The sequence below is a fragment of the Olivibacter sp. XZL3 genome (assembly GCF_004368405.1).
Taxonomy (GTDB): Bacteria; Bacteroidota; Bacteroidia; order Sphingobacteriales; family Sphingobacteriaceae; genus Olivibacter.
Map to the genome: position 1 here is coordinate 1 of NZ_SBJH01000071.1, position 57,671 is coordinate 57,671.

A 57,671-nucleotide genomic window follows, 5' to 3' on the forward strand; every position below is an offset into this window, starting at 1 on the left:
ATAAAAATCTCAAAGATCTGTACCCACAGAACTATAAACTAATAGCGACAAATCAAATATGTAGTTCATAGGGTGGATACTATCTGAAGGAAACTTCAACAAAAGTTGGCTGAAGGAAATTATAAAGGTTCATAAAAAATGGTCTTCGAAGCTCCCAATCAGTTTAGAAGAACCCGCGTACGACAGGATGCTAGTTATGGAAGAGCAAAAAGTGTTCAAACAGTTCTTGAGAGAAACTTTGCCAAAAGCGGGCCTGCCATTAGGCCTTACCATCAACTATGCCAACAAATTACTTCTTTTAAAGAAAACGAACCTTCGAACTTATATAAAAAGCATTAAAAGGTTATTAAAATGGAAAACACTGATACTAGCATCACAACTTAAACAAAAGAATTCGGCGTAAACACTATATAGTGTATCCATAATCTTCAAATATGGGTCGCCAAAAATCAATATGCTTGTCCCAGGCATGACAGCCAAAAGGTAAAACAAACTTATTAGCCCTCAATAACCTTTCAGGAAAATGTTCAATCGAAAATTTTCTAGCAATTCTTGCAGATGGTATTTTAATATGGTTACTCCTTCTATTTACTTCAACACTCCAAAATATATCCTCATTATATAAATCATGATCGTTTTGTAGATATTTACTTATCTCCTTCTTCCTCTGAGAAGCTATTTTATGAAGCACCCGTACATTTCTCAGTGAAAACCCTCCATTGCCAACCCGATTAATCACTTGTCTGCGATGCGGGTTGTTATGCTTATCTTGAACATTGAAAAGGGTATAGTACCAGTTAATGACGGATTCCTTTGCGGATTTTATAATATCTGGATAACCGACTTCAGGCGGCCAGGGAGCGCCTATATAATCATAGCCCTTTTTACACCAAAATGCTAAATCATCCTTGAATACAAAAGCATCTAATTGATAAATTAATATATATTTAAACTTACTAAGAAACACTTGATAGAACGAATCGCTGAGCATCAATCTATTATAGCCTTCAATACTTTCAAAGTAATTATCGTCAAAGTCTATATATTCGTCTATTGGATAGGACAAATTTATTTTGTTTAGTCTTTTGGGCCGAATAGAAATAATAGGATAAGCAGACAATACAGATACGCATTGATCCATGGACATCTTCTCATAATCTGTAAGCGTCTCTTTATAAAACGGAATAACTACCGCAACAAGTCTTTCTTTCACGAGTTAAAATTTTTATCCTTGCTATTGATTCACTATATATGATACCGCGGTTTTCAACTTTTTCATAATAACGTCCCAAGAATAATTCCGTTCTACATATTCCTTCGCTTTGCTTCCCATCAAAGCTAAATCATCAGCACTTTTATTCAGGGCGTCTTTTAGAACACGCTCAAAACTGGTATAACTATCATACAAAAAACCTCCTTCACTTTGTAATATATGAGATTTTAGAACCTCCGAGTGTCTATTGGCAATAACAGGGACTCCGTTGATCATACTTTCTAAAGTAACCATCGAAAGGCTTTCAAAATATGAAGGAATAATTAATGCTACAGCTTCAACCATAAGTGTATTTTTTATATCGTCATCAACAAATCCAGTTTTGACAATATACTCGTTTGGCTGCAATTGCATTAAATCCTGTCCCACCAAAACCAACTTCACATTGAGGTGGTCATTATTTTTACAAAACTCCAAAAAATAGTCACAGAGCTCTTTACATCCCTTCGCCTCATCGATTCGGCCTATATAAATGAAGTATTTAACATTTTCGCTTAAGCCATATTCATGCTTTACAGCTCTAACGTTAGTACTAGAAGACAAAGTTTTTTCAAAGCCCACTCCCACTATATCATTCTTAATAAAGTGATTTTCAAACAAATTTTGAACAAATTGTCTTTCCATATCTGTATTAAACAAGATCATCTTAGGTAATAAAAATACTTTCTTAAAAATCGGAAAATAAATAGGTGGTTCATCGTGGGCGGTAGGTATTAAAATAGATTTAGCTGGATTGACACGCAATCCATAAATTGTCGGAAAATATAAATAAGTAAAAAATATTAGCGCGCTATATTGCTCTTCATGCTCTTTTAAGTAACGGATTAGATTCGGCAAATAAGGACCTTGATTCTTTGCCCAATCATACTCGTCCTGCTCCGTTATTAGATCTAGCACTGGAAATTTCTGTTCTAAATACTCTAGGATCCCAAGCGATCTCAATACTTTTTGATGTGGTTTTCTTTTTCTGAACTTCCTGTGAAGTTTATGTAATTCTTTTGGGTTCCTACTATGTAAGGTCTTAAATCGAATAACTCTCACACCATTGACATCAGTTTCGCCTTCGTCATAGTAATTATTCCAAGTTTTGTAATCTTGAGCACAGGAGGTTAGGACTACGACATCATAACATGCATTCAACCTTTCGGCTAAAAGTCTACAGTGGAGTTCCGCTCCTCCATTAACTTCTAACCCATACCGTTGAACAACCAAAGCAATTTTCTTCTTCATAACTTGAGCGCGCATTATTTACATTATAAGTGTCAATTGGTGCTTGTAAGACCCCTATAGATATCTAAGTACAATGCAGCCGTTCTATCCCAGTTGAATTGCTTTGCATATGCCTTCATATTTTCGGCTGCCTGCTCATTAAACTGGTCCATGCCATCGGCAAACAGCTTTTGCATATAGGCTGGCTCGAAGTGCTCGAAATAAAAAGCGTGTTTGCCTCCTATCTCTGGCAGCGATGTCTTATTGGATAAAAACACGGGCTTTCCAAAATGCATGGCCTCAATAACCGGCAATCCAAAGCCTTCCGCTAAAGAAGGAAAAATAAACGCTTCACAATGCTGATAATACCAAGCCTTATCCCGATCGCTTATAGGACCGGTAAAAACGATGCGATTGGATACCCCGTGCTCTTTCCCTACTTCATAGATCTTTTCCTTGTACTCTTCCACAATAATACCACTGATTATCAAGATTAAATCGTTGCCAACTAACAAAGGGGGAATAACGTGGAAATTTTTCTTACTGGAAACCAATCCCAAAGCAAACAAAAACGCTCCAGCAGGGCTAAAGCGAGGTAAATGTCCAGCCACTACTTCTAATTTATCAGCACCATTATAAATGACACGTATTTTGTCTTTTGCTTCTGGAAACTGACGAACTACATCCTCCGCTACAAAACGGGAAATAGCAATCACAACATCGCAATGATGAATATATTTCCTAAATCGTTTCAAATACTTTTCTACCTTCGCCCGACTACGGCCTGGCTCATGCAATTGATTAAGATCGTGAATGGTAAGTACTTTACGCCCTTTTACCCTTCCAATCGGCAAACGGGCATATTGGTCTGTGAAATGATAAATGTCATAACGAAACGGGAAGAACACCTTGTAAATCTCTCTTAGCGCTGTATACGTAATCCCACTCCAACCGAACAATCCAAAATACCTTTTGCTCATATAAAAAGTGATTTTCAATTGATTGCTCTTTTGCTTCGCAATAGCCTCTCCTAAGCTCCTACCAAAATGAAATAGCCCGGTGTTTTGGTATTTCATCGAATCTAAAGCTATCAGTAACTTTCTACTTCCTGATAACTTACCCATCCTGTTATGATATTCATTAAGTCTTTTGCTAATATGTCGTTAATTGATTCGCTCTCACTCTCTAAAAACGTTGCCTTTTCCCCTATAGGACGCCAACGCTGTGCGTTTATCGGCTTAACATTCGGAAACAGTCCCAAAGTGTGTACGCCGACTGCAGCAGCGAGGTGTAAAGGCCCCGTCCCCGATGCAATCAATCCGTCTACTGAAGAAATAAAAGCAACAAATTGTGTTAATGGCATCGTACCGGTTAGGTTTACGACGTCTGCCGGTAAAGTACTTAACCAAGGCTTAAGCATTTCTCTTTCTTTATCAGAACCGGTAACGAATAATTTGATCTGTTTATTATGGGATAATAAACGAATTAATTGACTATATCTCTCTAACGACCATTCTTTACCACTTCCGTTAGAAAGGGGATGAATGATTAAGTTGAACTTATTTGAATCGATTAAGCTGCGAAAACGCGCCAACAAGTTTTCAACCCGTGAAAAATCGTAGTATTTCGCTATTTGAGCAGCATTTGGCGTTTTATCGATTTCTAACTTGGTCAGTAAAGCCATGTTTAATTCCGCCTCATGTAAAGCAGAGTTTTTTCGAGAGAGCTTAACCAAACTATTACAGTATAGCCAATGATACCACCTATTTCTTGTTCCGACCCTAACCGGAACGCCCGCTTTATCCATTAGCATAGCAATGTCTTTTTTCGGAAAAACATGAACCGCTTGATCGATTTTAAGACTCTTTACATAGTTTACCTGCCCACTTAAGTCCTTCATAGCTAAGATATCATCATAGCTGATAAATTCATCAACACTTCCACAACACGCGACAACGGACTTGGTATAGTTTCTTCCAAGAAAGGAAATTTTGATATCTGGGTAGTGTTCCTTGATCAATTTACACATAGGTAGAGTCAGAACCACATCTCCGATTGCGTCAACTCTACTGATTAAAACATGCTTGATTCTGTTAAATGACATCTATAAACTGTGACAATTGTTTAACTACATACCTATCTGACGTAGTACCTCTTCATTACGCTACAAATTTTATGCTAAAAATCAATCATCGTTCAGAAAAAGCTCATCTTTTAAATCATCAATCTCTCTCCGATCCTTCTTTGTAGGCCGGCCTGTACCCCTATCTCGTTTTAAAACCGGCGCGTGGAACATCGATTTATACCCATAAGTTTCTTCTACAGGCGTTAAATCTTCATAAAAAGTAACTGCAGTCTTCGCATCCACACGCTTATCTAACAAATCAAGCACTTTGACTACCTTTTTTTCAATACCTTTTTGAATGTGATAGGTTTCACCCACTTTTACGACATAAGAAGGCTTAATATTTTGACCGTTTAACTTTACCCTACCGGCTTTGCAGGCCTCTGTAGCTAAACTGCGTGTCTTAAAAATACGGATAGCCCATAAATATTTGTCAATTCGGAGCTTCTCTAACTCTTTGGTCATAATTTACAAATGTAACTTTTTAAGGGGAAAGCTCAAAATGAAGCTTTTCTAGTTCAGGGTCAACGCATTTAAACTTGATTAAAAAGTTGGAATAGGTATTTTTTTTCAATCTTTGACCAAAACCTGGACGTCGTTAGGCCATCGTTCTCTTTAGCTGATTTTTCACCCGACCACCATACAAACTAATCGGTTCCTCTATCAGGTAACTAAAAACGCTAAACACACCTAATCCTTATTAAAAGCGCTGTTTTTAAAAATAGCTCTAAAGATAAGCCAGATAAGACTACCTGAGAGCACTCCCACTAATGCACCACCGAGAATATCAAACGGATAATGAACGCCATTGTAAATTCTGCTGTAAGAAACCAGCAAAGCCCAGAACAATAAAATGATCTTCAACCAATTATATTTTGCAGGCAATAAGAAGAAGAGAAATGTCACAAGCCCAAATGCATTGGCACTGTGAGATGATACAAAACCATATTTACCACCTGGACCCGCTTCGCTTAAATGAACCAGGCCGGCTAAAGTTGGTTCGTGAGAAGGTCGAAAACGCTTCACCAGATTTTTCAAAAGTCCCGAAGCAGTCTGATCACACAAAGTAATAGTTGCAGCAATTGCGAGTAAAATGTAAATAGCGAATTTCTTATAAATTCTAACTAAAAAAACCAATAACACAGCGTAAAACGGAAACCAGAACAATTTGTCACTTGACCAATACATTATCGTATCAAAGAAAGCATTGTGTTTTCCGTTGATCGCTAGAAACAACTCTGTGTCAAACTGTTTTAAATCTTCAAGCATTGATTTCATTTAATAAAGTTTTTAGGTTAATATCTGAAATGGTTTTTTATTTCGATAACAGCATGCTGTATTAACATTACGTGACAATGGTATTCAGGAATAGCTGTTAAACATTAAATCCTGATGAGATATTTGTAAAATTTCAAGACTTTCTTTACTTTCCGTTTAATCAACATTTTACTGGATGCTTCACTTATTTTCTTGAGACAGTATGCGGAAGACAGTCCCGACAAAGACGCATATTCCTCACTGATGATCTTCATAACTTCTTTATCAACGGTGAGCTTTCCGAAATTTTTAAGTCTTTTATCTATCTTGATATGATCATAAAAGTTTATTCTATTCAAATCAACCATATAAAAACGATAGACGCCATTTTCTTGCCTGATCAGAAAATTCCCAGCCGTATTATCAATAAACTGAATACCGTTTTCATGTAGATTGTAGATTAATGCAGCATATCCCTTAATGATCTCCGTTCGTCCAGGAAAATCCCTGTTAAAAAGAATCTCTGCCAAAGTAGAATGATTTCCGAGATGTTCACTTATATAATAACTTGAAGTTAAACCGATGAAATCATGATTTTCGATATAAGCTACAGGTTTAGGAGTGCATAAATTTTTAGCTAAAAGTAACTGTGCGTATTCAAAAGATCTTCTTGCTTTAGACCTCCGGTAAAATTTATAAACATGTCGGTTAATAATATTATGCTGTTTGAAGGATTTAAAGTTGAATAGCAACCCATTAATTTCAAAAACTTTAACAACATTTCTGTTTCCGTTACCAATGATTGCTCCATCGGTCCTAAATTTTTTTAAAGTAAGGATGATTTCTTCCTTATACTGAGAACAATCTTCTGCAAAAAACACCTTCATTTCACTTATTTAACCGTTTATTTTCGTTCCAGAGTTCTATAGATCAGCTGTATAATTTTTTCATTATCAGCATGATTGGTGTTAACCGCAAAACTCTTGTCATTATATGGCGCATAGACATTCTCGTCAGTTACAGAAAACAACCCAATTGTAGGTATACCTGAAGCACTTGCTAAATGCATTACCCCACTATCAGCTGCAATGAAGAGTGCAACATTTGCAATGAGCCCTCCCATTTCACGAATATCCGTACTGTAAAAATGGGGAATCTTAAAATTTAGCTTCGATATATTTTCGACAGGTAACAGCTCAATAATATTATAATTTGGAAAATTTCGTTGCAACATCTCATAAAATTTGGCCCACCACTCTTCAGGATAACATTTTTCACCCGTTGCATTGGTAAAAAGACAAATAGTATCCCTGTGGTTACCAGTTAAATTATCCAATTTTTCCTTTCCCAGAGCAACTTCAGTTTGGTCTAATTTGAGATCGAGATTAGGAATGGCTGTGGAATTTTCGCTATAGCCTAATCTGGATAAATAGTCCCTTAGGTTATAAATTGAATTTTTAGCCAAGTGTTTGTAATCCATATATTTAGCTTGTAATTCTTCATTAAAATCACCAAAAAACTTGTAACGTGAACGAGCAAACAGTGTTGACAATCTACCTGATGAAGAACCTGTAGTTGAATTGATCACAAGATCATATTTCCTGGCTCTCAAAAGAGCCCAGCCTTTCAGGTATTTAAATAAATTACCGAAAGGCTTTTTAGGAAGCTGAATGATTCTATCAATATTTTTATAGTTCTTAAAAATTGAAGGTGACACTCCTCCTTTCACAAAAAGGTCTACCTTACTATCCGGAAAAACATGGATAACTTCCTGAACGAGGGGCGTAATTATCAAAAGATTTCCTAACCGGTGATTAGGTCTGGTAATTAATATTTTTTTTATAACGACATCTTTTTTTTTATCTACCACAGAATGGGATTTACCAATATCTTTAGTAAGATTTCTCATTACAGCTCTTCTGACAGCATTAGTTTTTTTCATTGTTATCCGGTTTTACATCTATACCGATTGTAGTCTTCCCTAATTAGCTACATTCAAAATTAGCAAATCCAGTCAGAATTGCAGGGTAAACGCATTTAAATTTGGTTAATAAAGTGAAGTAGGTATTGATTGTCCCATCCTGCTTTCCATCTTTTAGTAATGCGGACAACAGGCTTAATACCCGCCCACATCCCACTGTTGTCGACAAAGGTAAGCAACGCCTGTTAGTTGCCCTTCACTCGCTCCGCATAGTACACCGATAACTGAAAGCATAATGATGTTGCTTAACAGGTGATTTTTGTTCCGATTGACCCTGTGGTCAGGGAAATTCTCAAAGTATTCGTAAAGAAAGGTTTTTGTCTGTGCCATAAGGCAAAGATATCTGCTGAAAAGGCGTCATTTGTATGGTTTAAGGTTTAAGTTTTATGTTATGCTTTTGCTTGAGGTGAGTAGTCACCCTATTGCCTATAGCTTACCGCCTACAGCCTTCCATACAGCTATGTCAATAAATTTTACTTTCTTTGTTAAACTTTTTTATTGAAATGACTGCAGAATTAAAAAAACTAGTTGAAGAAGCCTGGGAAGAAAGGCACTTAATAGAATTTAAAGAATATAGAGAAGCGATTGAAACCACCATTCTTCATTTAGACGAAGGAACTTTACGTGTTGCAGAAAAGGTAGCTGGAAGATGGCATATTAACGACTGGATTAAAAAGGCCGTTATTCTCTACTTTCCCATCCGTCAAATGAATGAAGTCCATGTAGGACCTTTCGTTTTTCACGATAAAATGAAGCTTAAAACTAACTATAAGGAAGCAGGCGTACGCGTAGTACCTCATGGCTTAGCTCGTTATGGCGCTTACTTAGCTAAAGGGGTGATCATGATGCCTTCTTATGTTAATATTGGCGCTTATGTAGACGAAGGTACGATGGTAGACACCTGGGCTACTGTAGGATCTTGTGCGCAGATTGGGAAAAATGTACACTTAAGTGGTGGCGTAGGTATTGGTGGTGTATTGGAACCAGTGCAAGCGGCGCCGGTTATTATTGAAGATAACTGTTTCTTGGGCTCAAGAGCGATTGTCGTGGAAGGCGTTCGCGTAGAAGAAGAAGCTGTACTCGGCGCAAATGTTGTGTTGACAGCATCCACAAAAATCATCGACGTAACGGGCGATATTCCAAAAGAGTACAAAGGGCTTGTTCCTGCCCGGTCGGTAGTGATTCCCGGATCGTACACCAAAAAGTTCCCTGCGGGCGACTACCAAGTACCCTGCGCACTCATTATTGGCCAACGTAAGGAATCAACTGACAAAAAGACTTCGTTAAATAACGCATTAAGAGACCATAATGTAGCGGTTTAATAACCAACCGATTACAGCATAGTCGCTTTTGCGCAATCTTGGCCGGAACGCAGCGAAATGGATGTTTACACCCCGCTGCGTTCCGATCAAATAAGCGGAATACGTTTTGAACACTGATATTTCCCATTTGCAGCGAAACATGTGCTTAGCTATTTAGTTCACTAACATCAATTTTGTTTCATGAAAATTCTCGTAAGGCTTCCCAATTGGTTAGGCGATGTGGTAATGGCAACGGGATTTCTACAAGCTTTACAGGAACAATACCCGGGCGCAGAAATACACATCATCTTAAAAAAGGAATTAGCGGTTATTGCGGAATATATCCCTGAACAATTCAAAACGCATTTGTTTTCTAAAACGGATTTCCCCGGAATTAAGGGAGCATTTCAATTTGGCAGAAATCTACGTAAATATAACTTTGAGCTCTTTTTTTCGCTTCCGGATTCTTTTTCTTCAGCCCTTATCGGGTGGGCTACCGGTGCAAAAAAAAGAATTGGCTATAAAAACGAGCTGCGTTCTTTACTGCTAACACATGTTTTCCAAAAAGAACGTGGAATACACAGGGTGCTCGAATATATCAGCCTGTTAGCGAAGTTTGCTTCGAAAGAAGTTTCAGCGCCGAGGACCTCGCTATCTATTCAAACGAGGGCAACCGTTAAAGAGAAACTGATTCTGCTAAATTTTAATTCGGAGGCGTCTTCGCGCCGAATGCCGAAAGAGAAGGCCATTAGCCTGGTAAAAAAAATTGTTCGGGAATTTCCTGACTATAATATAGGACTTCTGGGGGCGCCAAAGGAGCTGCCTTTTATCCAAAGTATTATAGCGGCTTTGGAAACCCAACCAACAATTATCAATTTTGCAGGAAAAACGTCGTTAAAAGGGCTCGTTGAGCTATTAGATAAATGTAGCGTATTGCTGACGACAGACTCTGGGCCTGCGCATCTAGCGAACAGTATAGGGACGCCTACAATCGTGTTATTTGGCGCCGGAAATGAAAAAAATACGGCACCGTTCAATACGGGTTCCTTGGCCATTATACGAGCCGGAAGGTTAAGCTGTGAGCCCTGCGTAAAAAATGTTTGTCCTCTTTACGAAATACCCGAATGCATGAATCAATTAAATGAAAGGTTAATTCTTGAAACGCTGACAAAATTTGTAAACAAATGAATAACGACATCAACCAAGCGCTAGCGGTATTAAAGGCCGGCGGCATCATTCTCTATCCCACTGACACGATCTGGGGAATCGGTTGCGATGCTACGAATCCGGAGGCGGTTGAAAAGGTCTATCAATTGAAAGGACGGGCAAAAGACAAAAGCCTGATTGTGCTATTGGAAAATGAGAATAGATTGTCGAGCTACGTGCAGGAAATCCCGGAAGTCGCTTATCAATTGATTGAATATACTGACAAACCGCTGACCATCATTTACGATGGGGCAAAAAATCTGGCTTCAAACTTGGTTGCTGACGACGGGAGCATCGGCATCCGGATCGTAAAACACCGATTTTGTGAGCAGCTCATCCAACGTTTCCGTAAGCCCATTGTCTCTACGTCGGCCAACCTAAGCGGCGCGCCATCCCCCAGAAATTTTCAGGAAATAAGCGATGCCATTAAAGAAGGCGTTGATTATGTCGTTACTTTTGGACAAGACGATCTAACTCCTAAACAGGCTTCCACAATTATGAAATTAGATCCAAGTGGTGCATTTTCTTTTATTAGAAAATAGCTTGCAATGCAATGAGCTGTCGACCGCAGGCAATGAGTTTGTGTCTCTTTATGATGGCCTAAAACTACCCAGACAGTGATGAAGCCAATGGCCGAACATACGTCATATGCTTACAACCGGCAACTCGCAACTGGTAACTCACAAAATTTCGCTATTTTTGCCTCACTGATGAGAGAACACCTGCAACTTCCTATTTTTGAAACGTTAAGCAATTTGGCCCAACAATACAACATAGAAATCTATGTAATTGGTGGATATGTGCGCGACCGATTGATGAAAAGACCTTTCAAAGACGATATTGACATTTTGGTTATTGGAAGTGGTATCGACTTTGCCGAAAAAGTCGGTAACCATTTGAATACCAAGGTTTCGGTTTTTAAGAACTTTGGAACTGCGATGTTGCGTCACGACGGAATTGATATTGAATTTGTGGGCGCTAGGAAAGAATCATACCGCAGGGACTCGCGCAAACCGATTGTTGAAAATGGCACCTTGGAGGACGACCAGAAAAGGCGCGACTTTACGGTTAACGCCATGGCACTAAGCTTGAACAAGCATAACTTCGGCGAACTATTAGACCCTTTCAATGGTGTAAAGGATATACAGATCAGAACCATCCGCACCCCTTTGGAACCGGAAGCGACTTTTTCTGACGATCCGCTGCGCATGATGCGCGCCATCCGTTTTGCCAGTCAATTGCAATTTAAAATCAGCTCGCCCACTTTTAACGCGATCAAATCTCAACGCGAACGCATTAAAATCATCTCAAAAGAGCGGATTACGGATGAACTCAATAAGATTATTTGCTCGAAAAAACCGAGTATTGGTTTCACTTATCTTTTCGACACGGGCTTACTCGAACTTATTTTTCCGCTAATGACGCAACTCTATGGGGTGGAAATTATAGACGGCAAAGGCCATAAGGACAACTTTTATCATACGCTCGAGGTATTGGATAATATCGCTGAATTAACCGATGATCTATGGCTGCGATGGGCCGCTATTCTGCACGATATTGCAAAACCTGCCACAAAGCGCTTCGACAAAAAACAAGGGTGGACCTTCCATGGTCATGAAGATCGTGGAGCTAGAATGGTGCCCAAAATATTTGCCGAACTGAAACTTCCGCTCAACGATAAAATGAAGTTCGTACAAAAATTGGTGTTGCTTCATCTCCGCCCCATCGTACTGGCTAAAGATATTGTAACTGATTCGGCAGTGAGACGCCTACTTTTCGAGGCAGGAGACGACATCGACAGCCTCATGAAGCTTTGCCATGCGGATGTAACAACCAAGAATGAATACAAGCGCAAAAAATATCGGGAGAACTTTGAACTGGTAAAGCAACGCATAAAAGACGTGGAGGAACGTGATCAAATAAGAAACTGGCAACCTCCCGTTAGTGGCGAAGATATTATGAAATCGTTCAACCTCCAGCCGGGACCAGAAGTGGGAATAATTAAAAAGGCCATTCGGGAAGCGATTCTGGAGGGCGAAATAAAAAACAACCGGGAAGAAGCATTGCTCTTTATGAAAGAAAAAGGGAAAGAACTTGGCCTTGCCACGCATCAGCCATAATCACTTTGCTCGGTTTTTACTTTTTAATTTTTACTTTTTTAGTGATATTAGCGTTTTCAAATAAAAACAGGATTTTCTGTCATGGCTATTTATAGGTTTCGAGTTACTTTTGAAGATTACGACGATATTATCCGCGAAATTGATGTGCTTTCTACACATACGTTTTTGGACCTGCACCAAGCGATCCACCAGTCGACCGGATACAATCCGGAGGTTCCCTCCTCCTTTTATATTAGTAACGATCAGTGGATGAAGGGAGATGAAATCGCCTATCTTCCCGAAAAACGGAAAGCAGAACGGGGAGTAGCTTTAATGGAGAATTCAAAATTGAACAAGTTTATCGACGACCCTCATCAGAAGTTTTACTATACCTATAACTTTGACCGACCCTTTGATTTTCACGTTCAACTTATCAAAATATTACAGGAAGAAAGCGGAAAAACCTACCCGCTTACCGTTAAAACTATCGGCATTGCACCACGAGCATTTGGTTCAACGGTAGTCCCCGCCGAAGCATCTGCGTTGAAAAAAGACAAGGAGGATTACGACTTCTTAAATGAAACAGAGTACGGTATCGATGAAACGGAAAGTATGGACCTGGATCTAATGGATGATGAAGAGACCCAAGACGATTCAGAGGAAAAAGACGACTTCTCCGGTGAATTTTCTGACAACGAAAATTACGAAGACGATTATTAATTAGTGGAACGATTACCCTACTATTCGATTACGCACTTATTTAACCGTTATCAAGACGCTCATCACCATAGTAGGCCCTACGGCAGTTGGCAAAACAGCCCTGGCTATCGAAATAGCCAAGACTTTTAATACGGCCATCATCTCCGCTGATTCCAGACAATTTTATCGTGAAATGGCTATTGGCACGGCCAAACCCAGTAAAGAAGAACTCGATGCGGCCCCTCATTTCTTCATAGATTCTCTTAGCGTATTGGACGACTATAGCGCGGGCGATTTTGAAAAGGATGCACTGGCTACGCTCAACCAACTTTTCAGGAATAACGACTGTGTTGTAATGGCGGGAGGAAGTGGGCTATTCGTGAATGCCGTATGTGAAGGATTGGACGAACTACCACGTCCCCTGCCCGGTGTCCGTGAACGATTGAACGAATCTTTTAAAGAAAACGGACTCCCCTTCTTACAAGAAGAATTAAAACGTAAAGATCCGGTTTATTACGAAGAAGTGGATATTCACAACCCCCAGCGCATTATCCGTGCCTTAGAGGTATACGAAAGCACGGGTAAGCCGTTCTCTTCTTTTCGGAAAGACCGATCAAATCCCCGCCCTTTTCGAATCCTAAAAATAGGACTCAACACGGAACGAAGCCTTCTGTATAACCGAATTAATAGAAGAGTAGACAACATGATGGAAGAAGGACTACTGGAGGAAGTTAAAACCTTGCTTCCCTACCGGGAACGTCCGCCGCTACTTACCGTGGGCTATGCCGAACTTTTCGACTATTTAGATGGGAAATATTCCCTTGCAGATGCGATTGATAAGATCAAGCAACATACGCGTCAATTTGCCAAACGCCAGATAACCTGGTTCAAAAAAGATCCCAACACACATTGGTTTGAGCCGACACAAACAGCGGAAATCATTAGGTTCATCACAAATCAACTAAAATAAGCCAAGCGATGCTTCGTTCCCTTCCGCCAGAGCAAACCTTTGGGTTTTGGGTTATTGATATCTTGTTTATTCCTTAAGGCATTCACCCAAATACCTGAGCTCCTTTTTGGCTTTTTACCGTCCCAATGGGAGGCAGGTCATCCCCAAAGGAGGCAAGCTTTTTTACTTTACTTTGGAATTTTTACCTATTTATCTATTTACGCCATTTTTTTATTTAATTTTTATTGCACAGAACGAATAAAAATTTTACATTTGAACACTTTGTAAAAGTAATAGCTAACACATTATAAACTTAGAACTTTCAAGGGGGCACATTTACTGTGTTCCCTTGAAAGTATTAAAAAACAGTCGGATACACTTTCCTCAATTTTTTTGACACTCCCGATAGATAGCCGGGCTACTTCCGTTTCTTATAGCTGATTTCAACTCGGGCGGTGCCCGCGCGGACCATCCCCAATCGACGAGCAGCTTTCTTCGACAGATCGATGATTCTACCGGAAACAAATGGCCCCCTATCATTAATCCGAACTTTTACCGTCCGCCCATTGTTCAGGTTTTTGACTTTTACCTTCGTACCGAAAGGCAGCGTTTTGTGAGCCGCTGTTAATTTATACTGCCTGAATTTCTCACCACTTGCGGTGTGCCTACCTTTGAATTTGTCAGCGTAATAAGACGCGCCACCTCTTTCGCGCAATCGTGGCGCGCAAGAGGCCAATAAAAATAGGCAGGCACTGAAAACCAGTACCTGCCTTAATATGCTAAAAAAACAACTCATTTATTCGCTATCTATTGATGACTGTGGCCAAGTGCCTTTTTTCTTTCCCCACTTTTTGTTAGGCTTTTCTCCCATTATAAACTCTATCTCGCCACCGTTTATTATGTCTGCATGTGTAAAATAGGTTTTATCATACTTCTTACCGTTGAATCTTACCTCTTGCACGTAGATATTATCTTTACTGTTATTCACCGCTTTAAAACGCAATTCCTTACCGCCACCTGGTCTGAAAACCACCTCATCTGCCGCCGGACTGCCTATCACATATTCACTGCTAGCGGGGTTAGCTGGATAAATACCGGCAATACTCCACACTGCCCAAGCGCTCATTTGTCCGCAATCTTCGTTTCCTGAATACCCATCCGGCTGATCATGATACATGGAATCGACAATCTGACGCACGCGATGTTGTGTTTTCCAAGGCTCGCCTAAAAAGCTGTACATATAGGCAATGTGATGACTAGGTTCATTACCGTGTGCATACTGACCGATCAGACCACTTACATCTGGAGAAGTATTTCCGCCGGTAAGTTCAGAGCTTACCGAAAATAGAGAATCGAGTTTCTCACTCAGCTTGGCATGGCTGCCATAGAGCTTAGCAAGTCCTCGTACGTCATGCGGTACAAAGAAGGAATGTTGCCAAGCGTTCCCCTCAACGTACTGCGCTTTGACTTCGTCGTGTTCTGACAAATAAGGATCAAATGGAACGACAAACTTGCCATCGCTGTTTTTAGCGCGCATGAAGCCCGTTGTTTTGTCGAAGATACGCTGATAGGCTTGCGCCCGCTTACTGAAAGTCTGGTAATCTTCTTCCTTGCCCAACTTTTTCGCCACCTGGGCAATACACCAATCGTCGTAACCATACTCTAAGGTCACGCTGGCGCTATGCCCCATTTTGTCCTGTGGCATATAGCCGTGCTTAATATACTCTGGCACGCCACGGCCTGATTGAAAAGCGGAGGCCAACATTGCCTTGTATGCTTTTTCTACATCGATTCCCGGCCAGTCTTTTAAAACCGCATCTGCTATGACCGGTATGGCGTGATATCCCGTCATGGTGTTGGTTTCCCATGTACTTAAATCCCATACAGGCAACAATCCGTTTTCATCGTAAAAAGCAAGCATACTATTAAGCATCGCGGTGTACTTTTCGGGTTGTGTGATGGTAAATAAGGGGTTTAGCGCCCGAAAGGTATCCCACAAAGAATATACGGTATAACGCTGATTGTTGCCGGCCATTTTAAGCACATTGCCGCTCACATTTTTGTAGGCACCATCTGCATCGGAAAACAAAGACGGCGCTATACAGGTATGATAAAGGGCCGTATAAAACACACGCTTTAACTTTTCATCTGATGAAGACACTTGCACCTTTTTCAATTCGTGCTCCCATTTATCGGCAGCTTCCTCTTTTACGCGATTAAAATTCCAGTCGCTTATTTCCTGAAGGGCTTGTAGCGCTTTGTTCTCATCTGTCATCGATAGCGCAACTTTGATCTCTACGTTTTTTTGCTGCTCATCAAACACCAATTGAGCGCTAATACCTTTTCCCCGCTCTTCCGTTTTCGCAGCTTTTATCTGTGCAGATTGCACCCCATGCCCTGCTAAAATTGCCTGCTGAAAGGGTGCCGAGCTTCTTAAGGCGAAATACACGCGTTGTACCTTAGCCCATCCTGTGGAGTAGCGATACCCAACCAGCGTTGAATCATCTACCACTTTGACGTAGGTTTCAGTAGGTGAATCCCAATTTAAATGGAAGCCCAAATCAAGTCGCACAACAGGAATGCTTTGACTTGGAAATTGGTACCGATGGTATCCAACCCGTTCGGTAGCCGTTAATTCGGCCTTTATTTTATTGTCAAGCTCAACCTCGTAGTAACCCGGAGAAGCTTTTTCATTATCATGACTGAAGGTGGCTCGAATATCGGCTGTTTCATCTTTCAAGGGATATAGCAAAGGCATTACCGAAATATCTAACCAGTCGCCAATACCCGTCCCGCTTAAATGGGTGTGACTAAATCCGGCAATATGATTTTCACTATAGTGATAGCCGCTACACCAGTCCCACCCTGCTTGTCCATTATCGGGGCTTAACTGCACCATCCCGAAAGGAACAGTAGCTCCCGGAAAGGTGTGCCCATGCCCACCTGTGCCGATAAAAGGGTCAACATATTCGACTAATTTTCTCTCTTGCGCGCCTACCATTAACGGTATGCTCAACAACGCACCGCATACTATTCGAGAAATATTCTTATTCATTGTTAAGTAATTATGTTAGCTTGATGTTAAGATGGGCTAAAATAAAGAATATATTTTGAAACTGCGGTACTAAAACGGTTTAATAGCGATTACGATCCCAATTTGTGTATGCTCTTACTTTTCCAACGGTACGAATTTCATAGAGATGGAGTTTACGCAGTGCCGTGTATTTTTGGCAGTAAAGCCTTCTCCTAGGAACACATGTCCTAAATGCCCACCACAATTTGCACACACAATTTCTGTCCGCATACCATCCGGATCAGGGATTCTTTTAACCGCGCCTTTTATTTCATCATCGAAACTTGGCCAGCCGCAATGCGACTCAAATTTATCTTCCGAACGGTAAAGGGGCGCGTTGCATTTCTTACAGACATACATCCCTTTTGCCTTATTATCGAGCAGGGCTCCCGAAAAAGGGCGCTCCGTGCCTTTTTTTTCTATAACCCATGCCTCATCAGCACTTAGCTTATTGTAATTACCGGCCGACTTAACGGTGGTATCTATTTGCTCTTTTGATTCCATTTGTACTTTCTTTTTAACCGATTCACTTTCCTTTGAGTTTTCTTGTGCACAGGCCTGAAAAAACAAGCCTAAATACATCAACAACACACCGACTTTTCTCATTGCGTTTAGCTATATACCAATATACGAAAAAAGCCCGAAATTAGTTTACGGGCTTTCTTTATGTTGTCAGCTAACAGTCAATTAACTTTTAGCTTTAAGTGATATCTTTTTGTTAAGCTTGTACTTTCGCTAGTTCTTCAGCAATAGCCGCTCCGATTTCGGCAGGCGATTCCACTACACGTATACCACATTCACGCATAATCTTCATTTTTGCAGCAGCCGTATCATCAGCTCCACCAACAATTGCTCCGGCATGGCCCATTCTGCGTCCCGGAGGCGCTGTTTGCCCTGCGATGAAACCAACAACAGGCTTTGTACCATGTTCTTTAATCCAACGAGCAGCTTCTGCTTCCATACCTCCGCCGATTTCGCCAATCATAATAATCCCTTCGGTTTCGGGATCATTCATCAAAAGCTCAACAGCTTCTTTAGTAGTAGTACCAATAATAGGGTCGCCACCGATACCGATAGCCGTTGTAATACCAAGGCCCGCTTTTACCGTTTGATCTACGGCCTCATAGGTTAACGTACCTGATTTGGAAACAACGCCCACATTACCCTTTTTGAAAATGAATCCGGGCATAATACCGATTTTCGCTTCGTCAGCGGTAATGATACCTGGGCAATTCGGCCCGATTAAACGAGAATCTTTATCCTTCAGGTATTCTTTTACCTGAATCATATCCTTTGTCGGAATACCTTCTGTAATACAAACGATAACTTCTACCCCAGCACTGGCAGCTTCCATGATCGCATCCGCAGCAAACGCGGGTGGAACAAAAATAATAGACACATTAGCACCCGTAGTGTCTACAGCATCCTGAACGGTATTGAAAACCGGACGGTCAAGATGTGTTTGCCCTCCTTTTCCCGGAGTTACACCACCTACTACATTGGTACCATACTCGATCATTTGCGATGCATGGAACGAACCTTCAGTGCCAGTAAAGCCCTGAACGATAACTTTTGAATCTTTATTTACAAGTACACTCATTGGTCGAATTTTTGTATGGCAAACTTACTAAATTCATTTGAAAACAAGGGAAAGAGATTTAAAATAGCTTTAGGCTAGTTTTAGGTTGTAGTTTTAAGTTATACGTCATCAAGCAGAGACTATAGATTTTAAGTTATAAGTTTTAAGCTATATAGGCTTTATGCTCTAAAAGTAAGCTTTAGGTGTGAAATGTAAGTATCTCGGCAACGAATAAGCAACAACCAATAACCAACAACAAACAACTAAATACCTGCAGAGTGAAACTGCAAATCGTAAAGGCGCTTGTAATAACCATTCAAATGAAGCAGTTCCTGATGATTGCCCATTTCCTTGACTTCACCATGATCTAATACGATGATCTTGTCAGCTTTTTGAATGGTAGACAAACGATGGGCAATAACGATAGATGTGCGATTCTTCATAAGTTTCTCAATCGCGTTCTGAATCAATAATTCTGTCTCCGTATCGACGGAAGAGGTAGCTTCGTCTAAAACCAAGATCTTCGGATTATGCACCAGCGCCCGAATAAAGGAAATCAATTGCGCCTGGCCGGCCGACAAGGTCGATCCGCGTTCTTTTACTTCATAGTCATACCCGCCTGGTAGACGTTCGATAAAGGCATGCGCTCCCACTTTTTTCGCCGCTTCGATCATCGCTTCCCGCGTAATACCCGGGTCATAAAGACTGATATTATTGGCTACCGAATCAGAAAAAAGGAAAACGTCTTGCAAAACCGTAGCAATTGTTTGACGCAGATAGTTGATATCATAATTGCGGATATCGGCGCCGTCCAACTGAATGGATCCTTTATCGATTTCGTAAAACCTACTGAGGATATTGATGGTGGAAGATTTGCCGGCGCCGGTTGCTCCCACTAAAGCCAAGGTCTCCCCTGCCTTGACCTCAAAACTTACGTCTTTAAGCACCCACTTCACGTTCGGCTTGTTTGCTTTATCAGCAGCGTCACGCTGCCGAGGAACTTCCTCTTTATCCGACTGTAAAGGATCGTCATAAGTAAACCAAACGCGATCAAATTTAATGTTGCCCTGTATTTTCTCCGGCTTTAAGGTTCCGTTATTAGGTGTCTTTTCATCCGTATCCAGCACGGAAAAAATCCGTTCCGCCCCAACCATCCCCATCTGCAGGGTATTAAACTTATCTACCAACTCCCTAATAGGCCGGAAGATCATATTGATATACATAATAAAAGCGACGACAACCCCTGGCGACACCCGTCCTGCTAATATAGACTTGGAACCATACCAAACCAACAATCCCAAGGCTATTGCCATGATGATCTCAATTACGGGAAAGAATATCGAGAAGTACCAGTTTGAACGGATATGCGCATTGCGATGTTCTGCATTAATGGCTTTAAATTTGTCCATTTCCTGTTTCTCTCGCGCAAAATATTGGATAACACTTACACCGGATATGTGCTCTTGCAAGAAGGTGTTTAAACTGGACACCCAGTGTCTTACATCTTGAAAAGCGGATTTCATTGCTTCCTGAAAGAAATAGGTGGCGATCACCATCAAAGGCGTTGGCGTCAATACAATCAGTGTCAATTCCCAATCGGTATAGAGCATAACGCCGATAATAACGATCAACTGAAGAATGTCACCTATAATCTGAATCAACCCTTCTGAAAATATATCCGCAATAGTTTCTAAGTCTGAAATAGTACGTGTTATCAGTCTTCCTATGGGCGTCTTGTCGAAATACTTAAGCCGTAGATTGATAATATGATTAAAAGTTTCTATTCGCAAGTCCCGAATGACCGATTGTCCCAACGAATTAGTCAATAGCGTATGATAATACCTAATAGCAGTCTGAAAGACCAACAAACCCAACATCGCCAACGTCATCAAATTGAGTCCTTCGTAGTTATTCTTCAGAATAAACTCGTCCAAGGTATATTCCACCAGCATAGGCAAAAGTGGAGAAATGCCTGCTACTACAAGTGTTAACAGAACCGACCAAACAAAATAGCTACGATAAGGTCGTAAATATTTCCCCAACCTACCTAATAGTTGAGCATCGTATGTTTTACCCGTTATCTTTGCTTCACTCATATTTACATTCGCTGCTTTGGATCCTCAGACACCCGCTTACGGCTTTTGTTTGTTGATGCACTGTTCATTTTTTAACGAATCATAAGCCCGACCGACCTAGGCCCGACTTTTTCTTATGACTTTCGATTTTTGAATTTTTAATTTCCACTTTTTACCACCCCTACGAGAGGCAAACTTTTTAATTTTGAATTTTGAATTTTGAATTTTCACTTTGTTCATCCCAAGGATACAAAACTTCTGTGAGATACAGGCCACAAGCTGGGACAGAAACGCCGGCCGCACTTCTGCTCTTACTCTTAATCACCTGGTGAATATATGCCGGATCATGCTTTCGGTATCCGATTTCCATCAAGGTGCCTACGATCGCTCTCACCATATTCCTTAAAAATCGATCGGCGGATATATAAAAAACCAATCGCCCTTCATCCAACCACCGCCATTCCGCACGAAAGAGCCGGCAGTTGTTCGTAAAAACTTGTGTATGGGATTTGCTGAAACAGCTAAAGTCCCGATAGCTCATCATTTGTCTAGCCGCTTCGTTCATGGCGGCCACATTTGGCCGTTCTCTCAGCTGCCATGAAAAATTGTGAAGAAAGGGATTCTTACTGAAATGGATGTGGTATTCGTAAGATCGCTTGATGGCATCAAAGCGTGCATGTGCTTCGGCAGCAACAACAAACAGCCGTTTTACTGCAATGTCTACTGGCAATAAGGCATTTAAGCTTGCCACTATGCGCTCTTCCCGACCTTCAACAGTTCCTTCCTCATCATCAAAATGCGCGTAAAGCTGCGTAGCGTGCACGCCGGTATCCGTTCTTCCACAACCCAACGTTTGCACCTCGCTTCTCAACACGGTACTTAATACGCCGTTAAGTACCTCCTGCACACTTATGGCGTTTTTCTGGATCTGCCAGCCGTGATAAGCCCCTCCGTTAAATGCAAGTTCTATAAAATATCGTTTCCTCTCTGGTTTCACTACCTGCAAACTTAGATAAAAGTAAGAAGATTTTTAACATCAACCGTTAAGTCTTTCATCACAATGGGGCCGGTGTTTCAGCCTTGTGTCTTGACCTGAATATCTTATCTTTGCAAGAACATATATTTTTTTCACATGATACAGCGCATACAAACTGTTTGGCTATTACTGGCTTCTGTAACCATCTTAGCTTTATTTCTATTCCCTTACGCACAGTTTTCCGACAATAGTGGTATTGCCATGGCATTAAAGGTAACTGGCGTCTTAAATCACGCAGGTGGACAAAATCAATCGAGCACCTCCTTTGCATTTGTTCTTCAGTCAATTGCAACAATTTTACTTGCAATATTGCCTTTCATCACAGTGTTAAAATATAAAAATAGAAGGAAGCAAATAAGTTTAATTTTGATAAGCCTTTTGCTTGTGATTCTTTTCGCTTTTTGGCTATTTATCTCTGCAAACACGGCGGTGGAAGCCGTTAACAAAACGATCGAACTGAACAATATCGGTATTGGTGCATTACTCATCCTTCCGTATATTGTTTTCCTGCTCCTCGCTATGAGAGGGATTAATCATGATACGAAACTCATTAAATCGGCGGATCGTCTACGATAGTGTGTATTTTTTGAGAAAAAATGTGGAAAAGGACGAGAAATCGTCCTTTTTTTAGCACAAAACTAAAGCAACAAATCAAGCAGAAGAAACTAATAATCAACACGTTAAATTACAACAAGAAGAATGGTCTAATTTTTGGTCACTATGCAGTAATTTCAAAAAACAATTTAGAAACGAAATTAAATTTTATGATCAGTAACTTTAGACTAAGAAAAACTAGCTCTCTAATTGCTTTAGCGTGTTTTGCTGCTGCACCAGCATTCGCTCAAACAACAGAGGTTAATGATGTAAAGCCATTCGCTCCTGAAAGCGAATTTAGGACATGGTCCATCGGCGTCGGAGCAGGCGTTATCAACCAATGGAATGTGATGGGTTTCCGGAGAGATTTTAGGTCGGTAGAAAGCCAGTTAGGTTATAACTTCTATGTTAAAAAACAAATAACACCCTCTTTTGGACTTAAGGCGGAGTATTTAGGCGGAAAGCTGAACGGCAGTAGTGAAGCAAATGCTGACAAGTTCTCGACCAAGTTACCTTGGTCTGCCGCTTTAAGTGCAGATATCACGTTGGCAAACATCAATTGGAGACAAGAAGGCGTAATTAAGCCTTATGTAGCAATTGGTGTAGGAGCGCTTAGTTATAATCCAACGACGACTATAGGAGGCGTTGAACAAGAGCTTGGCTCAACCACCAAGGCGTTTATCCCAGCGGGCCTTGGACTTAAATTTGGCGTTGCTAACGGAATTAACGTCGATTTAGGCTATCAGGTGAATTTAGCCAACACAGCAACGCTAGATGGAGTAAACACCGGCACAAAAGACATGTTTTCCTATGTGCATGCCGGTCTGGAATTTGCTTTGGGAGATGCCACCAAACCATTCCTTGCCAGTCGCAATCCGGTAGTGGATATGCGCAAAGAATACCAAGCTAGTTATGATGAATTAGCGGCTGCCTTAAAAGCACAGAAAGAGGAAAATGAAACGCTGAAAGCGCAATTAGCGACCGACTTAGCGGACGATGATGGAGACGGTGTGGCAAATAAATTTGATAAATGTCCGGGTACGGCCGCAGACACGAAAGTAGACGGGTCTGGTTGTCCGCTCCCTGAAGCAAAACAAGTAGTACAACAAATCACGGTGACTGAAGAAGACCGTCGAGTAGTTGACGAAGCAATTAAAAACCTCGAGTTTGATCTGAGCAAAGCAACCATTCGTCCGAGCTCTTATCCTAGTCTGGACAAGGTGGCTAAACTGTTAGTAGAAAAGAACTTCAGTCTGAAGTTGGCAGGACACACCGACAACACGGGCTCCATGAATTTAAACATGCGTTTGTCGAAAGAGCGTGCTGAAGCTGTTAAAGCATATTTAGTAAGCAAGGGAGCTAATCCGTCGCGCATAGAGGCAACCGGTTACGGGCCAACTCAACCTATTGCGACGAATGCAACAGCGGAAGGGCGTCAAGCAAATCGCCGAGTAGAATTTACCTTATACTAAAAAGAGACTTCTAAGTCATTAATAAAAACGGCCGTCTATCACGGCCGTTTTTTATTTTAAGTAATTTAAAAAGCTCCAAAGGCGTCTTGCCTTTAAATAATTCGCGCGTTTGTCATTAGTATAAGCTTCTCGTTCGAAACATATCATGCGGTATGCACGACTGGCATCTTTACAAATGCACCACCGAAGCAGCCACTCAGCAACATACCAAATATAAAACGGCAGAATCAACAGCTCGAGTTGTTGCCTAAGATGAATCTTCTCATGCCTTAAGAGCTCTGCCGAAATGCCTTGCTGCTTTAATGAGGTGTTTACAATCACAAAAGGCCATAAAGCCATGGCCTGGATTCTACTATTCGACGGAATAATATAGTGAATTATCATAAGCTTAACGGGCAATCAAACATGCCCTTAAAAACTGGTAATTACCCGAACTCCTCCATAACGAAGATTCATATCCTGATTGGATAAGCTGCCAATGGGAATCTTAAAAAAGGGTTCAACAGCTATACCAACCTTTTTTGAAACCGGCATTCTCCTTCCAAAAGAGAAATTGAGAAATCCAGAATAACTGCTCCCCTGTAACAGCGTTTCATTTGATTTCTCGCTTACACTGCTTATTTGAAATTCGGGCTGGCTAAATGCATAACCTTCGGTATTTTGTACCGTTCTATTATTAATAGGCGTACGGGTCACAAAGTGGTCTATCCGATCTTCGTTCAACACCGCAAAGAAAGAAATACCTGCGGTAGCATAGAACTGCTTACTTACTTGATATTTAATATCAATTGGAATATCAAGGGCTAACAGATTGGTATTGATTGAGGTCAATTCTTTTGTTTCAAGTGACCTGGCAGTGAACATTGGCGATGCCTCACTCAGCGAGGCATTGACAGGCAAATTTGAAGCTCCATTCGATGTGCTGGGAGAAGATTGGCGAAACCCCAAATCGACCAACGAGACACCTGAACCGATAGATACCTTTTTTGAAATATTGTAAGCAACGGTTACTCCTCCTCCCATGTTAAAACGCTCATCCGTTAAAGAGGGCGCAACCATAAGACCTATGTTCCAACGCCTATCAGCGGTCTCATCGGTTCTATCGCCCGATACCCGAACTGAAGAACTGTTTTCACTTAACATTTGGATTAATGCCTCTTCTCTTTCTTTGGCAGACAAATTAGCCGTTCCGGTGCTTTTCTCTCCCGACTCATGGGTAGGCCTTTCGCTGCTCTCTGTGCTGCGATTAAAGGGTAGAAGCGCGGTTCTGTTCTCAGTGAGTTCGGAAGTACTGTTATCGGCGTTCATCAGCTTTTCATTATCAAATGCAACAGCATGACTCACCGCTGTCTCTTCTTTTGCTTTTCTCTCAGGCACCTTCGCTAATATGCTTTTGTTGTTTTCTACTCTCCTTTTCAATCGCAGTGCTCCAACTGTTTTATTACGGTTAGTAACGGTTGGTTCTTGCCCGACTAACGACTCGCCCTCGCTTTTTTCAGCCTTATCGGTTTGCGTATAGTCTGTTGACGACTTAATTTGTTGTTCTACCGTGTTTCTATTAATAAAAAATACCAGTCCCACCAAAATGGCAGCAGCAGCACCGCTAAAGTACCAGATTGGCAGCACCCTTTTCGCTGATTTTTGCTTCCTCGCAAACCGCTCCCACGCCCCTTCTCTATAAGGCGCTGAATGTGCTCGCAAGACCTCCGCCATACGATCGATCAGTTCCTTATTATCTTTCTCTTTCATGGTTAATATACTATACTTTTATTGTTTCCCAATAGCAAACTCTTCAATATAAAGCTTCCTTAGCCGTTGCTTTGCGCGGGTAAGGTAAGTTCTCGAAGTACTGTCAGGTATGTTCAACATCTTTCCTATTTCCTCATGGGCATATCCTTCAACTTCGTATAGATTAAAAATAATTCTTTGAATCTCAGGTAGTCTTTCTAAAAGCTTTAGGATATCGTCCGCAAACAGCTTGTCCGACGCATTGATCAAAACAGGACTTACATCCTGCTCTCCCACTTCCTCCATCGCTACCATATGTTTTTTCGAACGCAATAAGTCGATGGATAGGTTCGCCGCAATTCTGGCCAACCAGCCTCTGAAGGATTTTTCGAGCACAGTTCCCTCGCCTACCCGATTAAACCGTGCCAAATTTTTAAAAGCTTTGATAAAAGCTTCATTCACCAACTCTTCAGCATCATATTCGCTTTTAACATATCTGGTTACCACCGCTGATACATATCCATAGTATTTCTTGTAGATGAATTCTTTTGCCCGCTCATCGTCCGTTTGGACACAAGCATCCAATGCACCATCCAGTGTTAATGTCTTCTTTTTACTTAAAAATCCTACACGGTAATTCACTGCAGCAATACAACTAGTTTGGAAAGCGTTTTATCCTTCTTAGTCAACAAAACAATCAAAGCTCATTCAAAAGTACACAAACCTCTTAACAAAGGCTATCCTTAATTTTCCGGTTTGCAAAGGATTGCTCTTGTTAATCTGAGTTCGACCATTCTTTATGAGCTCAGCAATTCACTAGCAATCCTAGGCAACGCTGCATAGGACAGCTATTGGATTAGTTTTGCCTATTTTTCCACTTCTGAGCAGAAAATAATAATCAAACTAGATTATTACACTCATTCTTATCAAACTAGCCATTCGCTTCTTTTATAAAAACCGTCTGGTGGTCCCTTTTTGTCCATACGCTTGTCTAACGAACGTGACAAGGGAAACGCTACAGTTTACTCACTACTCCTTTGCATATCAGACCAAATTTGTCTAAGTTTGCGAAAAATCAGAGCCAGGTTACTTCGTAAAAAACCTAGGGTTCTTCCTCCTTCAAGAGTGTTATATTAAAGTAAATGAGCAGCATTTTATCAGAACAAGAAGTATTACGCCGACAGGCTTTGGATCAATTGGTTCAACTAGGAATAGATCCCTATCCAGCAGAAGCATTTGATGTCAACGTGAATGCCCGTGACATACACGAAAATTATGACCGCGACAAACTAAACTATAAAAACATTAGTATCGCCGGCCGTATGATGAGCAGAAGAGTAATGGGGAGCGCCTCCTTCTTTGAACTGCAAGATGCTACCGGCCGCATACAGGTTTATCTCACCAGAGATGAGCTCTGCCCTACCGAAGATAAAACCTTGTATAATACTGTATTTAAGAAGTTACTCGATATAGGCGACTTTATAGGCGTCAAAGGCCATGTATTCACCACACAAACCGGAACGATTTCCATCCATGCCGCTGAAATAAAACTGTTGGCAAAATCGCTTAAACCACTTCCGGTGGTTAAGGAAGCCGACGGTAAGGTGTTCGACGCTGTAACCGATCCGGAGTTTCGCTATCGACAGCGTTATGTTGATTTGGTAGTGAATCCACATGTCCGCGAGACTTTCACGAAAGTGACAAAAATCAAATCCGCCATCCGCCAGTTTTTGGATGAACAAGGCGCCATTGAAGTTGACACACCTGTTTTACAGAGTATACCTGGGGGCGCTGCCGCCAGACCATTCATTACACATCACAACGCTCTCGACATTCCATTGTATTTACGTATTGCCAACGAGTTATATTTAAAACGCTTAATTGTTGGCGGCTACGACTGGGTTTATGAGTTCAGTAGAAACTTTCGCAATGAAGGGATGGATAGAACCCATAATCCTGAATTTACTGTGCTCGAGTTCTACGTAGCGTACAAAGACTACCTTTGGATGATGGATATCACCGAGCAGCTCTTTGAAAAAGTCGCGATCGCAACGAATGGCAAAACGACTATACAAGTCGGCAACAAGGACATTAACTTCGCAGCTCCTTATAAACGGATTAGCATATATGACGCGATAAAAGAACATACGGGCTTTGACGTCGCAGGCTTAGACGAAGCGGGACTAAAAGAGGTCTGCAAGCAACTCGATATCGCCGTGGACGAAAGCATGGGTAAAGGAAAGCTCATTGATGAAATTTTTGGAGAAAAATGTGAACATCATTATATACAGCCAACCTTTATCATCGACTATCCGGTCGAGATGAGTCCTTTAACGAAAAAGCATCGCAGTAAAGAAGGTCTTGTTGAACGTTTTGAGCTCATGGTGAACGGCAAGGAATTAGCGAATGCTTATTCCGAACTTAATGATCCGATAGACCAGCTTAAGCGTTTCGAAGACCAATTGAAATTAATGGAACGCGGCGACGATGAGGCTATGTTTATAGATTATGACTTTCTACGCGCCTTGGAATACGGTATGCCCCCCACTTCCGGTATCGGTATTGGCATCGATCGGCTAGCAATGTTAATGACCAACCAAGCGAGTATACAAGACGTATTGTTTTTCCCACAAATGCGACCTGAAAAGGTTGTGAAAGTAGCCTCTGTTGGCGACTACGAATCGCAGGGAGTTCCTGCTGTTTGGGTCCCTGTGTTACAGAAAATGGGCCTTACAACCATTGAGGCGTTGAAAGGGGCAAACCCAAACAAAGTCTTTAATGACTTGGGCGGATTACGCAAGAAGATGAAAATTGAAGCCGCGATGCCGACAAAAGACGAGGTGTTGGAGTGGTTTAAATAATGGTCAAGACTTGTCAGTTATGAGTTGTGAGCCTCAAAATGAAAAGCCCATAACCCATAACTGGCAACTCACAAGCCAGAAAGTTTATCCAACGACTTCTTATAGGTCTTACCCGTTTGTTTAATAATAAATTCCTTCCGTAATAAAAACGATAGTTTGCTACTCAGGCGGTTAAGAAAGCCGGGAATATAGGTCGCTCTTCTTTTCCGGAAGGCGGTTAATCCTTCTTTCGCAACTTGTTGTACCGGCATCAAATACCCGCGCAGCTCTTTAAAACCATCGCCGGATGTCATTTCCGTCGCAATACCTCCAGGTAAAAATATCGTTAGCGACAGCTCTTTGTTCTCCAATTCTTGCGAAAGTGCCGCCGCAAAATTAAGCAAGAAACCTTTCGTGCCGGCATAAGCGGCCTGAAATGGCGTCGGAAAAATCGCAGCCATACTAGAAACGATCATGATACCTCCGACAGATTTTTTTTTCTCAAAATAGGCTGCCAGTTGACTTGTCATATAAGTAACACTAATGATATTGACTTGGATCATTTGATTAAATTGTTCCTTTGACAAAGCCAAATGCTTCCCCAAATAGGTAACACCGGCATTTAGAACAGCAGCATACAAGTCTCGCCGGCTTATAATTGTTTCCAAAATTTCTTCAACCTGTTCGGGCTCGGATAAATCCGCAACGACAATATCTACACATGATTTTGTTTCACGTTCTATCGTATGCTTCAATTGTTCCAACCGCTCTTTACGTCGAGCCAACAAAATTAAATTCGCGCCATGTTGAACAGCTAACTGCCTTGCCATCTCCTCCCCTAATCCGGAAGAGGCGCCGGTAACCAATACCCACTTGCCTTTAAAATCTAGATTTCTCATCTGATTGTTTAACCGTCGATTTGTTGGCAATCGACTCTATAATTGTTAGTTTTAAAAATAATCTAGCTTTTGTCTTAAGTATGTTTGTCATGCAGCAGACGCTTTTCAATACATGAATACTATCAATCTTTTGCTGTAGCCATGCTTACAACTGGCAACTCGTAACGCATAACTCCGCCGCCTTACGCTTCTGCCGTTGGGCCACCAAAATTCATTGGGAACGGGGGCTCCTCGTGAGTGTCAATTTTCCCGTTCATCGCTTCATACTTCGCAATATTATCTTGAAAAGCCTTCATCAAACGCTTCGCGTGCTCGGGCGTAAGGACGATTCTAGATTTCACCTTGGCTTTGGGGACGCCAGGCATAACACGAATAAAGTCAACCACAAATTCTGTATGTGAATGCGTTATAATGGCTAAATTAGAGTACATACCTTCCGCTACCTCTTCGGTCAATTCGATGTTTAATTGATTATTTTGTTCTTCCATATCAGTTGGTGAGTAAGCATATATGTGTAAAATGTATGCGGTAAAGATACTAATAATAAAAACAAAACCCCGGAGACAACGCGTCTTCGGGGTTTTGTAAATATTACGAGGAGCTATAGACCTTAAGCTTCTTCTTTCGAAGCCAGCAACTGGTCATACTCTTCTTTCGATCCTACGATAATGCGATCGTAATTACGCAATCCTGTACCAGATGGTATGAGATGCCCTACAATAACATTCTCTTTCAAGCCTAATAAGTCGTCACGTTTACCGCTAATAGCCGCTTCGTTCAATACTTTAGTAGTTTCCTGGAAGGAAGCTGCCGATATAAACGATTTGGTTCCTAAAGATGCACGTGTGATACCTTGTAGCATCGGACTTGAAGTAGCCGCGATCGCATCGCGCACCTGTACCAGTTTCAAATCGCGGCGTTTCAAGCTCGAGTTCTCTTCACGTAATTTACGCAACGAAACGATCTGTCCTGCTTTCAGTACATTGGAATCACCTGGATCAGTTACGACCTTCTTATCGTACATGCTGTCGTTCTCTTCGATAAAGTCCCACTTATTAACGGCATCTTTTTCCAAGAAACGTGTATCACCCGGATCCTCAATCATCACTTTCTGCATCATTTGGTGTACGATGGTTTCAAAGTGCTTATCGTTGATCTTAACACCTTGCAGACGGTAAACCTCTTGGATACCATTCACCAAATACTCCTGCACGGCAGCAGGACCTTTTATGGCTAAGATATCGGATGGAGAAATAGAACCGTCAGAAAGTGGCATACCAGCCTTCACAAAGTCGTTATCCTGTACCAGGATGTGCTTCGAAAGTGGCACCAAGTACTTTTTAACCTGACCATCGCGCGACTCGATTTGAATTTCACGGTTACCACGTTTAACACCTCCTAAAGTTACTACACCGTCGATTTCTGTTACCACGGCCGGATTAGAAGGATTCCGCGCTTCGAATAATTCGGTCACACGAGGTAAACCACCCGTAATATCTCGGGTCTTTCCTGCTGAACGTGGAATCTTCGCAATAATCTCACCCACCTTCGCTTTGCCGGCGTTATCCACAGCAATGTGCGCGCCAACTGGCAAGTTGTAGGTACGAATTACATCGCCTGCGTTGTCTAAAATCTTAATGGCAGGGTTCTTCGTCTTATCACGTGTATCGATAATTACCTTTTCACGGTGTCCAGTCTGTTCATCAGACTCTTCACGATAGGTAACACCTTCGATAATCGCGTCGAACTCAACTTTACCCGCAAATTCGGAAATGATAACGGCGTTGTATGGATCCCAAGAACAAATTCTATCGCCTTTGCTTACCTTATCGCCATCCGCAATATATAAGAACGAACCGTAAGGTATATTATTGGTCATCAGAACCTTCTTAGATTCCGGATCCAAGATCCTGAATTCACCTGAACGACCTAATACGATCTGCAGTTTTCCTTCTTCTGTTTCCCGCTCTACTGAACGCATATTTTCGAACTCAACGATTCCGTCAAATTTCGCTACGATTTGCGATTCAGCTGCAATGTTAGAAGCCGTACCACCCACGTGGAACGTACGAAGCGTAAGCTGCGTACCTGGCTCACCAATAGACTGAGCTGCAATAACACCAACCGCTTCACCCATCTGAACACGTTTACCGGAAGCAAGGTTCCGACCATAACACAAAGCACATACACCACGCTTGCTTTCACAGGTCAATACCGAGCGGATTTCTATCCCTTCTACAGTAGAATGCTCGATTTTCTCCGCAATCTCTTCAGTGATATCTTGATCAGCGCTTACCAACAATTCGTTAGTTACCGGATCGTAAACATCGTGTAAAGAAGTACGCCCCAGAATACGATCATATAATGGCTCAACAATGTCTTCGTTATCTTTTAACGCTGTTGTGAAGATACCTCTTAAAGTACCGCAGTCTTCCTCGGTAACAATCATATCCTGCGCAACGTCATGCAAACGACGGGTTAAGTAACCGGCATCGGCCGTTTTCAACGCCGTATCGGCAAGACCCTTACGGGCACCGTGCGTAGAGATAAAGTACTCAAGTACCGACAATCCTTCTTTAAAGTTGGATAAAATCGGGTTCTCGATAATCTCACCTCCTGAGGACCCCGATTTCTGAGGCTTCGCCATCAATCCCCGCATGCCGCACAACTGACGAATCTGCTCTTTTGAACCACGCGCTCCAGAGTCTAGCATCATATACACCGAGTTGAAGCCTTGGTTATCGTTGGATAAAATATCCATTACGTTCGCAGTCAAACGGTTATTGATACGGGTCCAAATATCGATGATTTGGTTATAACGCTCATTATTAGTAATGAATCCCATATTATAGTTATTCATCACTTCTTCTACTTCCCTTGTTGCTTGTTCAATTAAACCAGCTTTCGCATCAGGAATATTAAGGTCTTGTAAGTTGAACGATAAACCACCGCGGAATGCCATTTGGAAACCGAGTTCCTTGATATCATCTAAGAACTTAGCCGCCCGAGCCATACCTGTGTTTTTTACTACATCGCCAATAATGTCGCGTAAGGATTTCTTCGTAAGCAATTCATTGATATAACCTACTTCTTCAGGCACAACCTGATTAAACAATACGCGACCTACCGTTGTATCAATCAGTTGTTTAACGATATTTCCGTCCTTATCCTTTACGTTGGTTTTAACCTTAATAAAGGCATGAAGATCAATTTTCTTCTCGTTATACGCGATGATAACCTCCTCTGGTGAGTAAAAGGTCATATCCTGCCCTTTTACCACACGGGTTTCATCGGTCCTACGACCTTTTGTAATATAGTAAAGTCCCAACACCATGTCCTGAGATGGTACAGTAATAGGTGTACCGTTCGCAGGGTTCAAGATATTGTGCGCTGCCAACATCAAAATCTGGGCTTCCAAAATAGCTGCATTTCCTAACGGTAAATGCACCGCCATCTGGTCACCGTCAAAGTCGGCGTTGAACGCTGTACATACTAAGGGGTGAAGCTGTATAGCCTTACCTTCTACGAGCTTCGGTTGGAAAGCTTGAATACCTAAGCGGTGTAACGTAGGTGCCCGGTTCAGGAGAACGGGGTGTCCTTTCAAAACGTTTTCCAAGATATCCCACACAATCGGATCTTTACGATCCACAATCTTCTTAGCCGACTTCACAGTTTTTACAACACCGCGTTCTATCATCTTGCGAATAATAAACGGTTTGTATAACTCAGCCGCCATATCTTTAGGTAATCCGCACTCATGCAACTTCAGGTTCGGACCTACCACAATCACCGAACGTGCCGAATAGTCAACGCGTTTACCCAGTAAGTTTTGACGGAAACGTCCTTGTTTACCTTTCAATATATCGGAAAGCGATTTCAGCGCACGATTACCCTCAGTCTTAACCGCATTTACCTTACGGGAATTGTCAAATAAAGAATCTACCGCTTCCTGAAGCATACGCTTTTCATTACGCAGAATCACTTCTGGCGCTTTGATTTCAATTAGGCGTTTCAGACGGTTATTTCTAATGATCACCCGACGATATAAGTCGTTCAAATCAGAAGTTGCAAAACGTCCACCTTCCAAAGGAACTAAAGGACGCAATTCTGGTGGGATAACCGGAACGATTTTAACGATCATCCATTCCGGACGATTTTCAATGCGCTCACGCGATCCACGGAATGCCTCTACTACTTGCAGACGTTTTAAGGCTTCATTTTTACGTTGTTGCGACGTTTCATTGGCTGCCTGATGACGTAGGTCATAAGAAAGCTGATCTAAATCAATACGCTGCAGCAGCTCTTCCAAGGCTTCAGCGCCCATCTTAGCCACAAACTTTTGCGGATCTTTATCGTCGAGATATTGATTCTCTTTCGGTAAAGTATCTAATATATCAAGATACTCTTCCTCGGTTAAGAAATCCATGTACTGGATTCCGTCTTCCTCTTTTATACCGGCCTGGATCACTACATATCTTTCGTAATAGATGATCATATCCAACTTCTTTGTTGGCAAACCCAATAAATATCCGATTTTGTTTGGAAGTGAACGGAAATACCAGATATGAGCCACAGGAACAACCAAGTTGATGTGTCCCATACGCTCCCTACGTACCTTCTTCTCAGTAACCTCTACTCCACATCGGTCGCAGACGATACCTTTATAACGAATGCGCTTATACTTACCGCAGTGGCATTCATAGTCCTTTACCGGACCAAAGATACGCTCACAAAACAAACCATCACGCTCCGGCTTATAAGTACGGTAGTTAATGGTTTCCGGTTTTAATACTTCACCGCTAGAACGCTCCAAAATAGCCTCTGGAGACGACAAGCTAATCGTAATGGAAGTGAAGTTGCTTTTTATTTTATTATCTTTCTTGTAAGACATAGCTTTTTAAGGTTTTAAGGTGAAAGGTAGAAGGTAGAAGGTATATTGGCCAGTAAAGCCTTAAACCTTATACCTCATACCTTATACCTAATTACTCTAACGTGATATCTAAACCTAAGCCGCGAAGCTCATGTACCAATACATTAAATGATTCAGGCACAGATGGCGTTGGTAAATTATCCCCTTTAACGATTGCTTCGTAGGTCTTGGCTCTACCGATAACATCATCTGACTTAACAGTAAGAATCTCTTGCAGAATGTTGGATGCACCAAAGGCTTCCAGCGCCCACACCTCCATCTCACCGAAACGTTGGCCACCGAATTGCGCTTTACCACCCAAAGGTTGCTGCGTAATAAGCGAGTACGGTCCGATAGAACGCGCGTGCATTTTATCATCTACCATGTGCCCAAGCTTAAGCATGTAAATTACACCTACCGTTGTTGGTTGGTCAAATCGCTCTCCTGTTAATCCGTTATATAAATAAGTCCGTCCAGAAGCAGGGAGCTCGGCTTTCGCCACCCACTCTTCCACTTCTTCAGTTGTTGCACCATCAAATATAGGAGTAGCGAATTTCATTCCTAATTTTTGTCCGGCCCAGCCCAATACCGTTTCATAAATCTGGCCAAGGTTCATACGGGAAGGTACACCCAGTGGGTTCAATACGATATCAACAGGAGTCCCATCTTCCAAGAAAGGCATGTCTTCGTCACGTACAATACGTGCCACAATACCTTTATTTCCGTGACGACCCGCCATTTTATCCCCTACTTTCAGTTTACGTTTCTTCGCTACGTATACTTTAGCCATTTGCACAATACCGGATGGAAGTTCGTCTCCGACGGTTATTGCAAACTTATCACGACGGTAAGCACCCAGCTCTTCATTCAATTTGATATTATAGAAATGTAAAGCCTGTTTTACCAGTTCGTTTTTATCGTCATCTGTCGTCCACTTAGAAGGGTTGATATTAGCGAAGTCGAGCTCGGCCAACATCTTTTGCGTAAATTTCGCCCCTTTAGGAATCAACAACTCTTTGTAGACGTTGTATACGCCTTGAGAGGTTTTACCGTTCACAATGGCAAACAGCTTATCAATTAAGCGCTCCCTCAACTGACGAACAGCACGCTCATGGTTAAGATCTAACCGCTCTATAGCAGCTTTCTCTTCTTTTTTGTCGGTCTTCTTCGCGCGAGAGAAAAGTTTCGTATCGATGACCACGCCTCGGATAGAAGGAGGTGTTTTCAAAGACGCGTCCTTAACGTCACCCGCTTTGTCACCGAAGATCGCACGCAAAAGTTTCTCTTCGGGAGAGGGATCAGATTCACCTTTAGGAGTAATTTTACCAATCAAGATATCTCCTTCACGCACTTCCGCTCCGATACGGATAATACCGTTTTCATCTAAATCTTTGGTAGCTTCTTCGGAAACGTTCGGAATGTCAGAAGTAAGCTCTTCTTCTCCACGTTTAGTATCACGCACCTCCAATTCAAACTCCTCAATATGAAGCGAAGTGAAAATATCTTGGCTTACTACACGCTCAGAAATTACAATCGCATCCTCAAAGTTGTATCCCTGCCAAGGCATGAATGCCACTTTTAAGTTACGCCCTAAAGCCAACTCTCCGTTCTCGGTTGCATAACCTTCACACAGTACTTGTCCTTCTACTACACGCTGACCTTTACGGACTATCGGCTTTAAGTTGATGCAAGTGCTTTGATTCGTTTTCTTGAACTTGATTAAGCGATATGTTTTAATATCATCGTCGAAAGAAACCAACTTTTCATCCTCGTTTCTGTCGTAACGAATTTTGATCTCGTTAGCGTCTACATACTCTACTACACCATTGCCTTCGGCATTGATCAACGTACGGGAGTCACTCGCTACGCGACCTTCCAATCCGGTTCCCACAATAGGAGCCTGCGGACGCAACAATGGCACCGCTTGACGCTGCATGTTTGAACCCATCAACGCACGGTTCGCATCATCGTGTTCCAAAAACGGAATTAATGAAGCCGCTATAGAGGTAATTTGGTTAGGCGCTACGTCCATTAAATCCAAACGCTCCGGCTCGATAATTGGGAAGTCACCTTCAAAACGCGCTTTTACTTTTGGCGTAATGAAATTTCCTTTTTCATCATATTCCGCATTTGCCTGCGCAATGGTCTTTCCGTCTTCGTCTTCGGCTGAAAGATAGATTACGGGTTCTTCTACTACCACCCGACCGTCCTCAACTTTGCGGTAAGGTGTTTCGATGAAGCCCAAATTATTAATTTTCGCATGTACACATAGAGAGGAAATCAAACCAATATTCGGCCCTTCTGGCGTTTCAATCGTACATAGGCGACCGTAATGCGTATAGTGAACGTCACGAACCTCAAAGCCCGCGCGCTCCCGTGAAAGTCCGCCTGGCCCAAGCGCCGAAAGACGACGTTTATGCGTGATTTCAGCCAATGGGTTCGTTTGATCCATAAATTGCGACAGCTGATTAGTTCCGAAGAACGAGTTGATCACAGACGACAAAGTACGCGCGTTGATCAAATCAGTCGGAGTAAACACCTCGTTGTCGCGAATATTCATCCGCTCGCGAATGGTTCGAGCCATACGAGAAAGCCCAACCCCGAATTGAGCATATAACTGCTCGCCTACGGTACGCACGCGACGGTTGGATAAGTGGTCAATATCATCAACCTCCGCCTTCGAGTTAATCAAGTTGATCAAATACTTAACAATCGCAATAATGTCCTGCTTTGTTAATACCTTGATCTCATCAGGCGTATCCAATTGTAGTTTACGGTTAATGCGGTACCGGCCCACATCACCAAGGTCATATCTTTTATCAGAGAAGAATAAGCGCTCAATAATACCACGAGCTGTTTCTTCATCAGGTGGTTCAGCGTTTCTCAATTGACGATAGATATGCTCTACCGCTTCCTTCTCTGAGTTGGAAGTATCTTTCTGTAGTGTGTTATAGATGATGGAGTAATCAGCGTTGTTAGCGCCGTCTTCCTTTGTTAAAATAATAGATTTAACACCGGCATCTATAATCATGTCGATGTGATCGTCCTCCAGGATGGTTTCGCGCTCCAGGATAATTTCATTACGATCAATCGATACAACTTCTCCCGTATCTTCATCTACGAAGTCCTCAACCCATCTCTTCAGAACCCTAGCGGCTAGTTTTCGGCCAACTAATTTCTTCAGACCAGATTTGCTGACTTTAACTTCGTCGGCCAATTCAAACAACTCAAGGATATCTTTATCCGAGTCATAACCGATTGCCCGTAAAAGCGTAGTTACTGGGAATTTCTTCTTGCGGTCGATATAAGCGTACATCACGTTATTGACGTCTGTAGCAAATTCGATCCAAGACCCTTTGAAAGGAATCACCCTCGCAGAGTATAGTTTGGTGCCATTGGTATGGCGGCTTTGGCCAAAGAATACACCGGGCGAACGGTGAAGTTGCGATACGATTACCCGCTCTGCGCCATTGATAACGAAAGTACCTTTAGGAGTCATATAAGGAATCGTACCCAAATATACATCCTGTACTATGGTTTCGAAATCTTCGTGTTCTTCATCATTACATGATAAACGTAACTTAGCTTTTAGCGGTACGCTATAAGTTAAGCCCCGTTCGATACATTCCTGAATATCATAACGTGGCGGATCGATGAAATAGTCCAAAAATTCAAGCACGAAAATGTTTCTTGAATCAGAAATAGGGAAGTTTTCGGAAAAAACTTTGAACAGCCCTTCCTGGTGGCGGTTATCAGAAGTCGTTTCCAATTGGAAAAACTCCTTGAAAGACTGCAATTGCACATCCAGAAAATCGGGATAGTCGATGACTCTTTTGCTGGTTGCAAAGTTTACTCTTTCGTTACGAATATCTTTGTTTGCCAAGGGAATTATATTTTAGTTTAAATTAAACTTCACGCAACATGTTTCAACCTACGAGGTTCTGTACAGTCAAACAGTATTTAAAATGATATAAACGGCAATAGACCCCAGCAAAACTACCGGAGTCTAATACCATTTAGGATCTCTTTAGATGAGAATTATTTAATCTCAACTACAGCTCCTGCTTCTTCTAGTTGTTTTTTCAACGCTTCAGCTTCGTCTTTAGTAACACCTGCTTTAAGTTCTTTAGGAGCACCATCAACTAAATCTTTAGCTTCTTTAAGACCTAAACCAGTTAAATCTTTCACTAATTTAACAACAGCTAATTTTTGACCACCAGCTTCTTTCAAAATTACATCAAAAGACGTTTTTTCTTCTGCAGCAGGTGCATCACCACCAGCAGCAGGGCCAGCAACAGCTACAGCTGCAGCAGCCGGCTCAATACCATACTCGTCTTTTAAGATTTGAGCTAACTCGTTAACTTCTTTTACTGTCAAGTTTACTAACTGCTCAGCAAACGCTTTTAAATCTGCCATTTTATTTTAAATTTTTGAATTTACTTTTTTCTATTAACTAATTACTTAAACGGTTTGCAAGGATCCGTTAACCTCTTTCTTGTAAAGTTTTAACCAAACCTGCAATTGTACTACCACCCGATTTAAGGGCAGAAATAACATTCTTAGCAGGCGATTGAAGTAACCCAATGATATCTCCAACGAGTTCTTCTTTGGATTTCAACGCTACGAGCGAATCTAATTGGGAGTCGCCAACAAATACCGAAGCATCTATATAAGCCCCTTTTAAAATTGGCTTATCACCTTCTTTACGAAGTTCTTTGATTAATTTCGCAGGTGCATTACCTGTTTCCGAAAAAAGAATAGTAGATGCGCCTTTTAAAACGCCCTTCAATTCCTCTGCATCAACCCCAGCTGCTTCCAACGCCTTTGCAATCAGCGTGTTTTTTGCAACCTGAATCTTAATACCTCTCTCAAAACACTTGCGACGGATATTGTTAACTTTTGCAACAGTCAAATCAGCAGTATCGGTAATATAAAAATTGCCGTAAGATTTGATCTGATCAGTTAAAGCTTGAACAATTTCTTGTTTTTCTTCTTTTCTCATGATTAAATCCCCGCTACTGATTTAGTTTCTACCTGAATACCCGGACTCATTGTTGAAGAGAGATGGATACTCTTAAAATATGTTCCTTTCGCCGCAGATGGTTTCAATTTAGAAATCGTTTGGATTACCTCCAACGCATTATCATAAATCTTATCTGCATCGAATGACACTTTACCAACTGAAGCATGAATGATACCGGTTTTATCAACCTTGAAATCAATCTTACCGCCTTTTACCTCAGTAACTGCTTTAGCCACATCTTGTGTAACAGTACCTGACTTAGGGTTAGGCATGAGGTTTCTAGGCCCTAAAATACGACCTAATCTACCTACTTTAGCCATAACGCTTGGCATGGTAATAATGATATCAACATCGGTCCATCCACCTTCGATCTTGCTGATATACTCATCTAACCCTACGTAATCCGCACCTGCTGCTTTAGCTTCTTCTTCCTTGTCGGGAGTACATAACACTAAAACGCGTACGGTCTTACCGGTTCCATGAGGCAAGGTAGCTATACCACGAACCATTTGATTTGCTTTACGTGGATCTACGCCTAAACGAACGTCGATATCCACTGATGCATCAAACTTAGTAGTGGTAATCTCCTTTACAAGTGCTGCCGCCTCCTGTAAAGTATACGCTTTACCAGCTTCAATTTTGGATAGTGCCGCTTTTTGATTTTTTGTTAATCTAGCCACTTTCTTAAACTGATTTCTGTTAATTAATTGTTCCAGGGTGCATCACCACTTACAGTGATACCCATACTACGCGCCGTACCTGCAACCATTTTCATGGCCGACTCTACTGTAAACGCATTCAAGTCGCTCATTTTATCCTTAGCGATAGTTTCTACTTGTTCCCAAGTAACTTTGCCTACTTTTTTACGGTTAGGCTCGCCTGACCCTCCTTTTATCCCGGCAACCTCTATAAGTTGCACAGCAACCGGGGGAGTCTTAATGATAAAATCGAAAGACTTATCAGCATATACAGTAATTACAACTGGTAATACCTTGCCTGGCTTGTCTTGGGTACGTGCATTAAACTGCTTGCAAAACTCCATGATGTTCACCCCTTTTGCACCTAACGCAGGCCCTACCGGGGGTGATGGATTAGCTGCGCCACCCTTCACCTGTAATTTCACTAACGCACTGACTTCTTTTGCCATTTTCGATTTAAATTTAAATTACTAAATGTTTGTTAGTAAGTTGGAAGCAATATAACGTAACATTTGTTTTCTAATCAAGTGGCCTAGTAGGCCTTAACTCTTTTTTAGAGTGCGCAAAAATACAACAAAATTCAGAACTAACAAAATGTTTTTTGTAAAAATCTGAATTCTGTTGTATTATGCGAAAAGATATCTTGTTGGGATAGAGTAAAGTTATTACTCCTTTTCAACTTGCATATAATTTAGTTCCAAAGGTGTCTTTCTACCAAACACTTTAACCATCACCTTCAATTTCTTCTTCTCCTCGTTCACCTCTTCTATTTCACCTGAAAAGCCATTGAACGGCCCATCGGTCACTTTTACGGATTCCCCTACATAATAAGGGACATTCATCATCTCCCCCTGCTCGCTCATCTCATCAACAGTACCAAGGATACGGTTAACCTCTGCTTGGCGTAAAGGAATAGCATTGCCTGCTTTATCGCCTAAAAACCCTATAACGCTATTTATATTTTTTATTACGTGTTCTAACTCACCGTCTAAAGCCGCTTCTAGTAATACGTAGCCAGGATAATAATTACGCTCTTTAGCGATCTTTTTCCCTTCCCGCATTTGGAAATATTTTTCCATGGGAATCAAAACCTGCGGAACCAAATGATTTATTCCCAAACGATTAATCTCAGCCTCAATATATTGCTTTACTTTCTTCTCCTTACCGCTTACCGCGCGTACAACATACCATTTCAATTGCTGATCTGCCATTCTATAATCCTCCTTGATTTAGGCCGTTGTACCGTAAAACAATTTCAATATCGCACTTGAAGATTGATCCATCGCTAACACAACAAGCGCTATGATGATCGATGCTATAAGCACAACCACCGCTGAATTCTGTAATTCCGACCAAGTTGGCCAAGACACCTTTTGAGTCATCTCATGATAGGAGTCTTTTAAAAAATCAAGTACGTTTGCCATTGTTATGATATAGAAATATATTCTTTAGACTTTAGCTAACGGCCTACTGTTAACATTTTAAGCCAACGAAAACCGACTGTTATTTAGCACGGGCACAAGGATTCGAACCCTGATCAAAGGTTTTGGAGACCTCTATTCTACCATTGAACTATGCCCGTAAGTTAACTGGCTAATCGGCGTTCAAACCAATTAGCCAGTTTAATATGCTTGTATTAAGCGATAATTTCAGTTACCTGACCAGCACCTACTGTTCTACCACCTTCTCGGATAGCGAAACGTAGACCTTTTTCCATGGCGATCGCGTTGATCAATTTAACATTGATTGTAACGTTATCACCAGGCATAACCATCTCTACACCTTCTTGAAGCGTAATCTCTCCAGTAACGTCTGTCGTACGGAAATAGAACTGAGGACGGTATTTGTTGAAGAATGGCGTGTGACGACCACCTTCTGCTTTTGATAATACGTAAACCTCTGCTTTAAATTCAGTGTGAGGCGTTACACTACCTGGTTTACAGATAACCATACCGCGACGGATATCAGTTTTTTCAATACCACGTAATAATAAACCTACGTTATCACCAGCTTCACCGTAGTCTAGGATCTTGCGGAACATTTCTACCCCTGTTACAGTAGATTTCAAGTTCTCAGCTCCCATACCTAAAATTTCAACTGGATCACCTGTGTTGATTACACCACGCTCAATACGTCCTGTTGCAACAGTACCACGACCAGTGATCGAGAATACGTCTTCAATCGGCATCAAGAAAGGAAGATCTGTCAAACGTGGAGGAATTGGAATGTAGTTATCTACCGCGTCCATCAACTCCATAATCTTGTCTACCCATTCTGCCTCGCCGTTTAAAGCACCTAATGCTGAACCTTTGATTACAGGAATGTCATCACCTGGATATTCGTAGAATGACAATAGTTCACGAACTTCCATTTCTACTAAATCCAATAACTCTGGGTCGTCAACTAAGTCAGTTTTATTCATAAATACTACTAGAGCCGGTACACCTACTTGGCGAGCCAATAGAATGTGCTCACGAGTTTGAGGCATTGGACCGTCAGTTGCAGCAACAACGATGATAGCTCCGTCCATTTGCGCAGCACCAGTAACCATGTTCTTTACATAGTCAGCGTGACCTGGACAGTCAACGTGAGCATAGTGGCGATTTGCAGTTTGATATTCTACGTGAGCGGTGTTGATTGTAATACCACGCTCTTTCTCTTCTGGAGCCGAGTCAATTGAATCAAATGAACGAGCTTCTGACAAACCTTTGTCTGCCAAAACCTTCGTAATAGCAGCAGTTGTAGTGGTTTTACCGTGGTCAACGTGACCGATTGTACCAATATTTAAGTGTGGTTTACTGCGGTCAAATTTCTCTTTTGCCATTTTTTATGCGTATTAGTAAGTTAATTTTTATTTTGGTTCTTTTTTATTTACACTTACGAGCCAATGATGGGACTTGAACCCATGACCTCTTCCTTACCAAGGAAGTGCTCTACCGCTGAGCTACATCGGCTTGTTTGAACAACAAAAAGCTAAAGCCGATATCGGTTTTAACTCTTTGATTCAAGAGCGGAAGACGGGTCTCGAACCCGCAACCTATAGCTTGGAAGGCTATCGCTCTACCAATTGAGCTACTTCCGCTTACTGTTATGATGATCTTATCGGAGCGTGTTTTTTATCTTATCAGATGAATTCAAACATAATCACACTGCACCAAATAATATCTAATGGTGGGGGGAGAAGGATTCGAACCTTCGAAGCCGAAGCAACGGATTTACAGTCCGTCCCATTTGACCGCTCTGGAATCCCCCCAACTTAGAGCCCCCTGCCGGGATCGAACCAGCGACCTACTGATTACAAGTCAGTTGCTCTACCAGCTGAGCTAAGGAGGCAATATATCTAAGAACTTTCACCCATCTGGAACCATCTCTTTCTTTAACTTCAACCCCTGTGTTCCCTTTGGGACTGCAAAGATAGACAAGAAAGTATTAATTCAAAAAAAAAGTGAAAATATTTATCACAAAAAAGTGCCGTTTTGAGCAAATGGCTTAATTATCAACGAAATATTTTTCGAAAAATCCCACACATTTTATCGTCCATTTCTGTTTCTTCTATCGGCTTGCACATGAAAAAATCCCTTAAGGATTCTCTCCTTAAGGGATGCCTCATAAATGTAGTGAAATTTTAAATGAGTTCTCCCGCCTGCACTTCCGCCAGCACCTCTTTATGATGAGTCACTTTAGCCCGTGTTTTCGTTTTATGTTTATTTATTTGCCTACGCAATGATTCTATCGCCAAATCCGTCGCTTCCTCAAAACTCTTGGCCTGCCCTTTAGCAAAAAGTTGGTTTCCCGGAATGTTCAACTTAAACTCCGTAATCTTGTTAGCTTCGTCCTCTACATTCTCCAATTTCAAATAGCATTCGCCTGCTATTACCTGATCGAAAAATTGATCCAGCTTGTCCACACGACGTTGGATAAAGTCTATCAATTTCTTGTCTGCCTTGAATTGAATGGATTGCGTGGTGATGTTCATAAGTCCTCCTTTTTTAAGCTTTGGGATGAGCTTGTTTGTAAATAGATTTCAATCGCTCCACCGAATTGTGCGTATACACCTGTGTTGCGACTAAATTTGCATGACCTAATAACTCTTTGATAGCGTTCAAATCTGCCCCCTTATTTAATAACGCTGTTGCGAAGCTATGCCTTAGCACATGTGGGCTCTTCTTTTGCTGGGAAGTTATTAGCGACAAATAACGAATTACTACTTGGTAAATAAGCTTCGGATAAGCTTGTTTACCTTTTATAGTAACGACTAAAGTTAAGCATTTGTTATCTAAAGTTTCATTTTTTTTTAACAATAAATAACGCTCGATCAAAACTTTTAGCGACGGCAACAAAGGCACGATCCTTTCCTTATTCCGTTTACCTAAAATCCTGATGGTTTGATTGTAATAATCTATGTCTCCTTCTTTCAATTGTATCAATTCGGCCAGTCGCATCCCGGTACCGAAAAGCAATTCGATAATCAGCCGATCACGCTGCCCTTGGAAGCTGTCGGGAAAGATGCTATCGTGATCTAGCAACTGATTCAATTTATCTTCTTGAATAACCACCGGCAATCTCTTTGGTGCTTTTAGCGCTTTTACCAGCAAAGTAGGGTTCTGCTCGTAAAGCCCTTCTCTTTGCAAGAATTTGTAATAGGTACGCAGTGACGACAACACCCTATTAATGGAAGAAACGGCTAAACCACCCTCCATTAATGTCGACAAATAATATCTCAACTGTTTATGTCCTACTTCTTCAAAACAGACAGATTCAGTCTTCCAGAAAAGCAAATAGCTCGTAATATCTTTTTCATAAGCCGTTACCGTATGATCCGAAGAGTGCTTCTCGAATCTCAGAAAGGATATAAATCGTTCCAAATACATACACCCAATTAAGTTAAATTATTTCCCGGTCCACGTCTGTTCGTCGCGAACAACCTGTTGATCGCTGCGCCTATTGCCATTATAACTGATACCTGGTTATTTTTCCTTTCACTATAAACAGCTTGATTATGGCCTTTTTATCGACAACAATATCACCGCCATAATCAGGATTAGCCGCCCTTAATATAAGCTTTTCAGGGTTATTATGTGCAAATAAAAGCTTCAGGGTCACCAAATTATTCGCCAGTTCATTGGTAACAACCAAATAAGCCTCTCCCCAGAGGATTACATCCAGGTTACAGACTTCTTTAACCGCTATGATTTCCCCGCTGGCAAATTTGGGATGCATATTGTCACCATATATAGGTAAGTAAGCTGTACAATCGTTAAAGGGGCGAAAGTTCACATAAAACTCGGGCGCTTCGCGGAAAGCGTCAGGTCCGTCAAACACGATATCCGTCAAGGGAATATTATAATACGGTACTTCTTCCGCTAACGGCTCCTGCACTAAGCGATGATCCCTTTTTCGAGGCCTATGCTTATAGGGAACATGAGATAGAAACGGCGCACCTTCTTTTGTCTCAAGCCATTTCAAACTTATATTATGATAGTCGATAATATCTTTTGCTAAGCGCTTCCCAACGATTCGCCCGCCGTTTTCAATCGCTGAAAAATTATTGACGTGGGTAGCGATTCCACCATAAAACTGTTCTAAGGTCATGTTCCGCGAAAGGCGGGCTTCTTTAAACAAGGGCCCTAATGTCGCTCGGTCCAAATGATCTATCATAAATAAAAAAAATATCAAATTATCATTTTATATAAAAAAGATATTATATTTGCACATATATCTATAGGCAAGATACGATAATCGACGCCTTTTAACAACATTTTTTACCTTCAACTTAATATTATGGAAAATTTTCATGAAGCCATTCAAACCGTACACTTCCGTTATCTAAAAGAAGACGCCATTCGAAATCCATTTTCGTTTATCAAAGAATTCTGTACCCAGGAAACCGAAGTGGAGCTTTTCCGGGATGATATACTCACCCTCGTGAATGCCGCAAGTACGGAAAAAACAGACAGCACCGAAAAGTTCTATGCTAGTCATGAAAACTTCGTCTACGATCATAAACAGATCATAACCGTTATTGAGGCCTTATGGGTACTACAACACCAACCCGAACTCGATTTAAGCATTACGGAGACACACCCACTCTACCAAAAGTCTATCTGGAGAAGCCTCCGCATTGATGTTGAAGCAAGAATAAACGGACATGCAGGCCACTACAGAAAACTGGAAAACCAAGAAATAAACAACATTCACCTTTTTCTAAAAGATTTCTTTCTATACCGCGATCTGGATGAATGGAGAGAAATCCTAGACGATCTGCTGTCATACGCCCATCATCACGAGCACTATATCGATACCTTGTCCCTTTCCGAATTCATCGTCATCCGCGAATACCTCGAGAAGGTAGCCGAAGCGATCTTCTTAATTGCAGATCTACGCTTTAACTATGCAGAAGAACAGATCGAAATGCAAGCTAATAAAGAAAGCGACTTAGCTTCGACCCAAGATACAGAAGCCGATCCATCCGATCAGCCACGGTCGATGCCATCATTAATGGATGCCAATTTTACGGATGGTTTGATACAATACCTCAACACTTTCTGGAGCCACCTTGAAACCGATAACCTTGATTATCCTTGCGGCCCTGTTATGTTTACCGAAACGCTCGAAACGGAACTACTCACCTATTTTGACTCTTTTCATCCGAAATTTCTTGAAAGGAATTTCCGTAGGGTTTACATGGGCTATCTCGAACACCTGTTCGAAACCGGCACTCCCTATTACCTTGATGAGCTAAAAAGCTTCACGTCTCATATGGACACATTTTTTGAACTGTTGAACCTAGCAGATCACGAAACAAGACATTGGCCACAAGAAAACCGCATAGGATACCAGGAAGCCTAACTCGACTACCGTTTCCTTCGGATCTCAATCACAAAAGAAAAAAAGTTATTAACCAAAACGAGTAGAAGCAAAAAAGCCATTCACAAATTTTGCGAATGGCTTTTTATAATTGACATCTACTATATTAAACGGTATCCTGATTCAAGGATTGTTTGTAGATTGCTTTTTTAATTTGAGTACGGCGGGTAACAGATTTTTTCTCGTATGCTTGGCGCGCACGAAGCTCTCTTAACACTCCAGTCTTTTCAAATTTCTTCTTAAAACGTTTCAAGGCTTTATCTAACGATTCGCCATCTTTTACATTTACGATAATCATGCTCTTTATACCCCCTTTCTATTGTCAAAATTTGGGACAACAAAGATAGGCGTTTTTTTAGAAAACTAAAAATTTAAATTCTTTATTATTCTTTGGGCTAAATTCCGGCGCCATTCACTAAAGACATCAACGCGAAAAAACAACCTTCCAAAAAATCAGTCGCCCTTCAATATATTTGCCCTTAACGCCAGTGAGGCGATGTGCGTATGTGCATACGTGTATTGAACCTCTGCTTTGAGAAAACCGAATCCTAATAACAGGCCACATCCTCCAGCAGCAACAGTCTCCTTAATCCGGGAACTAAACAGGTCGGTATATTCAACAGCCGCATCTTCCACTACATCTCGGATATAAGCATCGTTTATTCTGAGTCTGAACACGCCGCTGCTTCCTAAATCACTTGTTTGATGTGCCATCCCACCATGTCCGTAAATTTCCATAAAGCTGTTCAACTTAAAATTGAAAAATAGGATCGCTTGTTGCGTTTTGGTATGATGAGATAGCTGTAAAGAGGTGCCGGCTGTACTAAAATAATCGTTATTGAAAGTTAGAAAGCGATCGCCATTTGGGGTAAATTCTGTTTTATTTCTCATATAAGACAGCAGCAAATTAACGGTAAACTTAGGGTCTTCCCGGCTGTCGAACCATTGCGATAAGCTATGCCGAACCGCCCCACCCCAAGCGGAAACATCCACTTTTCCCTCATTTAAACCTACGGCAAATGGCATAACCCGTAAAGAAATCTCGGTACTTTTACCTAAAGTGAGGCTCAACTGCGGCATAACGAAAGGCGTTACCCCTACGTTCGTGCCTACACCGTCAATCATATTGAAGTTTGCACTCAGGTAGTCGCCCGTAGCGGGATTGACTAAACGATTGTTTGTTGAAGGATCCAATAAAAAAAAACTGACAGCCCCTCCGCTCGCGTCCGTAAATAATCCGGGGGTCAGCGGGGCTGCACTGATGTTGGCGCTTTGATATAGATGATTGGTGCGTATATAGCGATTTCCATCATTGATCGGGATAACAGCCGACGACCCCACTAAACTGAAAGAGAGGGCGCCCGCCCTTTTTGATATCGCGCCTCCTTCCCATCCTTGATTTAGCGAAAAGCCAAAATTTGAGGAAAATAAATTGGTATAGGCCGAAAAATAGCTATTTCCGAAACGTTCCAGATCCCTTACTTGTATCTCATAGTCCTGCAAAGTCTGGGTATAACCTAACTGGCAGACAAAAACCGACAATAGCGACAGATATTTAAACGGCTTATAAACGTACAACGGAGTTACCTTAATCATGATTAGAAGGAATGAGGGTAGCATAGCCTATTTGGGAACTACCATTTGTTAAACTTATATTGAGCAAATCATAGGCGGAATTAAGAACCTGAAAAGTAAGTTGCTCTTTTAGCGCATCTGACACAGCTGGCACCGTGATACGCAATTCTTTTTGCTCTTGTCCCTCCAGGGAATAGGTAGCAAATACTTCAGATCTCGCTCCAAAAAGCTCTTCAAAAACAGCGCACGCTACCCCTTCCGAAGGCGCTTCGATTTTCACTTTAGCGCCCTTGCCTCCTTTATAAAAAGTAAACTTTAAGCCTCGTACGCACTGCCATTCAGGCCTCTCGGTCACATCCGCTTCTTGCTCGTCAAATATTCTATCAATCAACCAGGTTTTCTGCCCGCCATCCTGGTCTCCTCGCTCAAGCGCTAAATGCAAATAAGTCGGTGAGCTGTTCACCGCATTTCTCAACGCTGAATAATCGAGGTATCGAAAGCTGGCTTGGCAACTAGCGCTTTCGAGGTCGACTTGTGTCAGACGCGCCAGCTCAGCTTGATTAGACCAGCTGTTTGTACCGTCTGGATACCGAATATCAATGAGCGGTGTGGATTCCGCGCCCGCAGGCAAAACAACCTCCGTTCCTGCTAAACTATCCGGTCTGGAAACGCTCTGCTGGCCTTCTATAAAGTTATTCTCGTTGGCGTAAATCTTAAGGTAAGTAGCTTCCGCGAAAACCTCTTCCGGAAAAACATAATGGTAATCCATTATACTACATGTACGATCTTTTTCACAACCCAATAAGCACACAAGTAATACACCTAAAAACAATGTGGTATGCGTTCTTTTCATATAAAATTCAGTATCTAATATAATCCAGTGTTACGAAGGAAACCACACAATCGACCACAACTTGTACCCGCCCCTACATACGAACCTACCGAGATCTCCAACTATTCGCCGGGGAAGCTCCGCTTTCATTCGGACCTTCCAGAGTTGTAGAACCGTTTACTATAACAAATCGAAATAATGTTACCCAAAAAGCCTGCCATTTATGGTGTCCTTTACAAAGCATTCCTTTCGATTTTATCTTTTTTTTCCTATTTTAACGCCGTAATCAGGATGCTGAATCCATTATAAAAAAACCGAATGAAACCTATAGCGCCTCATTTTTTAAGTTTAGCCTGCGTGCTAACGACCATAACGTGCCTTGTAATCCCGGGAACATCTCTTAAAGCGCAAGACAACCAATTTGGAAACTGGTATGCGTGGTTTAATAATGTTAAGTTCAGCTCCCAATGGGGAATGACCAACGACATTCAGTTTCGAGCCGGACGGAATTGGAATGAAAATTCGCTTTTCTTGATCCGGCCCGGTGTAAATTACTACATTAACGCCAATCAAACTGCCTCAGCCGGCTATGCCACGACTATTGTAAGCAACGAATTAGCCGAAGGCCAGCGGCGTTTAACCGAACACCGCATTTGGGAGCAATTCATTTTTACAGGAAAGCTTTTCCATATTTCCGTCCAACATCGCTTTAGACTTGAACAGCGCTTCTTGAAACGGCCTATCGAGACCGTTTTCACACAAAGAGCCAGATACTTTATCAGGGGAATTATTCCATTGACCACTCCACTCAAGCAAACCTTTACTGAAGGCTCTTTTGTCGCCCTTCAAAATGAACTATTCGTCAATATTCAAAACAAAAACAACGTAAATGGAAGCCTTTTTGATCAAAATAGGGCTTACCTAGCATTTGGCTACAGATTTTCTCCAAAATACGACTTGGAGGTAGGATATATGAATCAGTTTTCCAAAAGAAGCTCTCACCCGAATTTGCTGAATCATATTGCACAGGTCGCCTTCTATACACGCTTATAGTTTCATATATACTTGACATGCGCTGATCCCCATTATAACCTATTCGTTCCTATTCAGTTTTTGCGCCAGTTTTTTTATGTCCGGATCTTCCGAAAACAGATTCCATATCAGCCCTGTCCGTGCATTTTCCAACATAATCGGAACAATTCCCTGATGTATGGGATCAAAATCACTGGACACCCAGTTATCTTTAAAGTTAAATTCGTCCCTAAACCCGTATTCTGTCCAAAGAAAACTTCCTAAGTTCCGATAATAGTTTTTAAGAGCCTCCATGGCGATAGTAGGTGTATATGGGTAAGTTGCAATGGCTGCCGACGGATTAAAGCGATTAACAGAAAGCGAATCGTTTCCTACATAGGGCCATAACAGATTGGTTAAACTTACGAACTGCTCACTTCTGTTCAAGGCAGCTCGGTAATAAATAGTCGACAGGGCACGCTGATTGTCAAAATAGTTCACAGAACCATCAATAGAGCTCTTGGGATTAAAGGCCAAAAAAGGCTGCTGTTGATCTATCAACGATGATTTTGCAGAACCAGCCTTTAGTTGGATCCCGTAATAGGTGCTGTCGGTCATGAAGGTGTCTCGACCGTACAACTCGGGCTTATCTTTAAGCATGATGAGCGTATCGTTAGCGGACGTCGACAGTCTGCCAATAGCCGGCCCTATATGCTTTAACGGCTGTTTAAGCCCCAATTCATACATGTTTACGTCGACGGCATGGCTCGGCGAGCTGATCGCTAACAGATAAGCGATAAAACCGCTATTATAGCCGCCTAATGGCACGGCCTTGGCAAAAGCGCAAACCGGCGACCAGGTGTTGTATAGGTGATGCCCGCTTTCATCTTTCACGAATTTTGTCCAGTCGACCACCTCCCACAAAGACGTAATAGCCTCTCGTATTGCCTTTTCGTCAGCTTCTTCTTTATTAAAATAGTTCCGCGCCACTAATAGCCCCTGCATTAAATAGGCCGTTGACTCTAAATCGGCAGCTATCTCGCAAGAATCCGTCATAATTGGTTTTCCGGACCGTCCATCAAGCAGTTCGGGAAAGGCACCGTGATAAGAGGTTGCCCGTTCTAAGAACTTAACGATTTTCTTCAGTCTGTCTAATAGCAATTGCCGCGGAATAAACTTTCGTTCTACCCCAACTACCTGGGCCAAAAGACCAACGCCCGTTCCTTTTACAGATACGTGTGCGTTGCTTGCTAACGGAGATATCTTATGCATGCCACTATTAAACTCGGTTTCATCCGTAAAATAGGCAATATGCGACTTCTCGATTACATTTAACAACTCGTCGTCCGTCGCAGACTTCGTTTCAGCAGCCTTTACGTCCGAAAAAGGTGACTCCCGGTACTGATAATCCACCCAGGCTATTTTATAATAGTATTTTACATTTGTGCGCGGAACGAAATCCGTGTATTTATTAAATGAAATAGGCCTTACCGCAACGGGCACGAAGTTTTGATTATCTTCCGATCGATATATTTTAATGTAGCGAATACTTGGTGTCAACGGCAACTGCCAGGCAATATCTACGTGTCTTTCATAAGCCTCCACAACAGAAAGAACAGCCTTGCCTGTTAACTTCATATCGGGCGTTTTACTAGGCAAAAATTCGATTTGATCTAAAAACAGACGATGTTCTTTACCGTCTCGGTCTGCACCTTGCTTAAACACAATACCGTTAATCGGCGCTTGACTATCTAAATTTCCTATTTCTTTTAAAGGAATAGCAAGTGACAGCCAAACGTTATCCTGGTAGTTCCCAATAAACGCTTGCAATTTGACTTCGTCAGACAGATTCTCTCCTTGCATGAGTTGTATTATTGGCAGCTCTGATTTGGATGTGGCACTTGAAACAAAGATTTTAAAGTGCAGCAAATCGTTGCTTTTTGGCAAGTACCCATAATCGTTGCTATAATGGACAACCGATCTCCACTCGCCCGCATTCCCAGAGACATAATCTAGCAAAAGCGAATTTCCCGGACTGAAAAAGATGCTATCGGCGACAGGGAGGTGACCGTTCATATGATTAATCCAGCTATTCCCTTCAAAAGAGGATTGTGAATAGTAATAGCTTTTTGGCATTAAACTGTTTTCAAACAACACTTCAGGGTAGTTAGATGCCGCTGCTTGAATGCTGAAAAAAGTTGCAAGTAAAAAAAAGTATATTTTGTTCATATTAGCCGTATTCTAACAGTCAAAGGTCGAAGCAAAAACCAAGCCATGGCGTTTAAGTAAGCTCCCATACAAAAAGCCCATTGCTGTTAACCGATAAAATTAGGCATTTTACCGATAAACAATGTACACCTACCTAATTCTGATAGAATCAAAGTCAAATATTCATTTATCTTTACAAAAAAAAGAAAATATGAATAACTATAAAGCTCCTCAACACAGATCAAACTCGGGCAGGGTATGGGTAGGACTTATTATTATCATCATTGGGTTTTCGATGTTATCAAATACGCTCGGCTTTATATTCGATTTTCCAAATTGGCTATTCTCATGGCCTATGTGGCTCATCGTTATAGGCTTAGTACTTGGGGCACGAAATAACTTCAAAAAGCCTTCATCCTTTATACTAATTCTTATCGGCTGTTTCTTCTTAATAGAAAGAATGTTCGATGTGAGTCTTGGCAGATTTTTTTGGCCTGCATTTATCATATTGCTTGGCTGTTGGCTGATTGCCGGCAGGAATAGAAGATATTTTTCGCCCCCGTCACCTTCGGATCCGCACACAGACCCCTACGGCGAGCGTTCAAAAAACACCGACTCATTCACCCCGCCTAAACATCCCTATCAATCGGATCTCGATTGGGATAAAAGGGTGACCAACGAAACGGACACCTCAACAGAACAAGACAATCAAGAAGGTTCGGCTTTTCAAGCCGAACCTGACACGTTTTATAATAGCGAACAATCCTCCGGAAAAATAAGTGAAGATTATATCGACTCGGTTTCTATTTTCGGACAAGTAAAAAAGAACATCTATTCGAAAGACTTCAAAGGAGGAGATATCGTTAACATCATGGGTGGAGCCGACATTAACCTCATTCAGGCCGACATAAAGCACCCGGTAATTCTGGAAGTGGTACAAATTTTCGGTGGAACGACCATCCTGGTTCCTTCTCACTGGAAAGTAAACCCCGAGATGACAGCCATTTTTGGAGGAGTGGAAGATAAACGCTTTATCAATAATGTGGCTGTAGACAATCGCAAAAACCTGATCATAAAAGGCACGTCCATTTTCGGAGGTATTACAATTAAAAGTATTTAACTGTTAAGATTCCCAAATTCAATGGCGTCAACCGCACTTATCACGTCCAGGCAAAAGCTCATTGCTATCAGCTGTGTATCGGTCTGGGTAGGCACGCTCATTATACAAACCGGCCTGCTCCTTTGGTTTGACTTTATTTTTGAGCTTGCACTCTTAGATAGTTTAGTTAGTGCTACTACTATTTCGGCCGCTTGCTATATTATCGCTAATAACTTAAATTATTATCAACCGCGCAAAGAACGTTATTTCTATATTATTATCTGGGGCCTATCATTGGCCGCCATCAGTCTCACAATCAACCGCTATATAATACAATACATTATAAAGGATAAATCTTATTTGGCTTTTCTTGATTTATCACTCCCCATAAGGTATTGTACCAACGGCTTGGTAATTGCTTGGGTCGCTATGATGCAAGTTCTATGGAACACATTACACGACCAAAAAGAAAACGAACAACGAAAAGCCGACGCAGAAAAACTTGCGCGCGAAGCAGAGCTTTATAACCTCCGACAGCAGCTCCAACCACACTTCCTTTTCAATAGCTTAAATTCTATCATTGCACTCATCGGACGAAAGCCAGAGGAAGCTAGAAATATGACCTTCCAGCTTTCTGACTTTTTACGAGGGACGCTCAGAAAAGACGACCAACAGCTGATACCGCTGAAAGATGAGATTGAACACTTAAAGCTCTATTTAGAAATAGAGAAAGTCCGCTTCGGTCATCGCCTCGATACGGATATACTTATGGAAGACTGCGAAGACTGCTTATTGCCCGCTATGATTCTGCAACCATTGGTTGAAAACGCCATTAAATATGGTCTGTATGACACCACCGGTCAGGTAAAAATTGCCATTTGGGCAAAAAAAGACGAAAATCATTTATTGGTGGCTATTCAAAACCCTTTCGATAAAGACAGCAACCTACCGCATAAAGGCACTGGGTTCGGACTAAGAGGCGTGCAACGAAGATTGTTTTTATTGTTTGGACGAACGGATTTGTTGCAAACTCACCATACAGCACATATCTTTACAAGTAATATAAAAATACCACAATATGATTAAAGCTGTTTTGATAGACGATGAACCGCTCGCTCGAAGCATCATTAGCGAGTATTTGGCCGACTATAAAGAAATACAGATTATTGAAGAGTGTAACGATGGATTCGAAGGGGCAAAAGCCATTATGCAACATCAACCGGACTTGGTTTTTTTGGATATACAAATGCCAAAAATCAACGGCTTCGAAATGTTAGAGCTCATTGATCAACAACCTCCTGTTATATTTACGACCGCATTCGATGAGTATGCCATCAGAGCCTTCGAAAAGTATGCAATAGACTACTTACTTAAACCGATCAGTAAATCGCGCTTCGATCAAGCGATAAGCAAATTCCTTCAACAACGAAATGTACAAAGTACAGTGGCACTGGAACAAACAAAAAAGATGTTGGAGACGATCAGTCCCTCCCCTTCCCTCGAACGTATCGTCGTAAAAACCGGCAATAAAATAAATGTAATCGCAGCAGATAACCTGATCTGCCTTGAAGCGGATGACGACTATGTCCATTTACACACCACAACGGGAAGCTACTTGAAGAATAAAACGATGGCTTTTTTTGAAAAAGAATTGGATCCTAACATATTTGTGAGAATTCATCGTTCTTATATAGTACGTATAGATAGCATCGTCAGACTCGAAGCCTTCGAAAAGGAAAGCCATATTGCCATCCTTAGCAACAATATGAAGGTAAACGTAAGTAAATCAGGCTATTCAAAACTTAAACAGGTTTTAGACATTTAAGATATTATTCAAATAATGCACCGATATTTGCTCATAGCCGTTTTATTTTTTGTTGGATATTTTTCATGCTCCGCTCAAGACCAAAACAGTGATACAATAGTAGATCGATTTAAAAACTTTTTCAATAGCCATCAATCAGATTCTATTTATCAACAATGGAGTCAGCAGGCAAAGGCAGCGGTATCTAAATCGCAACTTGACTCCCTACTAAACCAACAGCTTTATCCCTTGGGCAAGCTCGAAAGCGCTACCTTTCTTAAAACCGAAAACGACCTCGAGCATTTTAAACTTGCATTTTCACAAGAAACGCTGAAACTCGTTTTGGGAATTGATTCTAATAACAAAATAGGAACTTTCCTTTTTCAGCCCCTTGATGAATCCGTGAAAGAAAGCGACACAACCAGCGTACCCGCAAAAAAAGACACCGTCAGCCTGTCAAAAAACAGCTCGCCAACAACAGAAAATACGGTAGACAACTGGGTTGACTCACTTGCACTCCAATATATTAACACGCCCGGGACCTGCGGCCTTGCAATTGGTATTATACATAACGGCAAAGCAAGTTATTATTATTACGGTGAAACCATTCGGGGCAATAAGGTATTGCCAGACCAGGGAACCTTATTTGAGATTGGCTCCATTACCAAAACGTTTACGGCAACCCTTCTGGCAAATGCAACCTTGACAGACAGCATCAATCTTAACGATCCGATCGCCAAGTATTTACCCGACAGCGTAGCCCAAAATACCGCATTAGAAAAAATCAACTTTCAAAATTTAGCAACACATACATCAGGCCTTCCGCGCTTGCCCGATAATATCAACCCGAAAGAGCCTTTAGACCCTTATAAAGACTATAATAGAAACGCGCTGTTCGCTTATCTTAAAAACTATAAACAACGGAATGCACCCGATTCTGTTTACGAATACAGTAATCTCGGATACGGAATCATCGGCGAAATATTGGCCTATAAAAAGAACTCTTCCTATAATGAACTGGTGGAAAAAACAATATGCGGTCCTTTAGAATTAATCAACACTACGGAGTTTCCCGGTGGGGATAACCTCGCTAAATTTATCCCCACCTATAATGAAAAAGGAGAACTGACGCCGCATTGGCATTTTCTGGCTTTAAGTGGCGCCGGATCTTTAAAATCGACCATCCGGGATTTGCTTAAGTTTGCAGAAAGCAACATCAATATTCCCAATACAACTTTGGGAAAAGCAATAGCGCTTACGCACAAACCATCATGGCTTCTTTCCGAGACGCAAGACCTCGGCCTAGCGTGGCATATAAATATAGAAAACTTCCAAGAAATTTTTTGGCATAATGGAGGCACCTTCGGCAGCAGTAGTTTCCTGGCCTTCGCTCCTGACAAGAAAATTGCGGTTGTGGTACTGGCCAACGCCGCAAAATCGGTAGACAGCATCGGCTTTTCGCTAATAAACAACCTAATCGCAAACCACTGACCCCATGCGCAAACGCGACTAAAACGTTAATCGGTCAGCTTATGCCCATCGACTTTTTTTAGGAGATTTTCAATAACTTTGGGAAAATGCTGATGTTCCAGTTGCTGCCCTTTGAACTTCACCATCTCCAAATTGTCACCGGGTTCTATCCTAAATCGAGCTTGGTATATAATCTCTCCCTCATCAAAGTGCTCGTTTACATAATGAATAGTAATGCCAGACTCTTCCTCCTTGTTGTCCAAAATAGCTTGGTGGACACGATCTCCATACATCCCTTTTCCACCATAGGCCGGCAATAAAGCGGGGTGTATATTGATGATCTTTTCAGGAAATGCTTTGAGTAAATTTGCAGGTATCAGCCACAAAAAACCTGCAAGAACCACTAGATCGATTTGCATGCGATTTAACAACTCAACTATATGGTCTGTATGGTAGAATTCGTGACGGTCAAATACGTGAGAAGGGACTTCAAAGTTATCGGCCCGTTGCAATACATAGGCCTCAGGATTATTAGTTAATATTAAAGAAACTTCCGCATCTTGACTATATTTAAAGTGCTCCATTATCTTTTGGGCATTGGAGCCTGAGCCAGACGCAAAAATAGCTATGCGTTTTTTCATACAGTATTAATTTAACACGATGAGTCTTATCTCGTAATTTACGCCAAAGTTAACTATTATGCTGCATTTATTCTGTCGGTTGATGACATCTCAACGTAAATTTGACTTAGTCGCTCCTCGCTTTCCGTCATAATTTTTA

Annotated in this window: 51 protein-coding genes and 5 tRNA genes; 15 read left to right on the plus strand and 41 right to left on the minus strand. The window is 41.6% G+C overall.

The window, feature by feature from the left end:
• Positions 1 to 406: 406 nt before the first annotated feature.
• The 9 genes from EPX21_RS16280 to EPX21_RS16320 form a co-directional block, all read right to left on the minus strand.
• The gene (locus EPX21_RS16280) at positions 407 to 1,213 is read right to left on the minus strand and encodes a DUF5672 family protein (protein ID WP_134090761.1); all 807 of its coding nucleotides are present in this window, start codon (positions 1,211 to 1,213) and stop codon (positions 407 to 409) included.
• 21 nt (positions 1,214 to 1,234) lie between these two features.
• Positions 1,235 to 2,503: a glycosyltransferase family 4 protein gene (locus tag EPX21_RS16285; protein ID WP_166670792.1), complete on the minus strand. Its 1,269-nt coding sequence runs from the start codon at positions 2,501 to 2,503 to the stop codon at positions 1,235 to 1,237.
• Positions 2,504 to 2,535: 32 nt separating this feature from the next.
• A complete protein-coding gene (locus EPX21_RS16290) occupies positions 2,536 to 3,606 on the minus strand; it encodes a glycosyltransferase family 1 protein (RefSeq protein ID WP_134090763.1) in 1,071 nt (356 codons plus the stop codon).
• The gene (locus EPX21_RS16295; protein WP_134090764.1) at positions 3,573 to 4,586 is read right to left on the minus strand and encodes a glycosyltransferase family 9 protein; all 1,014 of its coding nucleotides are present in this window, start codon (positions 4,584 to 4,586) and stop codon (positions 3,573 to 3,575) included. The genes EPX21_RS16290 and EPX21_RS16295 overlap by 34 nt, the downstream gene beginning before the upstream one ends.
• A gap of 81 nt (positions 4,587 to 4,667) precedes the next feature.
• Complete coding sequence (locus EPX21_RS16300; protein WP_134090765.1) at positions 4,668 to 5,072, minus strand: RNA-binding S4 domain-containing protein; 405 nt, start codon at positions 5,070 to 5,072, stop codon at positions 4,668 to 4,670.
• A gap of 225 nt (positions 5,073 to 5,297) precedes the next feature.
• Positions 5,298 to 5,885 carry a phosphatase PAP2 family protein gene (locus EPX21_RS16305; protein WP_134090766.1) on the minus strand — a complete coding sequence of 196 codons (588 nt, stop codon included), beginning with the start codon at positions 5,883 to 5,885 and terminating at the stop codon, positions 5,298 to 5,300.
• A gap of 104 nt (positions 5,886 to 5,989) precedes the next feature.
• Positions 5,990 to 6,751, minus strand: coding sequence for a lipopolysaccharide kinase InaA family protein (locus tag EPX21_RS16310; protein ID WP_134090767.1), 762 nt, complete (start codon positions 6,749 to 6,751; stop codon positions 5,990 to 5,992).
• Positions 6,752 to 6,768: 17 nt separating this feature from the next.
• Positions 6,769 to 7,806, minus strand: coding sequence for a glycosyltransferase family 9 protein (locus EPX21_RS16315; protein WP_134090768.1), 1,038 nt, complete (start codon positions 7,804 to 7,806; stop codon positions 6,769 to 6,771).
• A 174-nt stretch (positions 7,807 to 7,980) separates the two neighbouring features.
• Positions 7,981 to 8,175: a transposase family protein gene (locus EPX21_RS16320; protein ID WP_134090769.1), complete on the minus strand. Its 195-nt coding sequence runs from the start codon at positions 8,173 to 8,175 to the stop codon at positions 7,981 to 7,983.
• Positions 8,176 to 8,348: 173 nt separating this feature from the next.
• Here EPX21_RS16320 and EPX21_RS16325 point away from each other — a divergent pair, with 173 nt between their 5' ends.
• The 6 genes from EPX21_RS16325 to miaA all read left to right on the plus strand — a co-directional run bounded on the left by EPX21_RS16325 (position 8,349) and on the right by miaA (position 14,120).
• Complete coding sequence (locus EPX21_RS16325) at positions 8,349 to 9,167, plus strand: 2,3,4,5-tetrahydropyridine-2,6-dicarboxylate N-succinyltransferase (protein WP_134090770.1); 819 nt, start codon at positions 8,349 to 8,351, stop codon at positions 9,165 to 9,167.
• A 180-nt stretch (positions 9,168 to 9,347) separates the two neighbouring features.
• Positions 9,348 to 10,334: a lipopolysaccharide heptosyltransferase II gene (waaF, locus tag EPX21_RS16330; RefSeq protein WP_134090771.1), complete on the plus strand. Its 987-nt coding sequence runs from the start codon at positions 9,348 to 9,350 to the stop codon at positions 10,332 to 10,334.
• A complete protein-coding gene (locus tag EPX21_RS16335; protein ID WP_134090772.1) occupies positions 10,331 to 10,894 on the plus strand; it encodes an L-threonylcarbamoyladenylate synthase in 564 nt (187 codons plus the stop codon). Before waaF ends, EPX21_RS16335 begins: the two co-directional genes overlap by 4 nt.
• 168 nt (positions 10,895 to 11,062) lie before the next feature.
• Positions 11,063 to 12,472, plus strand: coding sequence for a CCA tRNA nucleotidyltransferase (locus tag EPX21_RS16340; protein WP_134090831.1), 1,410 nt, complete (start codon positions 11,063 to 11,065; stop codon positions 12,470 to 12,472).
• Positions 12,473 to 12,553: 81 nt separating this feature from the next.
• Positions 12,554 to 13,171, plus strand: a complete 618-nt coding sequence (locus tag EPX21_RS16345) for a hypothetical protein (RefSeq protein ID WP_134090773.1) — start codon at positions 12,554 to 12,556, stop codon at positions 13,169 to 13,171.
• A 22-nt stretch (positions 13,172 to 13,193) separates the two neighbouring features.
• Positions 13,194 to 14,120, plus strand: coding sequence for a tRNA (adenosine(37)-N6)-dimethylallyltransferase MiaA (miaA, locus tag EPX21_RS16350; RefSeq protein WP_134090774.1), 927 nt, complete (start codon positions 13,194 to 13,196; stop codon positions 14,118 to 14,120).
• A gap of 397 nt (positions 14,121 to 14,517) precedes the next feature.
• On the opposite strand, the gene EPX21_RS16355 is transcribed toward miaA, so the two are convergent.
• The 6 genes from EPX21_RS16355 to truA all read right to left on the minus strand — a co-directional run bounded on the left by EPX21_RS16355 (position 14,518) and on the right by truA (position 21,823).
• Positions 14,518 to 14,895 carry a septal ring lytic transglycosylase RlpA family protein gene (locus EPX21_RS16355; protein ID WP_134090775.1) on the minus strand — a complete coding sequence of 126 codons (378 nt, stop codon included), beginning with the start codon at positions 14,893 to 14,895 and terminating at the stop codon, positions 14,518 to 14,520.
• Positions 14,896 to 17,154: a GH92 family glycosyl hydrolase gene (locus EPX21_RS16360; RefSeq protein WP_134090776.1), complete on the minus strand. Its 2,259-nt coding sequence runs from the start codon at positions 17,152 to 17,154 to the stop codon at positions 14,896 to 14,898.
• A gap of 114 nt (positions 17,155 to 17,268) precedes the next feature.
• The gene (locus EPX21_RS16365; protein ID WP_206106090.1) at positions 17,269 to 17,778 is read right to left on the minus strand and encodes a methionine-R-sulfoxide reductase; all 510 of its coding nucleotides are present in this window, start codon (positions 17,776 to 17,778) and stop codon (positions 17,269 to 17,271) included.
• A gap of 112 nt (positions 17,779 to 17,890) precedes the next feature.
• A complete protein-coding gene (gene sucD / locus EPX21_RS16370) occupies positions 17,891 to 18,772 on the minus strand; it encodes a succinate--CoA ligase subunit alpha (protein ID WP_134090777.1) in 882 nt (293 codons plus the stop codon).
• Positions 18,773 to 19,014: 242 nt separating this feature from the next.
• A complete protein-coding gene (locus tag EPX21_RS16375) occupies positions 19,015 to 20,847 on the minus strand; it encodes an ABC transporter ATP-binding protein (RefSeq protein WP_134090778.1) in 1,833 nt (610 codons plus the stop codon).
• Positions 20,848 to 21,025: 178 nt separating this feature from the next.
• Positions 21,026 to 21,823 carry a tRNA pseudouridine(38-40) synthase TruA gene (truA, locus tag EPX21_RS16380; RefSeq protein WP_134090779.1) on the minus strand — a complete coding sequence of 266 codons (798 nt, stop codon included), beginning with the start codon at positions 21,821 to 21,823 and terminating at the stop codon, positions 21,026 to 21,028.
• Between the two features lie 135 nt (positions 21,824 to 21,958).
• Between truA and EPX21_RS16385 the strand changes: the two genes are divergently transcribed.
• Both EPX21_RS16385 and EPX21_RS16390 read left to right on the plus strand, forming a co-directional pair.
• A complete protein-coding gene (locus EPX21_RS16385) occupies positions 21,959 to 22,438 on the plus strand; it encodes a DUF4293 domain-containing protein (protein WP_134090780.1) in 480 nt (159 codons plus the stop codon).
• Between the two features lie 188 nt (positions 22,439 to 22,626).
• Entirely contained in the window at positions 22,627 to 23,928 is a 1,302-nt protein-coding gene (locus EPX21_RS16390; RefSeq protein ID WP_134090781.1) for an OmpA family protein, read from the plus strand.
• A 411-nt stretch (positions 23,929 to 24,339) separates the two neighbouring features.
• On the opposite strand, the gene EPX21_RS16400 is transcribed toward EPX21_RS16390, so the two are convergent.
• Entirely contained in the window at positions 24,340 to 25,677 is a 1,338-nt protein-coding gene (locus tag EPX21_RS16400) for a hypothetical protein (RefSeq protein WP_134090783.1), read from the minus strand.
• Between the two features lie 18 nt (positions 25,678 to 25,695).
• A complete protein-coding gene (locus EPX21_RS16405; RefSeq protein ID WP_134090784.1) occupies positions 25,696 to 26,298 on the minus strand; it encodes an RNA polymerase sigma factor in 603 nt (200 codons plus the stop codon).
• A 500-nt stretch (positions 26,299 to 26,798) separates the two neighbouring features.
• On the opposite strand from EPX21_RS16405, the gene lysS reads away from it, so the two are divergent.
• Positions 26,799 to 28,517, plus strand: coding sequence for a lysine--tRNA ligase (gene lysS / locus EPX21_RS16410; RefSeq protein ID WP_134090785.1), 1,719 nt, complete (start codon positions 26,799 to 26,801; stop codon positions 28,515 to 28,517).
• Positions 28,518 to 28,585: 68 nt separating this feature from the next.
• On the opposite strand, the gene EPX21_RS16415 is transcribed toward lysS, so the two are convergent.
• The 19 genes from EPX21_RS16415 to EPX21_RS16505 all read right to left on the minus strand — a co-directional run bounded on the left by EPX21_RS16415 (position 28,586) and on the right by EPX21_RS16505 (position 45,683).
• On the minus strand, positions 28,586 to 29,395 hold the full coding sequence (locus EPX21_RS16415) for an SDR family oxidoreductase (RefSeq protein WP_134090786.1): 810 nt from the start codon (positions 29,393 to 29,395) through the stop codon (positions 28,586 to 28,588).
• 182 nt (positions 29,396 to 29,577) lie between these two features.
• Positions 29,578 to 29,883, minus strand: a complete 306-nt coding sequence (locus tag EPX21_RS16420; protein ID WP_134090787.1) for a DUF3467 domain-containing protein — start codon at positions 29,881 to 29,883, stop codon at positions 29,578 to 29,580.
• A 122-nt stretch (positions 29,884 to 30,005) separates the two neighbouring features.
• The gene (gene rpoC, locus EPX21_RS16425) at positions 30,006 to 34,286 is read right to left on the minus strand and encodes a DNA-directed RNA polymerase subunit beta' (protein WP_134090788.1); all 4,281 of its coding nucleotides are present in this window, start codon (positions 34,284 to 34,286) and stop codon (positions 30,006 to 30,008) included.
• A gap of 91 nt (positions 34,287 to 34,377) precedes the next feature.
• Positions 34,378 to 38,187: a DNA-directed RNA polymerase subunit beta gene (gene rpoB / locus EPX21_RS16430; RefSeq protein ID WP_134090789.1), complete on the minus strand. Its 3,810-nt coding sequence runs from the start codon at positions 38,185 to 38,187 to the stop codon at positions 34,378 to 34,380.
• Positions 38,188 to 38,342: 155 nt separating this feature from the next.
• On the minus strand, positions 38,343 to 38,720 hold the full coding sequence (gene rplL / locus EPX21_RS16435) for a 50S ribosomal protein L7/L12 (RefSeq protein WP_134090790.1): 378 nt from the start codon (positions 38,718 to 38,720) through the stop codon (positions 38,343 to 38,345).
• Positions 38,721 to 38,787: 67 nt separating this feature from the next.
• The gene (gene rplJ, locus EPX21_RS16440) at positions 38,788 to 39,306 is read right to left on the minus strand and encodes a 50S ribosomal protein L10 (protein ID WP_134090791.1); all 519 of its coding nucleotides are present in this window, start codon (positions 39,304 to 39,306) and stop codon (positions 38,788 to 38,790) included.
• 2 nt (positions 39,307 to 39,308) lie between these two features.
• Complete coding sequence (rplA, locus tag EPX21_RS16445; protein WP_134090792.1) at positions 39,309 to 40,007, minus strand: 50S ribosomal protein L1; 699 nt, start codon at positions 40,005 to 40,007, stop codon at positions 39,309 to 39,311.
• Positions 40,008 to 40,030: 23 nt separating this feature from the next.
• Positions 40,031 to 40,474, minus strand: a complete 444-nt coding sequence (gene rplK, locus EPX21_RS16450; RefSeq protein WP_134090793.1) for a 50S ribosomal protein L11 — start codon at positions 40,472 to 40,474, stop codon at positions 40,031 to 40,033.
• A 216-nt stretch (positions 40,475 to 40,690) separates the two neighbouring features.
• Positions 40,691 to 41,236, minus strand: coding sequence for a transcription termination/antitermination protein NusG (gene nusG, locus EPX21_RS16455; protein WP_013665676.1), 546 nt, complete (start codon positions 41,234 to 41,236; stop codon positions 40,691 to 40,693).
• Between the two features lie 18 nt (positions 41,237 to 41,254).
• Positions 41,255 to 41,449, minus strand: coding sequence for a preprotein translocase subunit SecE (gene secE / locus EPX21_RS16460; RefSeq protein WP_134090794.1), 195 nt, complete (start codon positions 41,447 to 41,449; stop codon positions 41,255 to 41,257).
• Positions 41,450 to 41,536: 87 nt separating this feature from the next.
• A tRNA-Trp gene (locus EPX21_RS16465) sits at positions 41,537 to 41,607 on the minus strand.
• Between the two features lie 54 nt (positions 41,608 to 41,661).
• Positions 41,662 to 42,849: an elongation factor Tu gene (gene tuf, locus EPX21_RS16470; RefSeq protein WP_134090795.1), complete on the minus strand. Its 1,188-nt coding sequence runs from the start codon at positions 42,847 to 42,849 to the stop codon at positions 41,662 to 41,664.
• A gap of 58 nt (positions 42,850 to 42,907) precedes the next feature.
• A tRNA-Thr gene (locus tag EPX21_RS16475) sits at positions 42,908 to 42,979 on the minus strand.
• Positions 42,980 to 43,034: 55 nt separating this feature from the next.
• A tRNA-Gly gene (locus tag EPX21_RS16480) sits at positions 43,035 to 43,107 on the minus strand.
• Positions 43,108 to 43,194: 87 nt separating this feature from the next.
• A tRNA-Tyr gene (locus tag EPX21_RS16485) sits at positions 43,195 to 43,278 on the minus strand.
• A gap of 7 nt (positions 43,279 to 43,285) precedes the next feature.
• Positions 43,286 to 43,358 (minus strand) — tRNA-Thr (locus EPX21_RS16490).
• A 292-nt stretch (positions 43,359 to 43,650) separates the two neighbouring features.
• A complete protein-coding gene (gene hpf / locus EPX21_RS16495; protein WP_134090796.1) occupies positions 43,651 to 44,001 on the minus strand; it encodes a ribosome hibernation-promoting factor, HPF/YfiA family in 351 nt (116 codons plus the stop codon).
• A gap of 13 nt (positions 44,002 to 44,014) precedes the next feature.
• The gene (locus EPX21_RS16500) at positions 44,015 to 44,896 is read right to left on the minus strand and encodes a tyrosine-type recombinase/integrase (RefSeq protein WP_134090797.1); all 882 of its coding nucleotides are present in this window, start codon (positions 44,894 to 44,896) and stop codon (positions 44,015 to 44,017) included.
• Positions 44,897 to 44,975: 79 nt separating this feature from the next.
• Positions 44,976 to 45,683, minus strand: a complete 708-nt coding sequence (locus tag EPX21_RS16505) for a DNA-binding protein (RefSeq protein ID WP_134090798.1) — start codon at positions 45,681 to 45,683, stop codon at positions 44,976 to 44,978.
• Positions 45,684 to 45,806: 123 nt separating this feature from the next.
• Here EPX21_RS16505 and EPX21_RS16510 point away from each other — a divergent pair, with 123 nt between their 5' ends.
• Positions 45,807 to 46,874, plus strand: a complete 1,068-nt coding sequence (locus EPX21_RS16510; RefSeq protein ID WP_134090799.1) for a hypothetical protein — start codon at positions 45,807 to 45,809, stop codon at positions 46,872 to 46,874.
• Between the two features lie 124 nt (positions 46,875 to 46,998).
• On the opposite strand, the gene rpsU is transcribed toward EPX21_RS16510, so the two are convergent.
• The 3 genes from rpsU to EPX21_RS16525 form a co-directional block, all read right to left on the minus strand.
• Positions 46,999 to 47,190, minus strand: a complete 192-nt coding sequence (gene rpsU / locus EPX21_RS16515; RefSeq protein ID WP_013665669.1) for a 30S ribosomal protein S21 — start codon at positions 47,188 to 47,190, stop codon at positions 46,999 to 47,001.
• A gap of 155 nt (positions 47,191 to 47,345) precedes the next feature.
• Positions 47,346 to 48,488 (minus strand): DUF6588 family protein, encoded by a 1,143-nt coding sequence (locus EPX21_RS16520; RefSeq protein WP_134090800.1) that lies wholly within the window; start codon positions 48,486 to 48,488, stop codon positions 47,346 to 47,348.
• Positions 48,481 to 49,320 carry a hypothetical protein gene (locus EPX21_RS16525; protein ID WP_134090801.1) on the minus strand — a complete coding sequence of 280 codons (840 nt, stop codon included), beginning with the start codon at positions 49,318 to 49,320 and terminating at the stop codon, positions 48,481 to 48,483. Before EPX21_RS16525 ends, EPX21_RS16520 begins: the two co-directional genes overlap by 8 nt.
• Before the next feature lie 297 nt (positions 49,321 to 49,617).
• Here EPX21_RS16525 and EPX21_RS16530 point away from each other — a divergent pair, with 297 nt between their 5' ends.
• Positions 49,618 to 50,352, plus strand: a complete 735-nt coding sequence (locus EPX21_RS16530; protein ID WP_134090802.1) for a DUF2490 domain-containing protein — start codon at positions 49,618 to 49,620, stop codon at positions 50,350 to 50,352.
• A gap of 39 nt (positions 50,353 to 50,391) precedes the next feature.
• On the opposite strand, the gene EPX21_RS16535 is transcribed toward EPX21_RS16530, so the two are convergent.
• Positions 50,392 to 52,539 (minus strand): glucoamylase family protein, encoded by a 2,148-nt coding sequence (locus EPX21_RS16535; RefSeq protein ID WP_134090803.1) that lies wholly within the window; start codon positions 52,537 to 52,539, stop codon positions 50,392 to 50,394.
• 190 nt (positions 52,540 to 52,729) lie between these two features.
• Here EPX21_RS16535 and EPX21_RS16540 point away from each other — a divergent pair, with 190 nt between their 5' ends.
• Genes EPX21_RS16540 through EPX21_RS16555 form a run of 4 tightly spaced genes read left to right on the plus strand, consistent with a single transcriptional unit; the run spans position 52,730 to position 56,912 of the window.
• Positions 52,730 to 53,638 carry a LiaF domain-containing protein gene (locus EPX21_RS16540; protein ID WP_166670793.1) on the plus strand — a complete coding sequence of 303 codons (909 nt, stop codon included), beginning with the start codon at positions 52,730 to 52,732 and terminating at the stop codon, positions 53,636 to 53,638.
• 21 nt (positions 53,639 to 53,659) lie between these two features.
• On the plus strand, positions 53,660 to 54,703 hold the full coding sequence (locus EPX21_RS16545) for a sensor histidine kinase (protein WP_134090805.1): 1,044 nt from the start codon (positions 53,660 to 53,662) through the stop codon (positions 54,701 to 54,703).
• Positions 54,696 to 55,442 carry a LytTR family DNA-binding domain-containing protein gene (locus EPX21_RS16550; RefSeq protein WP_134090806.1) on the plus strand — a complete coding sequence of 249 codons (747 nt, stop codon included), beginning with the start codon at positions 54,696 to 54,698 and terminating at the stop codon, positions 55,440 to 55,442. Before EPX21_RS16545 ends, EPX21_RS16550 begins: the two co-directional genes overlap by 8 nt.
• A 15-nt stretch (positions 55,443 to 55,457) precedes the next feature.
• The gene (locus EPX21_RS16555) at positions 55,458 to 56,912 is read left to right on the plus strand and encodes a serine hydrolase (protein ID WP_134090807.1); all 1,455 of its coding nucleotides are present in this window, start codon (positions 55,458 to 55,460) and stop codon (positions 56,910 to 56,912) included.
• Positions 56,913 to 56,938: 26 nt separating this feature from the next.
• On the opposite strand, the gene purN is transcribed toward EPX21_RS16555, so the two are convergent.
• Positions 56,939 to 57,532 (minus strand): phosphoribosylglycinamide formyltransferase, encoded by a 594-nt coding sequence (gene purN / locus EPX21_RS16560; RefSeq protein WP_134090808.1) that lies wholly within the window; start codon positions 57,530 to 57,532, stop codon positions 56,939 to 56,941.
• Positions 57,533 to 57,671: the final 139 nt, after the last annotated feature.

Bases quoted from the DNA above. Each gene is read 5' to 3' on its own strand.
- EPX21_RS16525 (WP_134090801.1), bottom strand. From the start codon at position 49,320: ATGAAAAGAACGCATACCACATTGTTTTTAGGTGTATTACTTGTGTGC.
- rplK (WP_134090793.1), bottom strand. From the start codon at position 40,474: ATGGCAAAAGAAGTCAGTGCGTTAGTGAAATTACAGGTGAAGGGTGGC.
- EPX21_RS16355 (WP_134090775.1), bottom strand. From the start codon at position 14,895: ATGAGTTGTTTTTTTAGCATATTAAGGCAGGTACTGGTTTTCAGTGCC.
- EPX21_RS16545 (WP_134090805.1), top strand. From the start codon at position 53,660: ATGGCGTCAACCGCACTTATCACGTCCAGGCAAAAGCTCATTGCTATC.
- EPX21_RS16295 (WP_134090764.1), bottom strand. From the start codon at position 4,586: ATGTCATTTAACAGAATCAAGCATGTTTTAATCAGTAGAGTTGACGCA.
- EPX21_RS16400 (WP_134090783.1), bottom strand. From the start codon at position 25,677: ATGAAAGAGAAAGATAATAAGGAACTGATCGATCGTATGGCGGAGGTC.
- EPX21_RS16555 (WP_134090807.1), top strand. From the start codon at position 55,458: ATGCACCGATATTTGCTCATAGCCGTTTTATTTTTTGTTGGATATTTT.
- EPX21_RS16500 (WP_134090797.1), bottom strand. From the start codon at position 44,896: ATGTATTTGGAACGATTTATATCCTTTCTGAGATTCGAGAAGCACTCT.
- EPX21_RS16510 (WP_134090799.1), top strand. From the start codon at position 45,807: ATGGAAAATTTTCATGAAGCCATTCAAACCGTACACTTCCGTTATCTA.
- purN (WP_134090808.1), bottom strand. From the start codon at position 57,532: ATGAAAAAACGCATAGCTATTTTTGCGTCTGGCTCAGGCTCCAATGCC.
- secE (WP_134090794.1), bottom strand. From the start codon at position 41,449: ATGGCAAACGTACTTGATTTTTTAAAAGACTCCTATCATGAGATGACT.
- nusG (WP_013665676.1), bottom strand. From the start codon at position 41,236: ATGGCAGATCAGCAATTGAAATGGTATGTTGTACGCGCGGTAAGCGGT.
- waaF (WP_134090771.1), top strand. From the start codon at position 9,348: ATGAAAATTCTCGTAAGGCTTCCCAATTGGTTAGGCGATGTGGTAATG.
- rpsU (WP_013665669.1), bottom strand. From the start codon at position 47,190: ATGATTATCGTAAATGTAAAAGATGGCGAATCGTTAGATAAAGCCTTG.
- rplJ (WP_134090791.1), bottom strand. From the start codon at position 39,306: ATGAGAAAAGAAGAAAAACAAGAAATTGTTCAAGCTTTAACTGATCAG.
- sucD (WP_134090777.1), bottom strand. From the start codon at position 18,772: ATGAGTGTACTTGTAAATAAAGATTCAAAAGTTATCGTTCAGGGCTTT.
- rplL (WP_134090790.1), bottom strand. From the start codon at position 38,720: ATGGCAGATTTAAAAGCGTTTGCTGAGCAGTTAGTAAACTTGACAGTA.
- EPX21_RS16335 (WP_134090772.1), top strand. From the start codon at position 10,331: ATGAATAACGACATCAACCAAGCGCTAGCGGTATTAAAGGCCGGCGGC.
- EPX21_RS16365 (WP_206106090.1), bottom strand. From the start codon at position 17,778: ATGAGAAAAGTCGGTGTGTTGTTGATGTATTTAGGCTTGTTTTTTCAG.
- EPX21_RS16505 (WP_134090798.1), bottom strand. From the start codon at position 45,683: ATGATAGATCATTTGGACCGAGCGACATTAGGGCCCTTGTTTAAAGAA.
- EPX21_RS16310 (WP_134090767.1), bottom strand. From the start codon at position 6,751: ATGAAGGTGTTTTTTGCAGAAGATTGTTCTCAGTATAAGGAAGAAATC.
- EPX21_RS16415 (WP_134090786.1), bottom strand. From the start codon at position 29,395: ATGAGAAATCTAGATTTTAAAGGCAAGTGGGTATTGGTTACCGGCGCC.
- EPX21_RS16550 (WP_134090806.1), top strand. From the start codon at position 54,696: ATGATTAAAGCTGTTTTGATAGACGATGAACCGCTCGCTCGAAGCATC.
- EPX21_RS16385 (WP_134090780.1), top strand. From the start codon at position 21,959: ATGATACAGCGCATACAAACTGTTTGGCTATTACTGGCTTCTGTAACC.
- rpoC (WP_134090788.1), bottom strand. From the start codon at position 34,286: ATGTCTTACAAGAAAGATAATAAAATAAAAAGCAACTTCACTTCCATT.
- EPX21_RS16315 (WP_134090768.1), bottom strand. From the start codon at position 7,806: ATGAAAAAAACTAATGCTGTCAGAAGAGCTGTAATGAGAAATCTTACT.
- EPX21_RS16305 (WP_134090766.1), bottom strand. From the start codon at position 5,885: ATGAAATCAATGCTTGAAGATTTAAAACAGTTTGACACAGAGTTGTTT.
- EPX21_RS16345 (WP_134090773.1), top strand. From the start codon at position 12,554: ATGGCTATTTATAGGTTTCGAGTTACTTTTGAAGATTACGACGATATT.
- EPX21_RS16290 (WP_134090763.1), bottom strand. From the start codon at position 3,606: ATGGGTAAGTTATCAGGAAGTAGAAAGTTACTGATAGCTTTAGATTCG.
- EPX21_RS16530 (WP_134090802.1), top strand. From the start codon at position 49,618: ATGAAACCTATAGCGCCTCATTTTTTAAGTTTAGCCTGCGTGCTAACG.
- EPX21_RS16375 (WP_134090778.1), bottom strand. From the start codon at position 20,847: ATGAGTGAAGCAAAGATAACGGGTAAAACATACGATGCTCAACTATTA.
- hpf (WP_134090796.1), bottom strand. From the start codon at position 44,001: ATGAACATCACCACGCAATCCATTCAATTCAAGGCAGACAAGAAATTG.
- EPX21_RS16325 (WP_134090770.1), top strand. From the start codon at position 8,349: ATGACTGCAGAATTAAAAAAACTAGTTGAAGAAGCCTGGGAAGAAAGG.
- EPX21_RS16520 (WP_134090800.1), bottom strand. From the start codon at position 48,488: ATGATTAAGGTAACTCCGTTGTACGTTTATAAGCCGTTTAAATATCTG.
- EPX21_RS16540 (WP_166670793.1), top strand. From the start codon at position 52,730: ATGAATAACTATAAAGCTCCTCAACACAGATCAAACTCGGGCAGGGTA.
- EPX21_RS16390 (WP_134090781.1), top strand. From the start codon at position 22,627: ATGATCAGTAACTTTAGACTAAGAAAAACTAGCTCTCTAATTGCTTTA.
- EPX21_RS16535 (WP_134090803.1), bottom strand. From the start codon at position 52,539: ATGAACAAAATATACTTTTTTTTACTTGCAACTTTTTTCAGCATTCAA.
- EPX21_RS16320 (WP_134090769.1), bottom strand. From the start codon at position 8,175: ATGGCACAGACAAAAACCTTTCTTTACGAATACTTTGAGAATTTCCCT.
- EPX21_RS16420 (WP_134090787.1), bottom strand. From the start codon at position 29,883: ATGGAAGAACAAAATAATCAATTAAACATCGAATTGACCGAAGAGGTA.
- EPX21_RS16300 (WP_134090765.1), bottom strand. From the start codon at position 5,072: ATGACCAAAGAGTTAGAGAAGCTCCGAATTGACAAATATTTATGGGCT.
- EPX21_RS16340 (WP_134090831.1), top strand. From the start codon at position 11,063: ATGAGAGAACACCTGCAACTTCCTATTTTTGAAACGTTAAGCAATTTG.
- lysS (WP_134090785.1), top strand. From the start codon at position 26,799: ATGAGCAGCATTTTATCAGAACAAGAAGTATTACGCCGACAGGCTTTG.
- EPX21_RS16285 (WP_166670792.1), bottom strand. From the start codon at position 2,503: ATGAAGAAGAAAATTGCTTTGGTTGTTCAACGGTATGGGTTAGAAGTT.
- EPX21_RS16360 (WP_134090776.1), bottom strand. From the start codon at position 17,154: ATGAATAAGAATATTTCTCGAATAGTATGCGGTGCGTTGTTGAGCATA.
- tuf (WP_134090795.1), bottom strand. From the start codon at position 42,849: ATGGCAAAAGAGAAATTTGACCGCAGTAAACCACACTTAAATATTGGT.